The following is a 41883-nucleotide window of genomic DNA, read 5'->3' on the forward strand; positions in this document are numbered from 1 at the left end:
GAGCAGGTCCGCTGGGCCGTGGAGCACCTCGGCCTGACGCCGGTCCCGCTGCATCCCCTGCCGGGCTTCGACCTGTCCCATGCCCTGTCCCATGCCCGGCCCGATGCCCCTTCAAGTGCTTTGGGCGAGGACGACGGCTGCCTGCACGTTCATACCGAGGCCGGCGAGGGACAGGGCTTTTTTTTCGCCGCCCTGACATGTTCCGAAGCCCGTTCCGCGGCTCCTCCGGCAAGCTTCGAAGGAGGGCGGCGGGAACGATCCGCTTCGCTGGAATCGGCCGGACGATCCCATGGTGGAAGGGGAAGGAAAAAGGACGACGCGTCCGGCACGGTGATCCGGCCCGGCGAGTTTCGCGGCTTGGAGGGCGTAGCCTGGGAGCATCTGCCTCCGGGAGAACTCCGGGACTTCAACGGTCGGGTGGTTTTTCTGCCGGAACGGACTTTGTCTCATGGCTTGGCCTTGCCGCCTTCCCTGGGGTGGCGGGGATTCGACCTGGGCCGGCTGACGGGCGGCACCTTGCGGCTCAACCCCCGGTTGCGGCTGCTGCTGCCGGAGTACCGGCCCGGTCATGGGGTGAACCTGGACGACGCGCGGGACCTGAAAAAACTGTTGCAAGGCCAGAGTCTGGATTTGCCCTCAGGAGCCGCGACCGGACTTTCTGGGTGGGCCGGGGGCCGGGTTGGGCTGTACTGGCGCGGTTTGCCCCTGGGCTGGGCCACGGTTAAGGGCGGGCGCTGTCTGTGGTCACCGAAGTGAACATCCACGGCGTTTTTCCTCCGGAATGGCCTGGGTATAGGCCTGAAAGACGTCCTCGCGGTTGATCAGGCCCAGTACGTGATGTGCGTCGTCTCCTGATTCGTCCCGGACCACGGGAATCTGGTCCACATCCGCCTGCACGAAGGCCATCAGGGCCGTATACAGAGAGTCCTCGGGCCGGAGCAGCACGGGTTTGCGGGCCACGTCCTTGACCACCAGCAGATCGCACAGATCCTGCTCATAAAGGATCGTTCGCACGTCCTGGATGGACAGGATGCCGGTGATGCGGTCGTCGCGGCCGCGCACCGGAAAGTTGAACTGGCTGGTGTTGGCGATGACGTCCATCAAGACCCTCCAGGTCGTTCCCTCCTCCAGAATGATCACCCGGCCGGGCCGGAAATGGTCCTGAACGCGCAGCTCCTCCAGGACGTTGATGGTGGCGTCCTCCCGGTGCGCGGGGGAGTCGAACTTGTTCTCGGCTTGGTGCTCGTAGAGCGAGACGTTGCGGTTGATCACCAGACACAGGGCCGAGGCCAGCATCAGCGGGGCCAGCAGGCCGTAGCTCTGGGTGATCTCGCAAACCATGATCAGCGGGCCCACCGCGGCGTTGGCCACTCCGGCGAAAAACGCGGCCATGCCCACCAGCACGTACCCTCCGGGCTGGGTGACCACGCCCGGGAGCAACAAGTGCCCGACCTGCCCGACCACCCCGCCGCACATCCCACCCACGAACAGGGCCGGGGCGAACATCCCGCCGCTCATGCCCGAGCCCAGGGTGATGGACGTGGCCAGAGTCTTGCCGAGAAATACGGCCAGCATCACCACCAGGGACAGCTGGCCCAGCACGGCCATTTCCAGCCAGCCGTAGCCGTCGCTGAGCACGGGCGGAAAGGCGACCCCCAGCATGCCCACCAGCAGCCCGCCCAGCCCCATGGACCAGACCAGTCCGGCGCGTTGCCGGATATGCTCGAAGACAGTGCGCTTGATGAAGAAAAACGTCGAGAGGTAGGCCCGTCCGGCCAGGGCGCAGACCAGGGCCAGGACGATGTAAAAGGGCAGTTCCTGAGCGCTCTGGAAGCGGAAGTCCGGAGTTTCCAGCATGGGTACGGCGCCGAAGAACAGGGTGAACAGGGAGTAGGCCGTGACCGAGGAGATCAGAGCCGGCAGGATGGCCTCAGCCTCGAAGTCTTCCCGGTAGAGGACCTCCACAGCGGTGATCGCCCCGCCCAAGGGGGCCCGAAAAACCGCGCCCAGCCCGCCGGCGGCCCCGGAAAGCAGTAGAATCCGCCGTTCCTTGACGCTCAAGCCGAGGCGATCGGCCAGCAGGGAACCGAAACAGCCTCCGAGTTGGGCCATGGGGCCTTCCCGTCCGGCGCTGCCCCCGCTGGCGATGGTCAGCACCGCGGTGGCGCTTTTGATCAGGGTTGTGCGCACGGGCATGTGGCCGTCCTGGCGGTGGAACGCCTTGATCATGGCGTCCGTGCCGTCCGTGCCGCCGGACATGGGTTCGGAAATCCAGCGGCTGACCAGGATTCCGGTCAGTACGCCCACGGATGCGGTGAGAATGGGGACCAGCCAGGGGCGATACGTTCCCGGTTCGCCGTGAAAAAGGACCTCCCCCGAGGGCAAAGGCAGGTCCAGGCCTGCCAGGTACACCAAAAAAAAGTGGCGCAGCCCCTCCAGGCTGACGAAAAACACCACCGCCGCCAACCCGGAGAGCAGCCCGGCCAGCAGGCCCAGCAACACCCACCGGGCCGACCCGCCCCGACCCGCGGCATGGAGGAAGCGGGTCCATTTCCGAATGTGCGGTTCAGGAACAGACATGGGCCGGCGAGTCAGCTAATGAAAAGTCTTTGTTCGACAGTTCGTTCAAAAATCCCAAGTGCAAGGAGCAAGAAAAGCTCAAGGTCGAAGCGTATTTCTTCATACGTGAGAGTTTGAATTTTTGCGGCGACGCGGCAATTGGAGGTTTTTCAACGGACTGCCAGACGCACTGCCAGACGCACTGTCAGACGCACTGCCTGGCTTCCACCAGATGCGCCTCCGGGGAGTCGAGAATGCGGCGGGCCAAGACAATGTCTTCGCGAATTCGGGCCATCAGTGCGTCAAGGTTCGGAAATTTTTGTTCGCTGCGCAGCCGCTGAACGAAGTGGACGCGAACGTCGCGGTCGTAGATGTCCTGGTCGAAATCCAGGATGTGCACCTCCACGGAGAGCACGTCGTTTCCAAAGGTGGGGTTGTAGCCGATGTTGGCCACGGCCGGATATGTCCGACACTCGGATTCGGCCCAGACCGCGTAGACTCCGGTCTTGGGGAACAGTTCGTCGCGCAGTTGCAGGTTGGCCGTGGGAAAGCCCAGCAGACGGCCCCCCCGGTTACGCCCGGAAACCACCTTGCCCTCCACCCGGTAGAACCGGCCCAGCAAAGGTCGGACCTCCCAGATCAGTCCGGCCTGGACCATGTCCCGGATCCGCGACGAACTGACCACCGCGTCGTCGATCAACACCGGCCCGATTTGCTCCACGGCAAACCCGTGCCGCGCCCCGAGTTCCCGGAGCATGGCATAGTCGCCCTTGCGGTTGCGCCCAAAGGCGTAATCGTACCCGATGACCATCTCCCGCATGCCCAGACCCTCCAGAAGATAGGTCCGCACGAACTCCTCGGGTTCCAGTTTGGCCATGTCCTTGGTGAAGGCAATGCAAAAGGCGTAGTCGAGCCGTAGGGATGCGATGGACTCCAGCTTTTGGTGCGGCAAGGTGATGAACGGGGGCGTCCGTGATCCGCTCAGAACCCGCAGTGGGTGCGGTTCAAAGGTGACCGCGACGCTGGGAAGACCGAGGGAAGCGGCTTTTTGGCGCGTCCGGCACAACAATTTCTGGTGGCCCATGTGGACCCCGTCGAAATTGCCGATGGTGACGCAGGATTGAGAAACGGTTTGGCGGGCTTCTTCCAGGGTGCGCAAGACCTGCATGAGGATGGGGTTCTCCTACCGGATAGGTATGTCGTTCGCCGTCTCCCGAAACCCGAAATCGGAAGACTTCGCGAAACGGCGAAACCTGTATCCATACCGGAAACCCTCGCGTCCTTCAACCATGTGACGATGCCCGTCCCGGGCGGACCGGTCACGACCGACACGGCGGCACTGGAAAAAAATAAATTTTCTTGCACTGACCCCTTGCCAACCGAAGCCGATGCGAGTAGACACCTCTCCTTCGGGCCGAAGTGGTGGAATTGGTAGACACGCTAGGTTCAGGGTCTAGTGGGGGTTTCCCCGTGGGAGTTCGACTCTCCCCTTCGGCACCACGAATTTTAAAGGGATTCAAGCTGTAACGGCTTGGATCCCTTTTTTTATGCCTGAGCGCCTTTTTTTGTCGTACGATTTTGCTTCAAACCATATCTTTCTTTGAATGGTCTCCATTCCTCGCCAACCATCGCCGCAGACCATGGATCACCTCGGGCAAGGGGCGGCCCAGGAGGAAAGGAAGGTGGTCCGGAGGGATTCCAGCTTTTGCCTGGAGCAGGTCGCGCAGTGCGGCGTCGTAGGCCGCGGCTTGGCGGAGGAGGTCGGCGGATTCCGGGGTGGGGGCTTGGAGGTGGCGGAGCAGGTCGGCGACGGAGCAGTGGGTTTCGTGGTCCCGGACCAGTTCGGCCAGGGCGTTGTCCGGACCCAGGATATCCAGCCTGGACAGGCGCGGCGTCGCGGCGGCCTCGGCCAGCCCGGCGGTGTCCCAGCACTTCAGGGCCGCGCACTCCTGGGGTTTGTTTTCGTGGATGGCGCAGCGGCCAGAAGCCCATTCGGACGCTTGGGCGGCGGGAGAGGGATCGGGCAGGTAGAATCGACAGCCCGGCTCACTTTTTGCCGAGCTGTCCACCGCGGACTCTTTCGAGCGCACCTTGACGCATTCCGCGTCCAGCAGGACGACCTGGCCCTTGACCTGGTCGTGAACCGGTTCGCCCACGCGCAGGGTGTAGAGAGCCTCCCGAAGGATGATCGTGTCGCGCAGCAGCGGAAGGTCCGCGTGATGCAGGGCCGGGCCGCCCTTGCGGCAGCAGGTTCCGCATCGTCGGCAGTGGTTTGGCGGGTCCGGGCGTTGCGACATGGTGGGGCGTTCCGTCCGCGCTGGTTCAGGAATCAGGGCAATGAAAGCGGTTGATTTCACTTTGCTTTCAACATGACCTTATCAGGTCAGCCTGGCGTTGGAACCAGGATCGAAATCGGTATCGAAATCGAGGCTTACAGTAACTTCACGCAATGTCGACGATTGCGATTGCGATTTCGATTTCGGCCTGAAGCATGCCCAGCTTATTGGGTCATTTTGAGCGCAATACACAGTAAAGAGCCGGGCTATGGCCGGACCTTGATCAGGTAGGCCTGGTCCCATTGCAGATACTCCCGGACCAGGGCGGCGAGGTCGTGGGGGGTTGTTTGTCTGGCTTGCTCGATCATGTCCTGGGAATGGTCCAGGGTGAATCCTCGGGACAGGTTCTCAGCCGCTTCGTGGGCCCTGGCGATCAGCCGTTGCCGACTGCGCTGGTAGTCCCCCCAGAGCAGGTTTTTGGCCCGGTCCAGATCCGTTTCCGGGAGGCCCCGGTCGATCAGATCGCGGACCACGTCCTGAAAGCCTTGAACCGCGGCCTCCTCGTTGTCCGGGGAGGTTCCGATGTAGAAGGCCAGAAAACCGGCCAGGGTCTCCTGCCAGAGCAGGGCGGTTACGGAATAGGCCAGGCCGCGGACGTCGCGCAGCTCGCGAAAGAGCATCCCGGATTGTCCGGCCAGGACTTCCCTCAGCAGATTCAAGCCCGGGGTCTGTTCGCTGCCCAGGCCCGGCAGGGGAAAGACCACCAGGATGTGGGTCTGGTTGCGGTCCTTGAGCTGAAGCGACAGCTTCCGCTCTTCGCTCCAGCGCGGATACCGGGGCGTGGGGGCGGCCATGACGTCTCCACGGGCCAGGTTCCCGGCCATGGTCAGCAGGGCGTCGCGGTCCAGGTTCCCGCAGGCGGCCAGGACCCAAGGGCGATCTTTCTGGCGTTCCCAGAAGGAGAGGACGTGTTCCCGGGAAAATCCCGTCACCGCGTCCGTGCCGCCGGAGCGCTGGTAGCCGTAAGGGTGTTCGGAAAACAAAAACGGGAAGGTGTGGCGCAGGGCCAAACCCACCGGACTGTCCTCGGCCCGGACGATGGCCGCGCACTGCTCCTGCTTGGCCCGGGCCAATTCCTCGGGCAGCCAGGCCGGTTCCTGGACCAGTTCTTCGAAAAAGGTCAGCATTTCCGGACGGAATCGGGCCGGGAAATGGACGTTCAGGTAGAGTTGTTCCAAACCGGCCCCGGCCGCCACCCGGGCCGCCCTGTCGGCCAGAAAGTCCTGGACCTGCACGGCGTTTTTGGAACGCGTCCCCTTGGTCCAGACTCGGGCGGTCAGCTCGGACAAGCCCTGGTCCGAGGGGGGCAGCAGCAGATCGCCGCCGTTCCAGCACATGGTCAGGGCCGTGTAAGGCAAGGATGTGTCGGGCAGCAGGACCACTGTCCGGCCGGGGGCCAGATGGATGATCTCCGGCTGGTGACGACCGACGAGGGGCGCGGTGGCGACCGCGGTGGTCCGGGAAGGCCATTTTCGGGTCAGCGTGTCGCGCAGATCCTCTTCCGCCGGGGTCTCGGGAGTCGGCGTGAAGATGGAGCAGACCAGCCTTTCAGGACGGACATGGACGCGGATCACGTCCCGCAACTGTTCCGCGTCCATGGTTTTAATCATGTGCAGGTAGACCTGCTCGGCCTCGAAGGAATGTTCGTGGAACTGGAAATAGCCAAGTTTGGAGGCCATGCCGGAAAAGGTTTCCTTGGCCTGAAACAAACCGTCTTCCATGTTCAGCTTGGCCCGGTTCAGGGCTTCCGGACTGAAAGCTTCCGGGGTCAGATCAGCCAGCATGTTCATCAGGCCGGTCCACAGGGCTTGGATATTGGCCGGGTCCAGTTGGGCCTGAATGGAAAGCATTCCGGCCTGGTCCAGGCTGGTGGCCGAAGCGGAGATGGTGTCCACCAGTCCCTGCTCGTACTTGAATTCGCGGTACAGCAGGGAGGTTCGGTCCCCGCCCAGCATGTGGGCCAGCACATCCAGCCCCACGCTGTGCACGTCCCGCAGACCGGGAATGGGCAGGGCCAGGAAAAAATGGGCTTTTTGCCAGGGGCCTTGGTGGATGGCGATATGCGGGGCCGGGCCGCCTGAAACGCAATCGCCTGAAACGCCTTTGGCAACATTTGGGGCAACGTTTTTTGCATCACCTTGGGCACCACCTTGGGCGCCATTTGGGGCGGAGAGGAGTGCAGCCGGACAGTGGACGGAATGCCGGTCACCGTGGTTGGTCAGCCGGCCGAAAAGCTCACGGGCCTGTTCCAGGACCTTTTCGGGCCGTACGTCGCCGCACAAGACCAGGACCATGTTTCCTGGCTGGTAGCGGGACCGGACATAGGCCGCGAGGTCGTCCCGGGTGATGGAGCGAACCGTTTCCGGAACGCCGATGATCGGTCGGGCATAGGGCGTCCCGGCCCAGATGCGCTCCTGCACGGACTTGAAGATCCGGCGGTGCGGATCGTCGTCGCCCTGATCCATCTCGGCCAAAATGACTTGGCGCTCGGACTCCAGTTCTTCGGGGTCGAAGGAGGCGTTGAAGATCATGTCCTGGATCACGTCCAGCCCCATGGCCCAGTGCTCCGCGGGCAGATCCACGATATACATGGTGGCGTCGAACCCCGTGGCCGCGTTCAGCTCGCCCCCCAGAGACTCGATGTCCGCGGCGGCCTGGCCCTGGACCCGGCGAGGCGTCCCCTTGAAGACCATGTGTTCAAGCAGATGGCTGATCCCGGCCTGCTTCTGGGCTTCGTGGACCGAGCCGGCCCGGACGAACAGCCGGATCGAGACCAGGGGGAACCGGTCGTCTTCGTGAACGAGCACGGTCAGACCGTTGGCCAGGACGTGGACCTGGGTTCCCGGTGAAGCCGGAAGCGGCGCAGCGACGGGGGCTTGGAGAGGGAACGTGGAGCGGGAAGAACGATCGATGGGAGAAGGGCTGTTCGCCATGGGCTGGACTCGATGCGTGGTAATGGTGAAAAAAGAGTGATGGCCGGTTGAATCAAAAAGAGGCACGGACGCGGATCGTCCGTGCCTCTTTTCGCGAAGACGTGCAGGCAGTTATCCTCGATAAGGGGATGACTGCTATTTATGTATCAGGCCTTGCAGGGTCCGCCCTTGCACTGGCAGGCTTCTCCGCCCTGGCAGTAGACGCGAATGAAATCCGCGACATGTACGCCCAGGTGGATGCATTCGACGCCCTGAAGACATTTTTCGGCGTCTTCTTGTTCGATGTGGGTCTTTTGTTCGGTGCCGTCTTTTTTCAGGGAGACCACCCAGGCCTTTTTGGCCTCGTCGAACGTCGTGGTCATGGTCACGCCGTATTTTTCCAACTCAGGGTAGAATCCTGAAATTTTGGCCAACAATTCCTTGGAATCAGCGTTCATAAGACCTCCTTGCGATGAGGGTTCGATGTTCGTGCATGATGCCTTTTGGTCGAGACTTCAAAAAATGAACAATCAATTATTACTTTTTTAGCATGGGGGATGGTTTCAGGCAAGATAAATTCCGGGCTGAAAAGCTTGCGTGCGTTACGGCTGAGCGCAGCCCATGGGTTCGGTGATAGGACGCGGCGATTGCTGGAGCGTGTTTTCGCTCAGAGCGGCAAAGGCCGGTTGGTTGATGATCATGTAGGTGTAGATCGGGCTGACTTCGGCGTAGGCCTCGGGAGAAAGGCGTTCTTCCAACAATTGCATCCAGGTGTCCAACTGGGCCGGCCAGTAGGTGAGCCGGAAGCCGTGGGAGCGGTAGGCCTGGAAGACCCAGAGCACGGTATCCACGAGGGTTCTGGGGTCGTAGAGCCAGAGCAGGGAGGTCATGAACCGGGCGTGGTTGCGGTGGTTGTCCTCCATCATGGCCATGTTGTTCGTGCCGATCAGGGTGGTGATGTCCGCACGGGCGGACATGCGTTGATTCAGTTCCGCGGCCAGGGCCGGGGCCTGGGTTTCGAACTCACGGGCCGTTTGCCGGCCGGGGGGCGTGATGCGCCCGGCGCGTTCGATCAGTTCTTCGCGGGTCATGGGTTTTCCTCCGTTGCTTCGTCGGCCAGACGCAGAATGGTCGTGAACTGGGACTCGGTCACGGGCTGGACCGAAAGGCGACTGCCCTTGCGCAGCAGTTCCATGCCGGCCAGGTCGGCCACGGTGCGCAGCAGGGGCAGGGGCAAGGGATGGGGGAATTTACGGACCAGCCGGATGTCCACCATGTCCCAGACCGGCTTGTCCGGGGTGGATCTGGGATCGAAGTGGTTGCTTTGCGGATCCCAGGCCGTGTGGTCCGGATAGGCCTCGCGGACGATCTCGGCCAGGCCGACCACCGAGGGGTTGGTCTGGCTGTGGTAGTACAGGGCCTGGTCCCCGACGCGCATCTCGCGCATCAGGTTCCGGGCCTGGTAATTGCGCACTCCGTCCCAGAAGGTGGTCTGGTCCGGGGCCGCGGCCAGGTCGTTGATGGAAAAGCAGTTGGGTTCGCTTTTCAGGAGCCAGTGTCTGGGTTTGGTGTCGGGCATGGGCGTCTCGCTGGCGGATCAGGTCCGGGTTTCCACGGTATAGGTCAGCAAAAGCTGATCCTGCTCGCTGGAGGGCGGGACGTCCAGGGTGAAGCGGACGCGGCGGGCGTCCAGGCGTTCGTGGTCGTGGCTGGAGGAGGTGATCCGCCAGTCGCCGAACAGGGTGTCCTCCAGCAGGAGCTGCTGCGGCTCGTCCTTGCTGTTCCGGACCCGGATTTCCCAGGTGTAGCGGACCACGTTGCGGCCAAGCTGCTCATGGGCGGTCATGGTCCGCTCCACGTTCACGTCAAAGGCCTGGCCCATGCGCAGTTCCACGTCCGCGTCCCGGGGCGTGTGGTCGATGCGGTCCTCGCCGATGAACAGGGTGCTGCCGTCCCGGCTTTCCTGATAGGCCCGGACGATCCCCTTGGGCAAAGGCAGACCCAGCCCGTTGGCCTCGGCGTTCTTGAAGGTCAACAACACGTCCACGCCCTGCTTGATGGTCCCCTGGCCCGGATTGGGATAACCGCCGAACCGGGCGACCAGCTTTTTGTTCAGACTCATTTCCGGAGCCTGCAGCAGGCTGACCTGCTTGGTCTGGCGGTTGGCGATGTCCACCGGACGGGGCAGGCTGTAGAGATGGTACTCGAAGAATTCCTCCTGCTGCATCTGTTCCGCGGCCATGGGAGCGGCCATGACCATGTCCCGGCGCAGCGCCCTGGGCTCCGGGCGGACCACGTTCACTTCTCCGGCCACCAGCTTTAGGGCGGCCTGATCAAAAGCCATGCCCGACTGGTTGTCCAGGGTCACCCAGCCGGACAGCGCGGCCCGTTGGTTGTCGCGGTCCACCTTGAGCACGTAGTCGGCCCGCCAGTTCATGCCTCCGGCCAAATAGGAAACGTCGAGACGCTGCCGGGGCGGTCCGTCGTTGCGCACCAGCCAGACCAGGGTCGGTCGCGGACGCAGCCCGGCGGGCATTTCGGCCAGATACACGGCATCATGGTTGCCGACGAAGATCTGGTCGTCCACCTGGAAGATGGGCCGGTCGTTGTTGGCCAAGAGCACGGCCTCCCGGAGCACCGTGGCCTTGCGGTCATGCGGGTCGGGCAACACGACCTTCAGCGTCTTGCCCACGTAGCGGTCCAGCAGGCTCTGCACGCTGATCAGGTCGTACTCGTAGTTCATGTCCAGGACGACGAAGGCTTCGGGCGCGGTCAGGGAACGGACTTGCAAGGTGGGGGCCTCGATGGTCTCGGCCACCCCGCTGAACTCCACCAACCCGGAGCCCGAGGGCAGCTCCACCTCCCGAACCTCGTTGATCAGGGCTTGCCCGTGGTTGTAGATCGTGACGGTCAGGGCCGCGGTCTCCTCGGCCCAGGACGTCCGGCCGAGGAGGATGCAGCACAAGAAGAGGGAAATGGTGATCAGGGTTTTCATGGCGAACCTCTTTGCTTGAAATTGCCTTCGCGCTTTCGCGTCTTCCTTATTCCATTTTTGTTCAATAGCTGCATCATCAGATCAACAAGGCTATTCAAATTATAAACCTTTCTCAGCCATATACGTCACCAAGTCCCCAACTCGGCAGGAATAGCCCCACTCGTTGTCGTACCAGGAGTAGATCTTGGCCATGTTGCCGGACTGGACCATGGTGAAGTCCGCTTCCACGATGGACGAGCGCGGATCGCCGATAAAGTCCGAGGAGACCAGAGGGGATTCGGAGTAGCCGAGGATGCCTTTCAGGGGGCCTTCGGCCGCGGCCTTGAGCAGGGCCCGCAGGTCCTCGGTGGTGGTGTCCTTATTCAGTTCACAGACAAAGTCCACCAGAGAGACCGTGGGGGTGGGCACGCGGACCGAATAGCCGGAGAACTTGCCGGCCATTTCCGGGATGACCAGGGCCACGGCCTTGGCTGCGCCGGTGGAGGTGGGGATCATGTTGCAGGCCGCGGCCCGGGCCCGGCGCAGGTCCGAGTGGGGCAGGTCAAGGATGCGCTGGTCGTTGGTGTAGGCATGGATGGTGGTCATGGTGCCCTTGTTGATGCCGTACTTCTCGTGCACGACCTTGACCACGGGGGCCAGGCAGTTGGTGGTGCAGGAGGCGTTGGAGATGATGTGGTGTTTGGCCGGGTCGTAGGCGGCCTCGTTCACGCCCATGACAATGGTGATGTCCTCTTCCTTGGCCGGCGCGGAGATGATCACCTTCTTGGCTCCGGCCTCGATGTGCATGGCCGCCTTGGGGCCGGTGCGAAAAATGCCCGTGCACTCCACCACCACGTCCACCTTGCGCGAGGCCCAGGGAATCAGCCGGGGATCGCGTTCGGCGAAGTTGGTCACCTGGAAGTCGTCGCCCACCAGCATGGTGTCCCCGTCAACGCGGATTTCCGGCTCGAAGCGTCCGTAGCTGGTATCGTGGGCCACGAGGTGGGCGTTGGTCTTGATGTCGAACAGGTCGTTCACCGCTACGACCTCGATGACGTCGCGATGATACGTCCACATGGATTTGAGAACCTGCCGCCCGATGCGGCCGAAGCCGTTGATGCCGACACGTATTTTGCTCATGCGTTCCTCCGAACGGATGTCGAGTTGCTGGGTTGGGGAATAACGAGGAAGGGCAATTGGGAGTTTTTCAATGGACTATCAGTCCTCGAAGACCTGGTAGATGTAATCGTTGGCCAGTTCGCTGGCCCGCTTCAGAGCGTGAAACATCCGGGCATTTTCCAGAGCGATGCCGCAGAGGTTGGCAATGCAACTCAAGAACTCCAACTCTTCGTCGGAGAATTGACGGGTTTCCCCGGCGTAGACCCGAAGGACGCCGATGACCTTGTTGCCCTGGGCGGTGAGCGGCACCACCACGATGGAGACCAACCCTTCCTCGGAGGCCTGTTGGGGGTACTGGAAGCGAGGATCGGTCCGTACGTCGGCGATGTACACGGCATTTCCGGCCAGGGCTTCCTGGTCCAGCTTGCTCTTGGCCACCTCCACGGGGCCTTTTTGGGCGTAGCGCTCGCTCAGTCCGTAATAGGCGTCCGGCTTGAGGATATCCCCGGTCCTGTTCAACAGACGGATGAAGCACCCCTTGGCGTTCATGGTCGTGGCGACCTGTTCGACGATCTGGTTGAGGACCACCTTGGGTTCCAACGACGAGTTGACGACCTTGGCGATCTTGTAAATGGTCTTGTAAAATGCTTGTGGTTCCATAGCTGTTCCTGCCTTTGCTGAATTGTCCACGTGCATGCGACCGGGCCACATCGGCGCTGGCGTCCCGCTCGCGGCCTCTTTTCGCTCATCACGCTTGGCCACGTTTGGCCACAACAGGCGTCCGGTCCGGAAGTTACGTTTTTTTGTCTTCAAAGGGGACGATTTTCTTAAACTAGTCCAGGCGTTTTTGCATTGCAAGGGGATGGAAAATGAGAGGCTTCGAGACAAAAAGACCGGCGTGAACGTGGCTGTACGGCGAGGCCTGATTGCCGGATGATCCGGGATTATGTAGATGCTTCACATTACCGACAACAACCTGTTTCATGGAGTGAGTCATGTTTCCGCGCACGATCCCGTCCACGGCTTTGATTTCTTGCCTGACCCTGGCGTGTTGCCTTCTTCTCGTCCTCCTTGCCCCTCTTCGCGCGGACGAAAGCGCCACGTTCCGGGATCTGGAACGAATTCAAGAGCGAGCCTTGGCCGGTGACGTGGAGTACCAGCATCGATTGGGATTGATTTACGGGGAAGGCCGGGGGGTGCCGCGGGATCCGGAATCGGCGTTTTACTGGTTCAGCAAGGCCGCGGACCAGGGTCATCTGGAGTCCCAGGTGAACCTGGGGGCCATGTACGCCATGGGGGTCGGGGTGGAGCGCAATTCCATGCACGCGGCCCATTGGTACAGGACAGCCGCGGAACGCGGCCATCCGGAGGCCCAGAACAATCTGGCCATTCTTTTCGAGGAAGGACTGGGCTTTGCCGTGGACAAGGATCAGGCCGCGCTGTGGTATGGCCGGGCCGCGAAACAGGGCTATCCTGAAGCCCAGTACAATCTGGCCCAGTTGTACCTGGAGGGCGACGGCGTGGACCGTGACCCCCGGGCCGCTCTGTATCTGCTCATGGCCGCCGCGGAAAGCGGCTACGTCCCGGCTCAGTACCATGCCGGGTATCTCCTGGAACACGGCGACGGCGTGGAACAGAATCCGCGCCTGGCCGCGGCCTTCTACATGATGGCCGCGGAACAGGGGTCGCCTCTGGCCCAGCTCAATCTGGGGCTGATGTATCTCACCGGTCAGGGGGTCTCCCAGGAAAACGTCCTGGCCTACAAATGGTTCGTGCTGGCCTTGTTCCAGGGCCTTGAACAGGCCGCTGAAGCCATGCACCTGGCTGAACTGCAAATGACCCCCGGCCAGATCGTCGAAGCTCGCCGCCAGGCCGAGCAGTGGGTGCTCCAGAAACGGGCCGAGTGATGCTCTCCGGCCTTTTCGTCGAAAATATATCCTTTGTATGGAGACTGATCCTTTTGACCAAGGATGCATTAAGAATTTGCTGCCAATCGCCCCGCATCAACCTTGAGCCGTGGCGTGAACCCTGAACCATGAACCCGCGAAGTCTTTGAAGGAGGGGTGCGCATGGAGAACAGTTTTGAAGACCGGATGAAACTCCTGCGGGAGCAGGCCGAAGCCCGGTTGGCCGAGACCGACAGGATTGATGGCGACCTCACCCCGGACGAGATCAAGACGTTGCTCCACGGCTACCAAGTGTATCAGATCGAGCTGGAACTGAAAAACGAAGCGTTGCGAGCGACCCAGACCCAGTTGGAGATGACCCGAAATCGGTTCGCGGGATTATTCAACGATGCGCCGATGGGGTACCTGGTCCTGGACGAACATGGAGTGATCGATCAGGCCAACGAGACCTTCGCGGCCATGGTCGGGCGGTCTCCGCACCAAATTCGTGGCAGGGCTCTGGCGGATTTTTTGGTCAGTGCGGATCGTCCGGTCCTGGATGGACGATTTGACGGGTTCTTCAAACACCCCGAAGGCAAGCGGCTGGACCTGACCCTGTGCGGGGTCGATGGGGAGATGAGCGTACGCTGCTTCGGACGGCTAGAGCGAGAGTACCATGTCCGGCCGGATCTGGACGGTCGCCGGCAATTGTTGCTGGTGGTCAGCGACGTCACCGATCAGGTCCGGGCCGAGGAGGCTTCCCGTGAGAGCAGGGCCTTCTTGAACATGCTCCTGCAAACCGTCCCCATTCCGGTGTTCTACAAGGATAAAAACGGCCGCTACCAGGGCGCGAACAGGGCGTTCGAAGAACTTTTCGGCCAGGATATGACCCGCCTGGAGGTTGTTTTGGGCGATAATCCGTCCAGGATGGACAAATCCGCTCAGGTCAATCCCGCTGAATTGCTTGCCGGGCCCGTGTCCCAGGTTTTCCAGTCCCAGATCGTGGACGTGTCGGGCGAGGTCCGGGACGTGGTTTTTCATCAGGCTTCCCTGACGGACAAGCATGGTCGGGTCAACGGGCTGGTCGGCGCTGTGCTGGACATCACGGACCTGAAGCGGGCCGAACAGACCCAGGCTCAAGCCAGAAAATCCGCCGAAACGGCCTATCTTGCCAGAACCGAGCTTCTGACCGCCATGCGCCACGGCCTGCATACGCCGCTTCATGGCATCATGGGCATGCTCCAGTATTTGCTGACCACAACACTGGACCGGGAACAGCGCGAATTCGTGGCCAAGTCCATCGCTTCCTGCGATGAGTTGGCCCGCTTGCTCAAGGACCTCCTGGACGTGGCCGCCATGGAGGCCGACCAGGTGGAACCGCGGGGCGTGGAGTTTCGCGTGGACGAACTCTGCGTCTCCCTGGCTGAAATGTATGCTGGTCTGGCACGGGAAAAAGGGCTGAATCTGGAGTGCTTCGTGGACCAGTCCATGCCTGCCCGGCTGGTGGGCGATGAGGCCCGTGTGCGCCAGATTTTGTCCAATCTGGTGAGCAATGCCCTGAAGTTCACCGAACAGGGCGGGGTCCGGGTGGACATGGCCAATCTCTCCCCAGGGGACCACGGAGCGGTGCTGGTGCATTTCTCCGTGAGCGACACCGGCATCGGTATTTCCGATGAACAGCAGTTGACCCTGTTCGCGCCCGTGGTCCGGGGCGACGCCCTGTATGTTCATGGGCGTCCGGGGCTGGGATTGACCATTGTGCGGCGACTGGTGAAGTTGATGGGGGGCGACGTCTCCATGGAAAGCACGTTTGGCCAGGGTACGACCATGAACGTCTCCATCCCCTTCAAATTGCCGCAAGACCTCGCCTCGACCGCCTTTCTGACTGACGCCGACCGCTGGAAAACCGGGAAAGGGTTGCGCATCCTTGTTTGCGAGGACAACGCCTACAACGCTTTGCCCTTGCGGATGTTTCTGGAGAAGGCCGGCCATGAGGTGACCCTTGTGGACAATGGCCAGGAAGCGCTTGAGAAACTTGACGCTCAGGGGTTCGACTGCATCCTGATGGATATTCAATTGCCGGTGATGGACGGACTGGAGGCGACCAAAAAGATCCGCGCGTCCACCAGCAACAGTGCAAAGAAAAGCATCCCGATCATCGCCATGACCGCCATCGACAAGCGCGGTGAGCGGGAGAAATGCCTGCAAGCCGGCATGAACGCGTATCTGGAGAAACCGGTGCGCATGGCCGACCTGCAGCGGGAACTGGAGAACATCAAACCCCGGGCGACCAGCCTTGGGGCCAAAAGAAGTGCAGGCTCGACTCACGAGGAAAGCGGCCCATGACTGATGCTGGAACGGGCTCCCCGCCCTCACTGTACGTGACCATCGGCACGTCGGCCGATGGTGACCTGGCAAACACGATCCGAACCGTCCTGGACGGGGATTAGATGCGCATCGTCCTTTTTGAGCCGGAAATCCCGCCGAACACCGGCAACATCGCCCGGCTTTGCGCGGCCACGCAAACCCCGCTGCACCTCGTCGAACCGTTGGGGTTCTCCATTGAGGACAAATATTTACGTCGGGCCGGGCTGGACTATTGGGAACACGTTCAGGTCCGGACGTGGCCGGACTGGGCCGCGTTTCTCCAGGGCAAAGGCCCGGGGCGGCTGGTGTTCACCAGTGCGCGGAGAGGCGAAGCGCACCACTGCTTCGCGTTTCAGCCGGACGACTATCTGGTCTTCGGCCCGGAAACCAGGGGGCTGCCCGATGAACTGCTGGCGGACGACGCTCTTTGCGTGCGGATTCCCATCTGGGGCCGGGTGCGCAGCCTGAATCTCTCCACCTGCGCAGGCATCGTGCTCTATGAGGCTTTGCGTCAAACCGGGATGTTGCCGGAAGCGTCTGATCAGTGAAGGCAAGTCCAGTTATTGGAATCAACGCAAAACGGCCCTGGAAGAAATTACCTTCCAGGGCCGTTTGACGTTGCGGAGATAGACGGTGTGCGTCCTCAGGCATTTCCAACCTGTCCGGGGGTGGGGAAGGGGCACGTTGCCTTCATGCTTTCTTCCTTCTTGTTCTTTCGATGCTGCCAGAGCCCCAGGAGCACGACGATGCCGATGCCCAGGGCGTCGCTGAGCAGGTTGGGCTGGAAGCAGAGGAAGGTGGCACCGCCGAAGACGATCCATTCCAGGATAGTCGTACGGCGGATCAGGTAGAACATGGACCAGGCCGAGAAGGCCACCGTGCCCACGGCCGCTGCGAAGTAGACCGAGGCGATTTCGGTCCATCCGGAGTCGCCCACCACTGCTTCATCCCAGCCGATGAACAGGGTCATGGCCGGTTCGTAGGCAAAAAGAAAGGGCATGACGTAGAGCAGCTTGGAGAACTTAAATGCCGTCCAGCCCGTCTTCCAGGGGTCGGACCCGGCTATGGCCGCGCCGGCATAGGCGGCCACGCAGACCGGTGGGGTGATGTTGGAGTTCTGGCTGAACCAGTAGACGATCATGTGCCCAGCGATCAGGCCCACGCCCATTTCGTGCAGGGCGGGCACGGCCAGCACGGCCACGATCAGGTACGAGGCCGTGACCGGGACGCCCATGCCCAGGACCAGCGAGGCCAGGGCGATGAGCACCAGGGCCGGGAACAGATGGCCGCCGGACAGGGAGATGATGATGTCCGAGAACTTCAAACCGATCCCGCTCAAGGCGATGGTGCCCACGATGATCCCGATCACGCCCACGGTGGCCCCAATGACCAGGGTGCTCTGCGCACCGGCGACCAAGGCCTCCCAAATCTGTTTCGGCCCCATCCGGAATTCCGGGTCGAACCAGCTGATGACAATACAGGACAGCGTGGCCCAGAACGCGGCGTTGCCCGGGGAGTAACCGTAAAGCATCATGGCCACGATGACCACCAGAGGCAGACATTTATACCAGTGCTTCTTGAAGATGGCCGAAGCCGAGGGCATGTCGTCCAGGTTCAGCCCCTTGATGTTCAGCTTCTTGGCCTCGAAGTGGATCATGGTGAACACGGATAAAAAGTACAGGATGGCCGGAAAGATGGAGATGAGCATGATCTGCACGTAGGGCGTGTTGGTCAGCTCGGCCATGATGAAGCCGCCTGCGCCCATGATCGGCGGCATGAACATCCCGCCGATGGATGCCGCCGGTTCGATGGCCCCGGCCACATGGGGCCGGAATCCGGCCCGTTTCATCAGAGGGATGGTAAAGGCCCCGGTGGTCACGGTGTTGGCGATGGCCGATCCGGAGACCGAGCCGAAAAAGGCCGAGGCAATGACGCAGACCTTGGCCGGCCCGCCCACGGCCCGACCGGCCAGGGCTAGGGGCCAGTCGATAAAAAAGCGTCCCACCCCGGATTTTTGCAGAAACGCTCCGAAAAAGATGAACAGGATCACGTAGGTGACCAGGACGCTGGCCATGACCCCGAACACCCCGTCCTGGGTCAGGTAGAGGTAGGGGGCCAGACGGTCGATGTCGAAGCCCCGGTGGGCGATGGCTGACGGGAAATAGGGGCCGAAGTAGCCGTAAACCAGGAACAGCAAGCCGCCCATGGTGATGGACCAGCCCAGGACGCGGCGGCAGACCTCCAGGGAGATGATGATCCCCACCACGGAAACCCAGATGTCCAACTGGGTTTCCATCCCGGTGCGATAGTTCAGGTTCTCGAACTCGAAGATCCAGTAGCCCACCACCCCGGCGGAGACCAGGGCCAGCAGAATGTCCACCACCGTGGGCCGGGTCTGGTTGGATCGCCTCCAGAACGGAAAGGACAGAAAGATCATGATGTACGTCAGAAAAACGTACAGGCCGCGGTGATACTGGTCACCCACCGGACGCACCCCGGCGGCGTAAAAATAGAACACGACCATGCACAGCCCCATGATGGAGACCAGCCATTTCCAGAAACCGGTCAGCTTGCGGCCGGTCTTGGCGTCCTTGGATTGTATCCGTTTCAGTTCTTCCTTGCGGGCGGCGGACATTTCCTGGAGCTGAGGGTCGGTCATTCGTGGGTCTCCGGGCTTGGGGTGGGGGGGCAAAGAGGACGCAATAATCCCCGGAACGCCTCAAGGCGTCCGGGGATTGTCGCTGTAAGATTACGCGAGGGCTAGGGCTTGTGTTCGTCGGGGATGGTCAGGCCCTGCTCGGTCCAGAACTTGTAGGCTCCTGGATGCAAGGCAACGGAGGCACCGGTCAGGCCGCCTTGAATGGACATTTCCCGGGCCGCGGCATGGGCCGTGACCATGTGCTGCAAGCCTTCCGGAGAGTAAATAATCTTTAGGGACTCGTAGACGATGTCGTCGCTGACGCCGGCGTTGGTCATCCAGAAGGTGGAATCCTGAAAGGTCACAACGGGCTCGCCTTGGCCCCGGTAGGTGTCCGCTGGAATCTCGACTCTGGCGTAGAAGGGGAAGGCGTCGTAAAATCCGCTTGCCTCGGCGTCATGATGCAGATTCACGAGGGCGATGCTGTCCTGGGTCGCGGCCTCGATGATGGAGGCGTTGGGGTAGCCCACGAGGACCCAGAAGGCGTCGATCTTGCCGTCCCGGAACGCGGAGGCTGCCGGGGAATAGCCCAGGAACTGCGGGCTGATGTCGTCCCAGAGTCCCATGTGGCGGAAAAAGCGCTCCGCGGCCAGGGCCGCGCCGGAACCGGCGTTGCCCACGGCGACGCGTTTGCCGGCCAGATCCTTGGCCGAGGTGATCCCGGCGTCCGCGCGTACGACCAACTGGGCCGGAGCGCCGTATAGGTAGCCCATGGTTCGCACGTTGGTGTATTGCCGGTCGTCGTTGGTCAGCTTGCCGAGGCGGCCCAGATAGGCGTCTCCGGAGTAGACGATGCCGAAGTCCACCTGACCGGCATGCAGGCGGCGCAGATTTTCACCGGAGCCGCCGGAGCCCTCGGAGGAAATTTCCACGTTGGGCAAGGCCCTGGAGAGATAAATGGCGATGCCGTTGGCGAAATAGTTGAACGTGCCTCCGGTGGGGCCGCCGCCAAAGGCCAGAAAGGTGCTGCGCTGGGCCGAGGCGGGGGAGGTTCCGATGCACAGGGCCAACAGCGCCAGTCCCGTCAGGACGATCTTCAGTTTCGACTTCATCATGCTCTCCTTGGCTGGAAGGTTTGCTTTGGAGGGGGTCCCTCCGGATTGCCATTGAAGAGTCTTGCATGGAGAACCGATCTTTCGTCAAGGCTCCCCCATGAATGGAGGATATCGATCGGTAAACGATCGTCGCGTCCGGTTGAAAAACCAGCAGCTCACGTGAAATTATGAACAAGGAGGAAAAAAGAGGTAATGAAGGAGATAAGCGTGCCCGTGGTCCGGGAAGTGCCGCCTGGAATCGTATCGTGAGGAAGCCCGGAATTCTGAAGAAGGCTTTGACTGCGAACGCTGCCGCAAGTGGCTGAGCACGGCGGGATGATATTTTGGCTTACTTGAGGACTTCAGGAAAGAATGTGGTGAACGGGACGGACTGGATCAAGCCCAGAAGAAAGAAGGTCAGTTCAGAATATAGCGCATAGGATCCACGGGAATGCCGTTGAGGCGGACCTCGTAGTGCAGATGGGGGCCGGTGGTGCGGCCGGTGTTGCCCATATGGCCGATGAGTTCGCCTCGGCTGACTTTCTGGCCGGCCTTTACCGCGAATTGCTGCAAATGAGCATACAGGGTGACGATCCCGGAACCGTGGTCAATGGCCACCGTCAGACCGTAGGCCCCGTCGCGTTCCGCGGAGAGCACCCGTCCATCGGCCGAGGAGTAGATCGGGGTTCCTATGGGGCCGGCGATATCCAGCCCTCTGTGCAGCTCCCGGCGATCCGTGAACGGGGAGCGGCGATAACCGAACTCGGAGGTGACCCAGCCCTCGGTGGGCCAGATGGAGGGAGTGGACGCGAAAAAGCTTTGGTTGTCCCGCAATGTGGCCAGCAATTCCTCTTGGCGGAGTTCTTCGAGTTTGGCCTCGGCCTGGAGTTGCTCCAGGAAGCCGTGCATCTTTCTGACCAACAGTTCTTGTCGGTGGGCCGTCAGATACTGGTCCGAAAAGTCCATCCGTTCGACCCCGCCCAAGGGGGTCGTGGTCGGGACATGGCCGGGATCAAGGTTGGCCATCACCCGAACCTTGGCGTTGAAGTCCGCCACATGGAGTATCTGGTCCTCCAGATTTTTGATCTTTTCGGTCAGGGCCATGAATTGGCGGTGCTGGTTTTCCAGGTCGCGTTGGGCCTGTTCCAGCCTGGCTTGGGCCGAGTCGGCATGCAGGGTCGTGTTGTAGAAGTAGATGTTCAGGGCCAATGAAGACAAAAAAATACCGGCCACCAGAAGACAGACCCAGATGCGAAGCGTAAAGGTCTTGCAGGTGCCGGCTTTATCCTTGAAAACGAGGACTTGGTATTTTTTGCGAATCATTGTGCTCTCGAAATGCTTTGAGGTGCATTGGATGCTGAAGGGGTGGGGATACTGATGAACATCGCTGAGACGAGCAGGTCAGCCTCACGATTCGTCATTGCAGATGAGCACCTAATTGACTTCGATGCAGTACGTCAAGCTGCCAGCGCTTCAGAGCTCCATAAACGCTGCCGTGCATGGCCGAATCCTGGGACAAGATGGTCCGCAGCCAGGCCTCGGTCCTGGCCCGCTCGCTGTTGGTGGCCGAGGGGCAGGGGTTGCTCCACACGTGCAGCTTCCATTGGGCCGCGGCGCGGCGGATCATGGGCTTTTCCAGCAGGAGCAGGGGCCGAATCAAGACCAATTCGCCACCGAAATACTCCTCCTTGGGTGACAGCCCTTCCACTCGTCCGTTGCGAAACAGATTCATGAAGAATGTCTGCACCAGATCGTCGGCGTTGTGGCCCAGGGCCAGGTGGGTCAGGCCATAGTGCTTGCACAGCTCGAAAAGGCGCTTGCGTCGGTGCCAGGCGCACAAAAAGCAGGGCGAGTTTTTCCGGTTTTCAGGGCCGTGGGCCATGGGACCGTAGTCGGTGATCTCGGCGTGCAGGGCCACGCCATGCGCTGCTGTCCACGGCGCCAGCGGAGCATGGCTGGTCGCGTCGAACCCGGGATTGAGATGAATGGCCATCACTTCGAAGGGAAACGGAACGATGCGTTGGCGCAGCAAGAGCACTTGCAGCAAAATCCAACTGTCCACCCCCCCGGATACAGCCACCCCGACCCGGGCTCCGGGCCAGATCATGCCCGTGCGCTGCATCAACAGGCCGGTGGGACCGAGGCATTTTTTCTGGGCAAAAGTCAGCTTTCCGAGGCGGCTCATTCAAAGAATCCTTCGGGAAAAGGATGAAAGGATGGGGTCAAGTCTGCTCTTGGCTTTTGTAGTTCGAACGGATGGTAAAAACATTACGGGTTGAATATTCCGGAGCATGAAGTGCCGCCGGTCGGTGCCGTATGTCACATCCCGCCAGGATAAGGCAATCCCGGTGCGTCGAGGAAATCCGGCGTGCATGGCTGCCGGCGCGGATCGCCCGGCTCAGTGCTGCCCGACCATGGAGGCGAGACTTTCCGACAAGCGGCGTAGTTCGTCGCTTTCCTCGAGACCGTCCAGGAAGCGTCGGGGGATGCCGGTGAGGCCTGTTTGGGCGCCGACGAGCGCGCCGGTCAGGATGGAGCGGGCCTGGTTCTGGCCTCCGCCGTTGAGCGCGTGCAGCACCGCGGACTCGAAGTCGTCGTGGAACCTGGCGGCAAGGTAGTATGCCGCCGGGAGCATGTGGTAGATGGCGCAGGGCATGCCGTAGACCAGGGAGACCTTCCAGGCCGGTTCGATGCGGATATCCGGGTCCACCGCCGCGGCGGCCATGTAGGAAGGGGAGAGCAAGGCATCCGGCGAGGCGAAGAGACCGGCGCGGGGCGGTTCGGGTTGGCCCGGTGCCGGGGGCTGGAGATTGTCGGTGGTCACGGCGTGAAAGGGCAGTTCTCCGGACTTGACCAGGTCCATGAGCCTGGAGGACAGGTTCGCGTCCAGGGTGTGGCCCCGGACCAGCAGGCCGAGCACGGCGCCGAAGGCCACGGTCATGGACACCACCAGTGCGTTGGCCTGGGTCAGGACGGTGTTGTCGGCCACGGCCACGGCCAACTCCCGGGGTTGGAACGCGTAGCGGACGGCGATGGCCAGGGTGCGCTCGATGGCCTCCGTGGTGTCGGCCTCGCCCCCGGTCCGGTCCCAGGACAGGCCCAGCTTCACCCGGCGTCGCCAGGCCTCGCGGATCGACTGGCTGGTGTATCCCCCCGGGCCGCTGACTGGCGCGCCGTCCAGCAGCGGAAAGAGATCCTCTTCCAGGCGGCGGCAAAAATTCTTTTTGTCGTACCCCCCGCATTCAACAAGGGAACGAAGCGTCAGCTTCAGGATGAAGCCCGCCTGGGAAAGCTGCCCCGCCTTGAGTCCCTCGTGGTATCGGCCCGGTTTGGGGTCGGTATAGTCGCTGATCCATTCTCCGTAGTCGCGCCGCAGCTCGGCAAGATCGTAGTACCAGTGCGGCCCGAGTCCCAGGGCGTCCCCGATGAAGGCCCCCATGAGGGCCCCGGCCGCGCGATCCCGAATATTCGTGTTCGTCGACATGTTCCGATCCTCCATGCTCTTGTCAGGCGATTAGCGGTTGTCGCGTTTTCCTCTTGCGACTCAAGAACAGACGTACCCCTCGTACGACCGCGGCGATCTATCCATCTTGTTTGTATGTCATTTTGACAAGACTGGACAGCAAAGCAGAATGCTCCTCCTGATAACCAGCCCCCATTAAAATCTCAAGCCATATCCCATCGGCCGCGTATCTCAGAACTTGCAGCATTTGGTCTGAATCCGTGTCGTGATGCACTCTTTGTTTTTCTTTCATCCACTCGTTATACATGGACTTTAAATGTGGCTCGGATAAGGCGTAGATGGCAAAAGATACCCACTGTTCTTTCCGCCCTGAAGCAACGTCTTGCCGGATTGAATTGATATAAGCCCTGGTAAATTGTCCATATTCTACAGGATCTTCAGCCATCAATCTGTCAAGTTCAGTATCCAGCTGATCTACAAAATACCTTGATACGGCCTCGCCAAGTTGATTCTTGTTCTTGAAATGATGGAGGAATCCTCCCTTGGTGACACCGGCGGCGTCGGCAACGGCCTGGATTGTGACGGCATGAGAGCCTTGTTCGGTGATGATGCGCGCGGCACATTCAATAAGCCTGTTTCGGACTTTTTCAGGTTGTTTTTTCCGTTTATGAGCTGTCGGCATAAGAGATCCCCACATTTTATTTAGCATGATCAGTTGGAATCCAAAGCAGTAATTTGCCATGTGTGGTGAAAACTGTCTCAAACTGCTTTCCATGGTTAATCAAGTTGCCAGGCATACGTCTATATGTGTGAAAATAATTTTTTATGTGTCCTCTGAATCAGTATGAGCGCAACTCCCAGTGTCAGCAACTCCGCCAGCGGGATTGCCGTCCATACGCCGGTAACGCCCATGAATATCGGCAATACGGTGACGCCGATCAGCACGAATACCAAACCTCGCGCCGCGGAAACGATGATTGAACTCTTCGCTTCGCCCAGTGCGGTAAAGTAGGCGATGATCAGCACGTTGATTCCGTTGATCAGAAATACGAAAGCGAAGAGGCGCAGGCCGTCAACCGCGATCTGGAACGCCTGGCTTTCGCTGCCGTCGAAGAACAACAAGATCGCATGCTCCCCGAACACCTGCAGCACGATGAACACCATGACCCCGATGCTCATGTTGATTGCCGCGGCAAAGCGAAATAGCCGCTTGACCCGCTGGTGGTTGCCGGCGCCGAAATTGTAGCTCAGCACCGGAATCAGCCCGTCCGAAATACCAAGGAACAGCAATATACTCGTGAAGTTGATGTAGTTGATGGCAGTGAACGCGGCCACGCCGTCGGCCCCCAGGAGGCGAACCACGGTGAGGTTGATGATCAGGATGCTGACCGCGGCCGCCATTTCCGAAACGCCCTCGGATGAGCCGTTGTAAGCGGCACGTCGCAGAAGCGCCATCTGAAAACGACCCTTCAACATCGACAACCGCTGTTTGGGATTGAACGTGATACATCCGGAAATCAGCAACCCGATGGTGAAAGCGACACCGGTGGCCATGCTCGCCCCGGTATTGCCCCAGCCCAGCCCGATCACGAAGCAAAAGGTAAGCAACACATTGATCACCACGCTGAGCGACATGATGAGCATCGAAAACCTGGGATGCCCTAATGCCTTCAGCATGGCGTCGGAATAAAAGCATAGGGTCAGAGGCAAGATGAACGGCACCAGTCCTTTAAGGTAGGCCAGAGAGAACGGCAGCAGCCGCTCGTCGGCGCCTATCAGTTTGGTCAGGGGCTCAGCGAACAGCAGCAGCAACACCGTGCCAATCAGGCTGATCCCCGCCAAAGCCCGGAAGCCGGTGGACATCGCGTCCTGGGCTTTGTCCGGATTCCCGCGTCCGAGCTCCATGCTGACCAGAGTCTGGCTTCCGATGCCGACGATCAGCGCCAGCACCATGATGAAGCTGTACAGCGGCATCATGATATTGATCCCCCCCAAAGCGTCCGGCCCCAGATGGTTCCCCACCACGATGCCGTCTACCAGAGTCTGCACGCCAAAAAACACCATCGTGACGACGCTTGGCAGCGAGTACTTCAGAAAGACCCTGCCGACAGGGGCTCGTTCTAATAAATGCTTGTCATCCAAATTGCTTTTCATGAATATTCTGTGGATTGTTGGAAGATTACCGCTGGTTGCGTTGCTGTCCGGCGCTCAGTAGAAGTGGCAAGCGTAGAAACATACCGACCGGACGGTTTCTTTGTCAACAGGAGGGTCGAGTTGTCTGCTTCAGCGGGGATGGTGCCGCCGGGCGCGGTCAGCCGAACCATGACGCGGAGCGGAAGGGCAACTCCGGAGCCGTTCGAACAGAGCGCGGCGGGCCGCGAAGATCCCGCGATTGCGATCCGCACCAAGCTGGAGTAGTCGCCTTTGCGGGTGTTTTTAGCAGAGCCGGGATGCCGGGCGGAGATTTTGATCGCATTCCGAAAGGTCAGGGGATTAGCCTGGGGTATCAGGATGATACACAGGTTTTCTTGAATTACTTGTTCAAGACCCTGACCGAACTGATCGAATCTACTTTCCCCTCAAGGAAGATTTCACAATGGACATCCCACGAATATTCACCATCACTGAAAGCGCTCACCGCATCCATAACCCGTTCACACCCGATAAGTTCGCCACTCTCGGCACGGCGTTGCGTCTGGCACCCGGGGCGCGAGTGCTCGATCTCGGCAGCGGTTCCGGGGAGATGCTTTGCACCTGGGCACGCGATCACGGCATCTTCGGCACTGGAATCGACATGAGCCGGTTGTTCACCGAGCAGGCGAAACTTCGTGCCGAAGAACTCGGCGTGGCCCGTCAAGTCACGTTCATTCATGGCGATGCAGCGGGTTACGTCTCCGACGAGAAGGTCGACGTGGCCGCCTGCGTCGGCGCTACCTGGATCGCCGGAGGAGTCGCCGGGACTATCGAGCTTCTGGAGCGGAGCCTGCGCACCGGGGGGATCATCCTCATCGGCGAGCCCTACTGGCGACAATTGCCGCCGACGGAAGACATTGCCAAGGGATGTCTTGCTGGCTCCATCTCCGACTTCCTCGTGCTTCCTGAACTCATCTCGTCTTTCGGTGTTGGCGGCCACCTCGGCTACGACGTTGTTGAGATGGTTCTGGCTGACCAGGACGGCTGGGATAGATACGAAGCGGCCAAATGGCTCACCATGCGCCGATGGCTTGAAGCCCATCCCGACGACGAGTCAGCCGAAGAGGTTCGAGCCAAACTGACCACGGAACCCGAGCGCTACACCGCTTACACGCGGGAATACCTGGGCTGGGGTGTTTTCGCGCTGATGCCGCGGTGATTATTGGTGTCTTGGTCGCGGTATCCAACTCTCACTCGACACAAAAGGCAAAGCAAATGCCTGATCGCCATCTCGGGGGTCAGCGCCGCGACTCGCCATCTTACAACCGCCCAGGAGGTGTCGTGGAATCTCAGTTCGTCTTGAACGTTCGCAGTGCCGCCGAGGATTCGTTCGCCTCCGGGCTGTATTGCGCGGAAAGCGTCGTGCTCGCACTTGCAGAGGCAATGGGCGTCGAGTCCGAGCTTCTTCCCAAGGCAGCTACCGCCTTTTGCAGTGGCATGGGCAGAATGTGCGGCACGTGCGGTGCGCTTTCCGGCGCGATCATGGGCATCGGCATCGCACTTGGGCGTACTGAATCCAGCGAGTCCGTCCAACCGGCATACGCTGGAACTCAGCGCCTCATTCGAGAATTCGAGCAAGAGTTTGGCGCCCGCGACTGCCATGTCCTGCTGGGCTGCGACCTCAACACACCGGAAGGTCAGACTGCGTTCAAGGAAAGGAAGCTGGGTATGCAGTGCGCCGAATTCACGGGAAAGGCCGCCGAAATTGCCGCCCGCATCGTCGAAGAAATGGCTAATCCGTAAGGATTGTGACGACCTGCAGGATCGCTTCAATCCATTCCTGTCGTGACGACGACTTGCCTGTATTGCGGAGACATTAGGAATCCGGACCTCCGGCACGATCAGCGCCATCCTTGACCCTTTCCTTGCTTCGACTCCAGTCCAGGCTGAAGGGGAAAGGGCGCTTTGGATCAGGTTGGATTCGCTGAGGAAAGAAATACTTGCGAGCTAAGAGCAGACTTGACCCCTTCCGACCCCTTCCTGTGGGGCAAAGCCTTGACCCAGTATTTCTGAACATGTCAAAGTGGATCAAAAGGGTTTTCACATTCCTCGTCAACCACGGTGACGCAACGCGCATCCCTACCCAGGAGGTCCGTTCATGCTGCGCATGGGTCGATTGGTTTCCCTGCTCCTTCTGCCTCTTGTCGGAATCATCGTCTACAGTGCGCTCCGGTCGTATTTTTTCAGAGATCCGCCCATCTGGACCTTCGAAATGTCCCTTTTCCTCTTCGGCTGCTTCTTCATGCTCGGGGCGGCATACTGCCATGCGGAGAAAAAGCATGTGGCCGTGGACGTCCTCAGCCACTATCTCCCGCCGAAATGGCGCAGAATCCAGGGGATATTCTCTGAAGGGGTCGTGCTTTTCGTGGCCCTCGTGCTTTTATACATCAGCATACCCAATGCTTGGCGTTCGACAATGATGCTGGAGCGCTCCACCCACCAGACACCCTTCAACCCTCAAATCTGGTGGTTCCGATGGGTCATCCCCATTTCCTGCGCCCTGATTTCCTGGCAGGCCTTCAAGGATATGCTCGCGCTGATCCTGAACAAGGCGGACCGCCGTCAGCCCGATTGCCCCCTGTGACGTCGAAGAGGTAACCGAGCATGGCACGTGAACTGTACCCCCTGTTGATGTTTCTCTCCCTCGTCCCCTTACTGGCTTCGGGGGTGCCCATCTCCTTCTCCCTGGCGGCCATCGCCATCGTCTTCTCCTACTTTCTCTGGGGTCCGGGGGCACTGAACATCCTGGTTTCGGCGACCTGGGGCACCATGAACAACTTCGTCATCATCGCCGTGCCCTTGTTCATTTTCATGGCGTATGTCCTCCAGAAGACGAACATCGTGGAAGATCTCTACGACACCTTTTATAAATGGTCCGGAGGGGTGTGCGGAGGTCTGGCCATCGCGACGATCCTGGTGGGAACGGTACTCGGGGCGGTTTCCGGCGTGGTGGCCGCCGGCGTCATCGGCCTTGGGCTGATCGGACTCCCGCAGATGCTCAAGCACAAATATAACCGCCGAGTGGCCCTGGGGTCCGTTCTGGGCGGCGGGACCCTGGGGCAGCTCATTCCGCCCAGCACGAACATGGTTCTCTACGGCGCGGTGACCGGCGTCTCCATCGGCGGACTGTTCGCCGGCGGCATTTCCGCCGGGCTTCTCCTGGCCTCGCTATATATCGCCTACATTCTGGTCCGAGGATTCATCGACCCTGCGTTCACGCCGTCCCTGCCGCCTGAGGAGCGGGCCACATGGAAGGAAAAGATCGTTTCCTCGAAAAACGTCTTCCTCCCCCTGCTGCTGATCATCATTGTTCTCGGCGCCATTCTGAACGGCATGGCCAGTCCCACGGAAGCGGCCGCTTTCGGAGCGGCCGGCGCACTGCTTATCGGCCTGCTCAACAGGCGCCTGACCTGGGGCATCGTCGCTTCCTCCTGCCGGGAGACCTTGAGCGTCACCGCCATGGTCGGATGGATGATGATCGGCGCCAGCGCCTTTGGTTCCGTCTTCGCCGGCCTCGGCGGCAATGCCATGGTGGCCAACCTCGCCATGAACATGCCCGGCGGGGAGAACATGGTTTTTCTCGTGTCCGCTGTCTTTGTCTTTTTCCTGGGAATGTTTCTCGAACCAGGCGCCGTCATCTTCCTCGCCGTTCCGATCATCGCCCCCATTCTCGCCAATCTGGGCTTCGACCCGCTTTGGGTCGGTCTGGCCTTCAACGTGCTCCTGCAAAGCGCCTACCTTTCCCCGCCGTTCGGGTTCAGCCTGTTCTACCTGAAAGGATGCACGCCCGTTGATACCGACATCGTCGAAATCTACAAGGCCAGCATTCCCTTTTTGGTCTTGCAGGCCGTCTGCATTCTTCTGATTTTTCTTTTTCCGGAAATCGTCATGTGGCTGCCCAGGTACCTGTTCGGCTAGCAGGATGACCACGAGCACGGCCCCAGCGGGGAGATATCGACACATCACCGAAAGGAGGGTTTCAAGAAACGACAGGATGGAAACAGCATGCAACTGGAGGCCCAGAGGCTGAGTGACATTCCGGCTTGATCAGCCGGGGCACATCATCAATTCGCGTGACAAAGAAGGGAGTGTACCCATGAAAAAGTATTTTGCGATTTTTCTGACGGTCGTTTTTCTGGTAATCTGGTCCCATGCGGCCTTCGCGCAACAGGTGAGGTGGAGGCTGGTGACCCATGCCATGCCTGGAACGGAGCAGCAGCGCATTGCCGAGGTCTTCAGCGAGACGGTGAAGACCCTGTCGAATGGTGAGTTCACCATTGACACATACCCTGCGGGTGTCTTGTTTCCCGTCTTTGAAACCTTCGACAACCTGGCCAACGGCGTGGTGAACGCGGCCATGGTCTACAGCGCCTATTGGACCGGCAAGGACCCGCTCTTCAACTTCACGACCCAGCCGGGCTCCCCTTTGAGCACCTATGCCGAGGGCGCCTACCTGGTGGAAAAACTCGAGCCATGGTTTGAAAAGCTCTATGCCAAGCACAGGATCACCTACCTGGGGCACGCCATGGTCAGCCCGATCTACGAGCAACTCATGTCCGTGGTGCCCATCGACTCCATCGACAAGCTGCAGGGGCTGCGCATCCGGGCCTCGGGCATTGGCGGCCAATATTACAGGGCTCTCGGCGCAACCCCGGTTTCACTGTCCGCTCCCGAGATTTACACGGCCCTGCAGACCCGAAGCATCGAAGCCGCGGAATGGACGTTCTGGGACGAGAACATGCGCATGGGATTCCACGAAGTGGTCTCCTACGTGAAAGATCCCGCCTTCCAGAACGGGACCTGTGAATACTTTCCGCTGGTCGTCAACCCGGCCAGTTGGAACGCCCTTTCTCCGGAACATCAAGAGGTCGTCCTGGCAGCCCGGGACCGCATCCGCTATCTCTCGGCCATGGTCTACAACCATGAGATCATCTCCCGCGAGAAATGGAAAGCCCTGCCCAACATCACCGTGGTCCGATGGACTCCTGAAGAGGAAGCCCAGGCCCGTAGCGTGGGACACAAACTGGTCTACGAAGAAGCCCAGAAAAGTGCCGAGGGGAAGGAGTTTTTGGAAATCTACCGTAACGTCCTCTGGGAACTGGGATACAAGGACGAGGCGAAGGAACTGGGCTACCAGGAATAACACCGGCGCATGATCCGTCTCAAGGACCGGACCGAAGGGTCGTCCTGGGGGACGACCCTTTCCGGGGACTTCCAAACCCGAACGGGAGCGCTCAAAATTCTCGAAAAACGCCCGTTTTTCGTCGCGGCTCCGGGGTTTTGCCGGTTTTTCTCGGTTTTTCTTTGAACACGTGCCAACCTGGAGATCTCGGCATGTTTCGCTGTGGCATCGATCACATCGCGGTGACGGCCCCGTCTCTGGAGAGCGGGGCCAGGTATGTTCTGGAAACGCTCGGCGTGGAGCCGCGAGCGGGCGGTGAGCACCCGCGGATGGGCACGCACAACCTGCTGCTGCGCCTCGGCGAGGCCCTCTACCTGGAGGTCATCGCCCCTGATCCGCGCGCTCCCAAACCTAAACGTCCGCGCTGGTTCGGTCTGGACGACCTTCGGCCCGACGCATCGCCGAAGCTTTCGACCTGGGTAGCCCGCACCACGGATATTCGCGCGACGACCGTCGCCTGCACCGAGGATCTCGGGACCATCGAACCCATGAGTCGCGGTCGGCTTCAGTGGCTGATCACCATACCGACCACCGGTCGGACTCCCCTCGACGGCGTCGCCCCGGCGCTCATCGAGTGGCCCGTCAGCGTCCATCCCGCGACCAGCCTGACCGACTTCGGTCTTTCCCTGGTTGAACTGAGGCTGATCCACCCCGACCCGGCCCGAATCAACCGGCTGCTGGAGTCCATGAACTTCGAAGGCCCGCTGACGGTCTCCACGCCCTCGGACGATGAAACCGCGCACCTGCTCGCCGTCGTGGACACGCCGCAAGGACGCCGTCTACTGTCCACTCCAGGCCCAAGACTCTGAAAGAGTTCGACAACCCCGTTTTGTTTTTCACCAGCCCGTCGGACGTCGACCGGCCGGAGATTCCTTTCATATTCCACCTTTGCCTATAAAATCTCCGCTCAACCCGCAACTCCAAGGAGGGCATCGTCGCCATGAAGTCGCTCGCTTGCACGCCGTTGCTGTTTTTGGCTCTGACGCTTTCGGCATGGGCCGAACCAATCACCAAGACCGTGCCCTATGCCATCGGCGATACGCAATTCGAGGGAACGATAGTCTACCAAGGCGACTCGTCCCAAAACAAGCCAGGGGTTCTGATGGTTCCCAACTGGATGGGCCCCACCGCGCAATCCGTGGAAAAGGCGGCTCGTGTTGCCGGTGATGGGTACGTCGTGTTCATGATCGACATGTACGGCAAGGAGATCAGGCCGACGAACCGCGCCGAAGCCGCGGCGGCCGCCGGCTCGCTTCGGGCGGACAGACGGCTGATGCGCGAACGGGTCAATGCCGCGCTGGAGGTGTTCAAGGAACAAGCCGGCGACGTTCCGCTGGATCCTTCCCGGATCGCGGCCATCGGTTTCTGCTTCGGAGGAGGGGTCGTGCTGGAACTGGCCCGCGGCGGCACGGAACTGCCCGGCGTGGTATCTTTTCACGGCAACCTGGACACGCCGGACCCGGCCGACGCGAGACGGATCAAGGCCAAAATTCTGGTGCTCCACGGCGCGAACGATCCGGCTGTGCCGGACGAACAAGTTCAGACCTTTATCCTGGAAATGCGTGACGCCGGGGTGGATTGGCAACTCATCCACTATGGCGGAGCCGTGCACTCCTTCACGGACCCGCACGCGGACACTCCCGGCAGGAACGAATACCACCCGCTGGTTGCCCAACGGGCTTTCATCGCCATGGAGGCGTTTTTCAGGGAAATATTCGAATAGCCCCGGGGGTCTGGTGGGGGTTGGGGGCAAGTCTGCTCTTGGCTTTGACCCGGTGCATGCGTCACCTTGGGGGCGTCTACACGCAACGCTTCAACCGGCGGCACGGGCATGACGGGCCGCTTTTCCGCGGCCGGTACAAAGCGGTTCTGATCGAGGAAGAGGAATATCTACTCGGTCTGGTTCGCTATGTTCATTACAATCCCCTGAAAGCCGGTGTTGTTGAGGATAACCGAAGACGACCTTCTCGCCTCCAGGCGAGGAACAACCAATGAACCCCGAAGCGTCGCAATCCAGCTCTTCAGATCGCTTCGGGGCGATACGCTTGCCTGCATCGCGCAGACTTTTGGAATACGGGCCTACAGCACGGTCAGCAGTATTCTGCTTCGGCTCCATCCAGGGTGAAGGGGGAAAGGGCGCTTCGGATCAGGTTGGATTCGCTGAGGAAAAAAATACTTGCGAGCCAAGAGCAGACTTGACCCCCTCCCCACGAACAACCCGTGCGATGGACAGCCGACGGTTTCAATTCCCGATTTCCAGCGTATGGGCGTAGTCTCTGCGTTGGGCCGCTTCCTCCGGGGGCAAGGGCTTGTCGAAGAGGTAGCCCTGGCCGTATTCGCAGCCCAGTTCACGCAGCAGGAGCAGTTGAGCGCGGGTTTCCACGCCTTCGGCCACGACGTTCATGCCCAGGCTGCGGGCCAGGTCGATGATGGTCCTGACGATGGCCCTTTTTTCCGCGTCATTTTCCATGCCCATGACAAAGGACTTGTCCACCTTCAGGCTGTCCGCCGGGATGCGCTGCAAGTAGCGCAGGGACGAGTAGCCCGTGCCGAAGTCGTCGATTTGCAGCTTCACGCCCAACGCCTTGAGCTGGGCCAAAACGTCCATGGAAAGCTGCACGTCGTGCATCAGTCCGCTCTCCGTGATCTCCAGTTTGATCAGGCCCGGATCGAGGCCGAGATTCGTGATGGTCACGTCCAGGCGCCTGGCCAGGTCGGCCTCGTGCAGTTGCTGCACCGAAACGTTGAAGCTCATGAACGGCGGGGCTTCTGGGCGGGCGTCGTTCCATTCGCGAGCCTGCCGGCACGCTTTCTCCGTGACCTGCCGACCCAGGCGGGTTATCAGCCCGCTCTCTTCGGCCAGGGGGATGAAGGTGTTCGGCATGACCAGCCCGCGTTCGGGATGCTGCCAGCGGGCCAGGGCCTCGTAACCGGCCAGGACCAGCGTGTCTAGACGCACGATGGGTTGGAAGGCCAGAAAAAAGCAGTCACGGGCCAGGGAGCGATGCATGTCCCCGACCAGCACGAACCGTTCCGAGGCCTTGTCGTGCATGGATTTGTCGAAGAGACGAAAGCTGCCCTTGCCTTTGTATTTTGCCGCATACATGGCCGTGTCCGCTTCGCGCAGCAGGTCCAGCCCGGCGGTTTCCGCGCCCCGGCCCAGGGCGATGCCGATGGAAGCCGAGATATGCACTTCGTAGTCGCCGTGGCGGAAGGGTTCGGCCAGGGCCTCCTGAACGGCGCGGGCCCCGTCGCCGGCTTGCTCGGCGTCGTCGACACGGAGCAGCAGAGCGAATTCATCCCCGCCCAGGCGGGCCGCCATGGCGGCAGGGAGCTCGAGCGCGTTCAGTCGCTGGGCAAAGGCTTGCAAAAGCCAATCGCCGAAGGCGTGGCCCATGGAGTCGTTGACGATCTTGAAGTCGTCAAGATCGATGAAGAGCAGGGCCACGTATGTCTGCCGCGTTCCGGATTGATGCAGGGCCTCGTCCAGGCCGTCCAGCAGCAGCGCGCGATTGCCGAGTCCGGTGAGCACGTCGTGATAGGCTTGGTATTCGAGGCGCTCGCGCTGTTTTTTGCTCTCGGTGATGTCTCTGAGCACGGACAGCAGGCGAATGGCTCCCGTTCCCGGATCCGCGGCCACATCGCTGGTCTGGGCGATCCAGCGAATCCGGTCGTTGGAAAGACGGATGCGGTATTCCGTGCTGGCGCAGGCAAGCATTTTGAGGCAGGACGCGTTGAGTTCGCGGACTCTTGTTTCGTCGTCCGGATGCAGGCGGCTGTAAAGGAGGTCCAGGTCCTCCAAATCGGCGTCCGGGGGCAGTTCCAGCAAGGTGCGCGCATTCCGGGACCAGCGGACCCTGGTCCGGCCTTCGGAGGATTTGAGCACTTCGAAACTGCAGACGTCCCCGGCCTGCTGGGAAAGCGAAAGCAGCCGCTCGGACTGGGCGCGTTCCCGCAGGGCCTTTTGAATCACGGAAGCTAGTTCGTCCGTGGCGACCGGCTTGAGCAGAAAGCGGTAGATGCGGCCGTCGTTGATGGCCTGCATGGCCGCCTCCAGGTCCGCGTGTCCGGTGAGCATGATGCGGATGATTTCCGGGTGGCGGTTTTTCACTTCGGTCAGAAGCGTGCTGCCGCTCATGCCGGGCATTCGCTCGTCGCTGACGACGACATCGATGTGTTCCCGGGCAAGAGTCCGCAGGGCCTGTTCTCCGGATTCCGCGGTGAGGGTGGTCAGGGGCTCGTCCATCAGGGCGCGTTGCAGAGACCGCAGCACGTGCACTTCGTCGTCCACGAAAAGGACCACCGGGTTGCCGTTGCTTTCCTGATTCATATGATGTTTCCTTGTTCCGTTGTCAGAATCGCAATCGAAATCGGTATCGCAATAGTTTCATGATCTATTTGTTTTTTCGATTTCGATTTCGATTTCGAGCCCGAGCGTGCACGGGCTATTCGTCTTAAATTGAACGTAAATTAATACTATTCCCGCCGTCACTTCCCAGTAATCAGATTGCGGCAGGCCTCGCGCCAGACTTCGTAGCGTCCGGTCAGGCCGTGGTGTTCAAGGTAGGCCGTGTCCACCGGATGCGTTGCATAGCCTGGATTGATGATCCGCAGCTCATGCTCCAGAGCGTTGGCGGCGTGCACCGCCGTGGTCAGCGGGCGGGCTTCACGGGCCGACAGGTTGAGTTGGCAGAGCATGCCATGGACGATGTGCTCGTCAAAACCCCAAAGACCGAGGAGATAGGCGCCGATTTGCACATGGCTGACGGAAATGACTTCCCGTTCGGCATCGATGATAGTGATGTTGCGGGTATTGGCCAGGTCGATGATGGCGTGGAACTCGTCTTCAAAGGCGCAGGCCAGGACCAGTTTGCCGACGTCGTGGAACAAACCGCCGAGATAGGCTTGATCCGCGGTTTTCTGGTCCGCGCCTTCCAGTCGGGCGATGGTCTCGGCGAACCGGGCCGTATTCCGGCTGTGCGTCCAAAGGTCCTCCAGGGCGAAGCCGGGATGACGTCGAGGATTGAACGGGGAGATGAAATGCCCGGAAACGATCAATGCCTTGATGATTTCGATGCCCAGCAGGGACACGGCGCGCGCCGGGTTGTCGATGTGCTGCGGCAGTCCGAAAAAAGCAGTGTTCACCAGTTTTAGAATCGATGCGGAAAGACCCAGGTCTCGGGATACCAGGCCCGCGACCTCGTCGATGGCGTCTTTTTGTCCCGAAGTGGTGGCGCGCATCAGTTCATCGTAGGTCGAGGGCAGGACCGGCAGGGAAAACAGCCTGGCGACGACCTCGCGGATTGCGGGATTGGGCAGAATCTCCTGGAGCGCGAGGACGCGTTCCAAAGCGCTCTGGATGACCTCTCGCGAGCTGGGCTTGCTCAGAAACTGATGCGCGGTCATTGCGGATTTCAAGATCTGGGTATTGTCCGAATAGCCTGAGAGGATCAGGCGTACGGTCCCGGGAGAGCGCGAACGTACGCGTTCGAGCAACTCGGTGCCGTTCATCAAAGGCATCTGCAGGTCGGAGACGATAACGTCGAAAGGTTCCCGGTCCATCATGGCCAGGGCCTCTTCGCCGGACTCCGCGAAGTGCATTTGCCACGTGTCCTCCAACTCGAGAAGCATGCGTCGCAATCCCCGCAGCACGGATGGATTATCATCGACAAAGAGGATGCGGTCGTTCATGCGCTTCCATTTCCTTTGGTTCGTGGCGGGTCGACGGGGAAACGAAGGATGAAGGTCGTGCCTTTGTCCATTTCCGTCTCAAAATCAATCGTGCCGCCGTGCTTGTCCATGATGGCGTGGGTGATGACCAATCCCTGGCCGGTACCCTTGCCCACCTCCTTGGTCGTGAAAAAGGGGTCGAAAATCCTGTTTCGGTGCTCCGGCGGAATGCCCGTGCCCGTGTCGCTGATGCGGATTTCCACGAAGTCGCCGGACCGGGCCGTGGAAATGGAGATGATCCCCTTGCCTCCGCGCGCTTTCACCGCGGCCGAATTGGCGTGGGCCGCGTTGACCAGGACGTTCAGAACGGCCTGGTTGAATTCTCCGGGTACGCAATGAATCAGCGGCAAATCACCGGCCAGATCGGTGCGCACCTCGGAGTCGTACTTCCACTCGTTACGGGCCACGGCGACGGTGTTCTTGATGGCCTCGTTGATCTCCAGGGGGGTCATTTCCCCGATGTCGGGGTGGGAGAACTTCTTGATGGCTTGAACAATGGTGGTCACCCGCCGCACGCCGTCCAGCGAATCGTCGATGGCCTGGGGGATTTCCCGCAGCAGGAAGTCCAGCTTGGCCGTCTTCAACGCGGCGGCCACGTCCAGCACGAGACTGCCGGTGTCTCTGTCTTCGCCGGCGGCCCTGTACAGTGCATTGTACTTTTCCAGCAAGACGCGCAGCTTTTCGAAGGAGGTCTGGAAGAAGTCGATGTTCGTGGACACGTACTGGATGGGCGTATTGATCTCGTGCGCGATGCCCGCGGCAAGCTGGCCGATGGATTCGAGCTTCTGGGCCAGTGCGAGCTGGCGTTCCAAAGCCTTGCGTTCGGAGATGTCGAAAATGATGATCGCCATGTACTCCTGACCGCCCTTGAGAACACGCAGGCGGTTCAAAGAGATGGGCAACAAGGTCTTGTCCGGCAAGGTCAAGGTCGCCTCCTTGCCGAGGAAGGTGTGGTCGATATGTAAACAATCCCCGCATGCATCATGGTTGCAGATGGAAAAGCTCAAGATGTCCTGGCAGAGGCGGTCGATCAGGTTTTCCCTGTCCTGGCCCAGCAGCGCGGCGGCCTGCTCGTTGGTCTCCACCACCCTCATGGTGCGTGGGTTGATGATGAAAAACGCCGCCTTGATGCCGCTGAGGATGGCGTCGAGCATGGCCTCGTGCTCGATGCGCTCCCTTTCGGCCTGCTTGCGTTCGGTGATGTTCCTGGCCGTGGTCAGGACCGCCTTGCGGCCTTCGTATTCGATCAGCTTGGCGTTGATTTCCGTGGGCACCAGGCCGCCGCTTTTGCGCTGCTGCACGGTCTCGAAAAAGGTGAAGCCTCTGTTCTCCAGAATTTCGGAGATGCGCTCGTGAATGGATTTTTCACCGGACGGGTTTCCCGGCGCCAGATCGTCGGGAGTCATGGTCAGGAGTTGCTCACGGGTGTATTCCAAGCGTTGGCAGGCCACACTGTTGACGTCGAGAAAACGACCCTCCAGGTCGTGGACGAAGATGGCGTCCGAGGAGTTGTCGAACAGCGTCCGGAAGCGACGCTCCGAGGTCTTGATCCGTTCGGCGTCCTCGTGCTCGCGGGTCACGTCGAGAAGGATCAGCACGTGTCCGCCGGCCTGGGGGCCTGCGTTCAGCTGGCGTCCGGTGACGCGGAAGACGCGGGGGGGAGGGCCGTCATGGATCAGTTGCAGATGGTGCTCCTCGTGTTCGTGCAAGTCGGTCAGCAACGTCTCGATACCGATGCCGTTCAGGTGGTGCAGCGTCTCGCCTTCATGGACCCCGACAAGGTGCGCGAGCATCGCGCGACCTACGGGATTGGCCAGGACCACGGTATTGTTTTGATCCAGGAGCACCACGCCGGCAGGCATGGTATGCACGAGTTGCTCCAGTTCCTTCCGGCTCTCCTTCACCAGGGCGCGCAGTCTCCCCACGGAGGAGGAAGCTTGCTCGGTCACCTTGTGCAGCAGTTCCAGCTGGTTGACGCTGAAGGCGTCGGGGGAAGCGGCGCCCACGTAGAGCATGCCGGCAATTTCGCCGTTGGTTTCAAAAAGCGGCACCATGACGGCGGTCTCGATACGTTGGATGTCCCCCCCTTGTCCGGATGTCCGGCAGGCCAGGGTGGTGTGCTCGGAAAAGGATTCCACTGAGTTGTTTCCGGTAAGTCGGCTGTTTTCCATGCGCATCGTGTCGAGAATGTTCTGCTGCAGCTCCGGACTCAGCGGGCGGTTGAAGTAGTTATAGAGCACTCCCTCGTTTTTTTTCATGAACAGCCCGGCGGCCACATCGAACTCCAGAACGCCGCCCAGATTTTCGATCATCAGCTTGACCAAGTCTTCGTAGTCCAGGGTGTAGCCCAGCTTGCGCGAGAGTTCGTGCAGCACCTCCAGTTCAAAGGCGCGCTGCTTCAACTGCTCCTCGGCCTGGATCTTCTCCGTGATGTCGCGGATGACACTGACCAGGAACAGAGGCTCGCCCGGTTCGCGTTCAATGGGCGTGATGTAGTGCTCGGAGCTGAAAGTCTCGCCGCTCTTGCGCTTCAGGTGGTATCTGGGCAACTGAAAGTACCCTTTTTCCATGATCGCGAGACGGGCCTGTTCGCGGAACCAGGCATGGCTTTGCGCGTCCACGTGAACCAGCTCCACGCTTTCGCCGAGCAGTTCCTCACGACCGTAGCCGACCATCGTTGCGGCGGCATGATTGCAGTCAATGATTTCGAAAGTGTGGTCGGCCAGGATGAACACTCCCTCGTTCAGGCTTTCGAAGGTCTTTTGCAGCAGCCTCCTGGAGTAGCGCAGTTCTTCCTCGGCTTTCTTGCGCTCGGTGATGTCCATGAACGTGATGATGATCTCCGTGAGTTCGCCCGTGTCGGAGAAGATCGGCGAGGCAGTCACCTGCAGCCAGGTGACGTGATCCTTTTCAGGCGCACTGACGCCCAGCGTGAAATCGGACAGAGTCTCCCTGGACCGCAGCACCCTGTTCACGGGAAACTCATCCAGGGGCATCCTGGTCCCGTCCGCCCTGAGGAAGACCCAGGCCGAGTCCGCGGCCATCTTGCCTTCCATCTGTTCCCCGGTCAGGCCCAGCAGCTTGCCGGCCGTGGCATTGGAGGCGATGATGTTCGTATCTGGGGCGCACACGATCACTCCGGCCTGAATGGACTGGAGCAGGCCTCGCCAGCGTTGCTCCCGTTCCTCGAGCTCGCGGGTTTTGCGGCGCAGCTTCTGGTCGCTGCGCTCCAGGGCCCTGCGCTTGCGGTCCAGCTCGACAAAGATCCGCACCTTGCTCAACAGGATGTCCCTGTCGAACGGTTTGAACATGTAATCCACCGCGCCGACCTTGTAGCCGTCGAGGATGTCGCGCTCGGTCTTGTGAATGGCGGTGAGAAACAGGATCGGGGTCTCGCGGTTCTGCTCCATGGAGGCCATGCGCTTGGCCACGTCGAAACCGCTCATCCCATGCATCGAGATGTCCAGGATGGCCAGGGCGAACTCGGTTTCCTCCAGACGATCAATTGCCGCTTCACCGCTGTCGGCCTTGACCAGCAGGACATTTTTCAGTGGCGCAAGAATTGTTTCCAACAAAAAGAGACTGGTGGGGTCATCGTCTACAATGAGAATATTCGCCTTGTGGCTGCCCATGTCCGTACCCTTTGCTCTTTTCGATGCATTTCTCCGGGGGTGGAGACCGAGACCGTGCAATCACGCATAACCATTATTGTGCATCATGCAACTTATCCTCTATGTTTGCAATATACGTTCGCCACCGCCACATCTCGGACGAGTCGGAGTTAAGGTCGGGTCAAGTCTGCTCTTGACTTTTATAGATTTCCTCCCGTAGCTTGGTCGAATGGCAAGACCATTGCGCATTGAATATCCCGGAGCCTGGTATCACGTCATGAACCGGGGCAGGCGGCGGGAGCGGACTTTTCTCGACGGTGCGGACTTTGAAGTTCTCCGACGATCCGGTCCTGGCCGGGAGAACGTATCGTCAGTACATGGCTCAGGAAGATTCCAAAGAAATCCAGCGGATTTTTTCGCTGAAGAAACTGCCGGCCGTACTTGGGAGCAAGGAGTTTATGCAGAGCGTCAAGGCCGGATTCTTTGGAGAAAAACTGCACGAGGAAATCCCGGAGTCCCGATTCCTTGCGCCATCTCCCCAGGACATCGTGAATGCCGTTTGCAGTGAGTATGGGATAACCGAAGACGACCTTCTCGCCTCCAGTCCAGGGTGAAGGGGGAAAGGGCGCTTCGGATCAGGTTGGATTCGCTGAGGAAAATAATACTTTCGAGCCAAGAGCAGACTTGACCCCTCCGATGACCCCTCCGATGATAATGATAAAGGCAGTAATACTTTGGGTCGGCATCCTCGTTCTCGCCATAGCTAATGGGGCCTTGCGCGAGTCCGTGCTCATTCCGGGGCTCGGAACCCCGACCGCGCTCGTTCTGAGTGGGTTGCTGCTTTCCGCCCTCATCATTGGCGTGGCGTACGTATCGCTTCCTTGGCTGCAAATTCGCCGCCCTGCGCAGTTCTGGTTCGTTGGGTTTGGCTGGCTCGCATTGACGCTCGTCTTTGAATTTTCGTTCGGGATCTGGCAGGGCAAGTCGTGGACTGTGTTGCTTGAGGCCTACACATTCAAGGGTGGCAATATCTGGCCCGTCGTCCTCGCGGCAACGGCCCTTGCACCGTATATTGCCGCTAAGCTGAGAGGTTGGGCGTCGTTACGGTAGTGTCTATCAAGGTGCGCACATCGACACCTTTTTCGTTGCGATTTTGCCTCCATTATAAAGCTGCTTCTGGACAGTGTCGTGTGGATTGAGAAATGGGACTTGAAGCAAGGAGATCAAAATGGATATTGAAATTTTGACACAATTCTTTATGTGGTGCACCATCATCAACGTGGCCTTGCTGGTTCTGTCGTTTTTTGTGGTAGCATATGGATTTGGAAGTGAATTCGTATATCGAACGCACAGCAAGTGGTTCCCTATGCCGCGGGATACGTTTAACGCGGCTATTTATTTGCTTATTGGGATTTATAAGATATTTGTGTTTGTTTTTAACGTTGTTCCATGGATCGCACTTACAATCATCGGGTGACCATGTTGATCCGGGATTCGCCGTTCACGACCCCCAGCCCGGAGTTCAGGCAATACTCCAACAGGCTGTTGAAAAATCCCCGCTAGCTGCGTTGCAGCAAAAAGTTCAAACCCTCACGTGTGACTCAATACGCTTCGGCCTTGATCTTTTTTTTGCGCCTTGCCATCGGGGATTTTGAACAGCCTGCAGAATCTGGCTTTTTCAACACATTGCCACGCCCTGAGGCTAGGGACGCCGGCTGCATCTCATAACAGTCCGTTGAAAAACTCCCAATTGCTGCGTCGCTGCAAAAAGTTCAAACTCTCACGTATGAATAAATACGCTTCGACCTTGAACTTTTTT

Annotated in this window: 34 protein-coding genes and 1 tRNA gene (1 of these 35 cut by a window edge); 15 read left to right on the plus strand and 20 right to left on the minus strand. The window is 60.1% G+C overall.

What is annotated here, in order from left to right; all coding sequences use genetic code 11:
* Positions 1–756, plus strand: partial view of an RsmB/NOP family class I SAM-dependent RNA methyltransferase gene (locus DESLA_RS0114675; RefSeq protein ID WP_028573046.1) — the 3' portion only. The gene continues 639 nt to the left of window position 1, outside the view; only the last 756 of its 1395 coding nucleotides appear in the window; its start codon lies beyond the left edge, outside the window; it ends in the stop codon at positions 754–756.
* On the opposite strand, the gene DESLA_RS20740 is transcribed toward DESLA_RS0114675, so the two are convergent.
* Together DESLA_RS20740 and DESLA_RS0114685 are read right to left on the minus strand one after the other, a co-directional pair.
* The gene (locus DESLA_RS20740; RefSeq protein ID WP_051434721.1) at positions 745–2580 is read right to left on the minus strand and encodes a chloride channel protein; all 1836 of its coding nucleotides are present in this window, start codon (positions 2578–2580) and stop codon (positions 745–747) included. The genes DESLA_RS0114675 and DESLA_RS20740 overlap by 12 nt on opposite strands.
* 184 nt (positions 2581–2764) lie before the next feature.
* Positions 2765–3727: a bifunctional riboflavin kinase/FAD synthetase gene (locus tag DESLA_RS0114685; protein WP_028573047.1), complete on the minus strand. Its 963-nt coding sequence runs from the start codon at positions 3725–3727 to the stop codon at positions 2765–2767.
* A 245-nt stretch (positions 3728–3972) separates the two neighbouring features.
* Here DESLA_RS0114685 and DESLA_RS0114690 point away from each other — a divergent pair.
* Positions 3973–4059 (plus strand) — tRNA-Leu (locus DESLA_RS0114690).
* Between the two features lie 83 nt (positions 4060–4142).
* Here DESLA_RS0114690 and DESLA_RS23005 read toward each other — a convergent pair.
* From DESLA_RS23005 to DESLA_RS0114730, 8 genes are all read right to left on the minus strand, one after another.
* The gene (locus DESLA_RS23005; RefSeq protein ID WP_051434722.1) at positions 4143–4856 is read right to left on the minus strand and encodes a YkgJ family cysteine cluster protein; all 714 of its coding nucleotides are present in this window, start codon (positions 4854–4856) and stop codon (positions 4143–4145) included.
* Positions 4857–5101: 245 nt separating this feature from the next.
* Entirely contained in the window at positions 5102–7828 is a 2727-nt protein-coding gene (locus DESLA_RS0114700) for a M16 family metallopeptidase (protein ID WP_051434723.1), read from the minus strand.
* A gap of 146 nt (positions 7829–7974) precedes the next feature.
* Complete coding sequence (locus tag DESLA_RS0114705; RefSeq protein WP_028573049.1) at positions 7975–8265, minus strand: hypothetical protein; 291 nt, start codon at positions 8263–8265, stop codon at positions 7975–7977.
* 144 nt (positions 8266–8409) lie between these two features.
* The gene (locus tag DESLA_RS0114710) at positions 8410–8898 is read right to left on the minus strand and encodes a hypothetical protein (RefSeq protein ID WP_028573050.1); all 489 of its coding nucleotides are present in this window, start codon (positions 8896–8898) and stop codon (positions 8410–8412) included.
* A complete protein-coding gene (locus DESLA_RS0114715; protein ID WP_028573051.1) occupies positions 8895–9386 on the minus strand; it encodes an EVE domain-containing protein in 492 nt (163 codons plus the stop codon). The genes DESLA_RS0114710 and DESLA_RS0114715 overlap by 4 nt, the downstream gene beginning before the upstream one ends.
* A gap of 18 nt (positions 9387–9404) precedes the next feature.
* Entirely contained in the window at positions 9405–10802 is a 1398-nt protein-coding gene (locus DESLA_RS20750) for a DUF4139 domain-containing protein (RefSeq protein ID WP_051434724.1), read from the minus strand.
* Between the two features lie 99 nt (positions 10803–10901).
* Positions 10902–11921: a type I glyceraldehyde-3-phosphate dehydrogenase gene (gap, locus tag DESLA_RS0114725; RefSeq protein WP_028573052.1), complete on the minus strand. Its 1020-nt coding sequence runs from the start codon at positions 11919–11921 to the stop codon at positions 10902–10904.
* Between the two features lie 78 nt (positions 11922–11999).
* Entirely contained in the window at positions 12000–12560 is a 561-nt protein-coding gene (locus tag DESLA_RS0114730; protein WP_028573053.1) for a GAF domain-containing protein, read from the minus strand.
* A 335-nt stretch (positions 12561–12895) separates the two neighbouring features.
* Between DESLA_RS0114730 and DESLA_RS20755 the strand changes: the two genes are divergently transcribed.
* The 3 genes from DESLA_RS20755 to DESLA_RS0114750 all read left to right on the plus strand — a co-directional run bounded on the left by DESLA_RS20755 (position 12896) and on the right by DESLA_RS0114750 (position 16701).
* Complete coding sequence (locus DESLA_RS20755; RefSeq protein WP_051434725.1) at positions 12896–13807, plus strand: tetratricopeptide repeat protein; 912 nt, start codon at positions 12896–12898, stop codon at positions 13805–13807.
* A 162-nt stretch (positions 13808–13969) separates the two neighbouring features.
* Positions 13970–16132 carry a response regulator gene (locus DESLA_RS21925; RefSeq protein WP_051434726.1) on the plus strand — a complete coding sequence of 721 codons (2163 nt, stop codon included), beginning with the start codon at positions 13970–13972 and terminating at the stop codon, positions 16130–16132.
* Positions 16133–16236: 104 nt separating this feature from the next.
* A complete protein-coding gene (locus DESLA_RS0114750; RefSeq protein ID WP_028573054.1) occupies positions 16237–16701 on the plus strand; it encodes a tRNA (cytidine(34)-2'-O)-methyltransferase in 465 nt (154 codons plus the stop codon).
* 95 nt (positions 16702–16796) lie between these two features.
* Here DESLA_RS0114750 and DESLA_RS20765 read toward each other — a convergent pair whose 3' ends face one another.
* The 7 genes from DESLA_RS20765 to DESLA_RS0114785 form a co-directional block, all read right to left on the minus strand.
* Entirely contained in the window at positions 16797–18812 is a 2016-nt protein-coding gene (locus DESLA_RS20765; protein WP_051434727.1) for a TRAP transporter permease, read from the minus strand.
* A gap of 101 nt (positions 18813–18913) precedes the next feature.
* Positions 18914–19906 (minus strand): TAXI family TRAP transporter solute-binding subunit, encoded by a 993-nt coding sequence (locus DESLA_RS0114760; protein ID WP_245590073.1) that lies wholly within the window; start codon positions 19904–19906, stop codon positions 18914–18916.
* 396 nt (positions 19907–20302) lie between these two features.
* Positions 20303–21208, minus strand: a complete 906-nt coding sequence (locus DESLA_RS0114765; RefSeq protein ID WP_028573056.1) for a M23 family metallopeptidase — start codon at positions 21206–21208, stop codon at positions 20303–20305.
* Between the two features lie 94 nt (positions 21209–21302).
* Positions 21303–22070 (minus strand): tRNA lysidine(34) synthetase, encoded by a 768-nt coding sequence (locus tag DESLA_RS0114770; RefSeq protein WP_028573057.1) that lies wholly within the window; start codon positions 22068–22070, stop codon positions 21303–21305.
* A gap of 213 nt (positions 22071–22283) precedes the next feature.
* The gene (locus DESLA_RS0114775; protein WP_028573058.1) at positions 22284–23369 is read right to left on the minus strand and encodes an ADP-ribosylglycohydrolase family protein; all 1086 of its coding nucleotides are present in this window, start codon (positions 23367–23369) and stop codon (positions 22284–22286) included.
* Between the two features lie 97 nt (positions 23370–23466).
* On the minus strand, positions 23467–24123 hold the full coding sequence (locus DESLA_RS0114780; RefSeq protein ID WP_211239063.1) for a TetR/AcrR family transcriptional regulator: 657 nt from the start codon (positions 24121–24123) through the stop codon (positions 23467–23469).
* A gap of 26 nt (positions 24124–24149) precedes the next feature.
* On the minus strand, positions 24150–25502 hold the full coding sequence (locus DESLA_RS0114785) for an MATE family efflux transporter (protein WP_028573060.1): 1353 nt from the start codon (positions 25500–25502) through the stop codon (positions 24150–24152).
* Positions 25503–25944: 442 nt separating this feature from the next.
* On the opposite strand from DESLA_RS0114785, the gene DESLA_RS0114795 reads away from it, so the two are divergent.
* From DESLA_RS0114795 to DESLA_RS0114830, 7 genes are all read left to right on the plus strand, one after another.
* On the plus strand, positions 25945–26700 hold the full coding sequence (locus DESLA_RS0114795; RefSeq protein ID WP_028573061.1) for an SAM-dependent methyltransferase: 756 nt from the start codon (positions 25945–25947) through the stop codon (positions 26698–26700).
* 122 nt (positions 26701–26822) lie between these two features.
* Complete coding sequence (locus tag DESLA_RS0114800) at positions 26823–27284, plus strand: C-GCAxxG-C-C family protein (RefSeq protein WP_028573062.1); 462 nt, start codon at positions 26823–26825, stop codon at positions 27282–27284.
* Positions 27285–27639: 355 nt separating this feature from the next.
* The gene (locus DESLA_RS21930) at positions 27640–28125 is read left to right on the plus strand and encodes a TRAP transporter small permease subunit (RefSeq protein ID WP_051434728.1); all 486 of its coding nucleotides are present in this window, start codon (positions 27640–27642) and stop codon (positions 28123–28125) included.
* Between the two features lie 20 nt (positions 28126–28145).
* Positions 28146–29459, plus strand: a complete 1314-nt coding sequence (locus DESLA_RS0114810) for a TRAP transporter large permease (protein WP_028573063.1) — start codon at positions 28146–28148, stop codon at positions 29457–29459.
* Positions 29460–29637: 178 nt separating this feature from the next.
* Complete coding sequence (dctP, locus tag DESLA_RS0114815; RefSeq protein ID WP_028573064.1) at positions 29638–30684, plus strand: TRAP transporter substrate-binding protein DctP; 1047 nt, start codon at positions 29638–29640, stop codon at positions 30682–30684.
* A gap of 191 nt (positions 30685–30875) precedes the next feature.
* Complete coding sequence (locus tag DESLA_RS20775; protein ID WP_035261904.1) at positions 30876–31532, plus strand: VOC family protein; 657 nt, start codon at positions 30876–30878, stop codon at positions 31530–31532.
* 131 nt (positions 31533–31663) lie between these two features.
* Positions 31664–32446: a dienelactone hydrolase family protein gene (locus tag DESLA_RS0114830; protein ID WP_028573065.1), complete on the plus strand. Its 783-nt coding sequence runs from the start codon at positions 31664–31666 to the stop codon at positions 32444–32446.
* A 519-nt stretch (positions 32447–32965) separates the two neighbouring features.
* Here the strand turns inward: DESLA_RS0114830 and DESLA_RS21935 are convergent.
* From DESLA_RS21935 to DESLA_RS21940, 3 genes are all read right to left on the minus strand, one after another.
* Positions 32966–35053, minus strand: a complete 2088-nt coding sequence (locus tag DESLA_RS21935; RefSeq protein ID WP_051434729.1) for a putative bifunctional diguanylate cyclase/phosphodiesterase — start codon at positions 35051–35053, stop codon at positions 32966–32968.
* A gap of 158 nt (positions 35054–35211) precedes the next feature.
* On the minus strand, positions 35212–36414 hold the full coding sequence (locus DESLA_RS0114840; protein WP_028573066.1) for a response regulator: 1203 nt from the start codon (positions 36412–36414) through the stop codon (positions 35212–35214).
* Positions 36411–40085, minus strand: coding sequence for a PAS domain S-box protein (locus tag DESLA_RS21940; protein WP_051434730.1), 3675 nt, complete (start codon positions 40083–40085; stop codon positions 36411–36413). The genes DESLA_RS0114840 and DESLA_RS21940 overlap by 4 nt, the downstream gene beginning before the upstream one ends.
* Before the next feature lie 296 nt (positions 40086–40381).
* Between DESLA_RS21940 and DESLA_RS0114850 the strand changes: the two genes are divergently transcribed.
* The 3 genes from DESLA_RS0114850 (at position 40382) to DESLA_RS0114860 (ending at position 41541) form a co-directional block, all read left to right on the plus strand.
* Positions 40382–40678: a hypothetical protein gene (locus DESLA_RS0114850; RefSeq protein ID WP_156932985.1), complete on the plus strand. Its 297-nt coding sequence runs from the start codon at positions 40382–40384 to the stop codon at positions 40676–40678.
* 94 nt (positions 40679–40772) lie between these two features.
* Positions 40773–41174: a hypothetical protein gene (locus DESLA_RS0114855; protein ID WP_051434731.1), complete on the plus strand. Its 402-nt coding sequence runs from the start codon at positions 40773–40775 to the stop codon at positions 41172–41174.
* Positions 41175–41292: 118 nt separating this feature from the next.
* Complete coding sequence (locus tag DESLA_RS0114860; RefSeq protein ID WP_028573069.1) at positions 41293–41541, plus strand: DUF6868 family protein; 249 nt, start codon at positions 41293–41295, stop codon at positions 41539–41541.
* Positions 41542–41883: the final 342 nt, after the last annotated feature.

The organism is Desulfonatronum lacustre DSM 10312 (assembly GCF_000519265.1).
Classification (GTDB): Bacteria; Desulfobacterota; Desulfovibrionia; order Desulfovibrionales; family Desulfonatronaceae; genus Desulfonatronum; species Desulfonatronum lacustre.

What these genes read in the sequence shown, in the direction of transcription:
- DESLA_RS20740 (WP_051434721.1), bottom strand. Translation starts at nt 2,580, where the DNA reads ATGTCTGTTCCTGAACCGCACATTCGGAAATGGACCCGCTTCCTCCAT.
- DESLA_RS0114685 (WP_028573047.1), bottom strand. Translation starts at nt 3,727, where the DNA reads ATGCAGGTCTTGCGCACCCTGGAAGAAGCCCGCCAAACCGTTTCTCAA.
- DESLA_RS23005 (WP_051434722.1), bottom strand. Translation starts at nt 4,856, where the DNA reads ATGTCGCAACGCCCGGACCCGCCAAACCACTGCCGACGATGCGGAACC.
- DESLA_RS0114700 (WP_051434723.1), bottom strand. Translation starts at nt 7,828, where the DNA reads ATGGCGAACAGCCCTTCTCCCATCGATCGTTCTTCCCGCTCCACGTTC.
- DESLA_RS0114705 (WP_028573049.1), bottom strand. Translation starts at nt 8,265, where the DNA reads ATGAACGCTGATTCCAAGGAATTGTTGGCCAAAATTTCAGGATTCTAC.
- DESLA_RS0114710 (WP_028573050.1), bottom strand. Translation starts at nt 8,898, where the DNA reads ATGACCCGCGAAGAACTGATCGAACGCGCCGGGCGCATCACGCCCCCC.
- DESLA_RS0114715 (WP_028573051.1), bottom strand. Translation starts at nt 9,386, where the DNA reads ATGCCCGACACCAAACCCAGACACTGGCTCCTGAAAAGCGAACCCAAC.
- DESLA_RS20750 (WP_051434724.1), bottom strand. Translation starts at nt 10,802, where the DNA reads ATGAAAACCCTGATCACCATTTCCCTCTTCTTGTGCTGCATCCTCCTC.
- gap (WP_028573052.1), bottom strand. Translation starts at nt 11,921, where the DNA reads ATGAGCAAAATACGTGTCGGCATCAACGGCTTCGGCCGCATCGGGCGG.
- DESLA_RS0114730 (WP_028573053.1), bottom strand. Translation starts at nt 12,560, where the DNA reads ATGGAACCACAAGCATTTTACAAGACCATTTACAAGATCGCCAAGGTC.
- DESLA_RS20755 (WP_051434725.1), top strand. Translation starts at nt 12,896, where the DNA reads ATGTTTCCGCGCACGATCCCGTCCACGGCTTTGATTTCTTGCCTGACC.
- DESLA_RS21925 (WP_051434726.1), top strand. Translation starts at nt 13,970, where the DNA reads ATGGAGAACAGTTTTGAAGACCGGATGAAACTCCTGCGGGAGCAGGCC.
- DESLA_RS0114750 (WP_028573054.1), top strand. Translation starts at nt 16,237, where the DNA reads ATGCGCATCGTCCTTTTTGAGCCGGAAATCCCGCCGAACACCGGCAAC.
- DESLA_RS20765 (WP_051434727.1), bottom strand. Translation starts at nt 18,812, where the DNA reads ATGACCGACCCTCAGCTCCAGGAAATGTCCGCCGCCCGCAAGGAAGAA.
- DESLA_RS0114760 (WP_245590073.1), bottom strand. Translation starts at nt 19,906, where the DNA reads ATGATGAAGTCGAAACTGAAGATCGTCCTGACGGGACTGGCGCTGTTG.
- DESLA_RS0114765 (WP_028573056.1), bottom strand. Translation starts at nt 21,208, where the DNA reads ATGATTCGCAAAAAATACCAAGTCCTCGTTTTCAAGGATAAAGCCGGC.
- DESLA_RS0114770 (WP_028573057.1), bottom strand. Translation starts at nt 22,070, where the DNA reads ATGAGCCGCCTCGGAAAGCTGACTTTTGCCCAGAAAAAATGCCTCGGT.
- DESLA_RS0114775 (WP_028573058.1), bottom strand. Translation starts at nt 23,369, where the DNA reads ATGTCGACGAACACGAATATTCGGGATCGCGCGGCCGGGGCCCTCATG.
- DESLA_RS0114780 (WP_211239063.1), bottom strand. Translation starts at nt 24,123, where the DNA reads ATGGAAAGCAGTTTGAGACAGTTTTCACCACACATGGCAAATTACTGC.
- DESLA_RS0114785 (WP_028573060.1), bottom strand. Translation starts at nt 25,502, where the DNA reads ATGAAAAGCAATTTGGATGACAAGCATTTATTAGAACGAGCCCCTGTC.
- DESLA_RS0114795 (WP_028573061.1), top strand. Translation starts at nt 25,945, where the DNA reads ATGGACATCCCACGAATATTCACCATCACTGAAAGCGCTCACCGCATC.
- DESLA_RS21930 (WP_051434728.1), top strand. Translation starts at nt 27,640, where the DNA reads ATGCTGCGCATGGGTCGATTGGTTTCCCTGCTCCTTCTGCCTCTTGTC.
- DESLA_RS0114810 (WP_028573063.1), top strand. Translation starts at nt 28,146, where the DNA reads ATGGCACGTGAACTGTACCCCCTGTTGATGTTTCTCTCCCTCGTCCCC.
- dctP (WP_028573064.1), top strand. Translation starts at nt 29,638, where the DNA reads ATGAAAAAGTATTTTGCGATTTTTCTGACGGTCGTTTTTCTGGTAATC.
- DESLA_RS20775 (WP_035261904.1), top strand. Translation starts at nt 30,876, where the DNA reads ATGTTTCGCTGTGGCATCGATCACATCGCGGTGACGGCCCCGTCTCTG.
- DESLA_RS0114830 (WP_028573065.1), top strand. Translation starts at nt 31,664, where the DNA reads ATGAAGTCGCTCGCTTGCACGCCGTTGCTGTTTTTGGCTCTGACGCTT.
- DESLA_RS21935 (WP_051434729.1), bottom strand. Translation starts at nt 35,053, where the DNA reads ATGAATCAGGAAAGCAACGGCAACCCGGTGGTCCTTTTCGTGGACGAC.
- DESLA_RS0114840 (WP_028573066.1), bottom strand. Translation starts at nt 36,414, where the DNA reads ATGAACGACCGCATCCTCTTTGTCGATGATAATCCATCCGTGCTGCGG.
- DESLA_RS21940 (WP_051434730.1), bottom strand. Translation starts at nt 40,085, where the DNA reads ATGGGCAGCCACAAGGCGAATATTCTCATTGTAGACGATGACCCCACC.
- DESLA_RS0114855 (WP_051434731.1), top strand. Translation starts at nt 40,773, where the DNA reads ATGATAATGATAAAGGCAGTAATACTTTGGGTCGGCATCCTCGTTCTC.
- DESLA_RS0114860 (WP_028573069.1), top strand. Translation starts at nt 41,293, where the DNA reads ATGGATATTGAAATTTTGACACAATTCTTTATGTGGTGCACCATCATC.